The 54,927-nt window shown below is 61.4% G+C and carries 58 protein-coding genes and 1 riboswitch (1 of these 59 cut by a window edge); of the genes, 27 read left to right on the top strand and 31 right to left on the bottom strand.

Features of this window, described 5'->3' with window-relative positions; translation table 11 throughout:
- Together ACR0NY_RS05345 and phaZ are read right to left on the bottom strand one after the other, a co-directional pair.
- Window positions 1–255 carry the beginning of a DUF6151 family protein gene (locus ACR0NY_RS05345; RefSeq protein ID WP_170368729.1) on the bottom strand. It extends 330 nt beyond the left edge of the window, so 255 of the gene's 585 nt are visible here — the first part of the coding sequence; it begins with the start codon at window positions 253–255; its stop codon lies off the left edge, out of view.
- On the bottom strand, window positions 255–1,526 hold the full coding sequence (phaZ, locus tag ACR0NY_RS05340; protein ID WP_170337826.1) for a polyhydroxyalkanoate depolymerase: 1,272 nt from the start codon (window positions 1,524–1,526) through the stop codon (window positions 255–257). Before phaZ ends, ACR0NY_RS05345 begins: the two co-directional genes overlap by 1 nt.
- A gap of 111 nt (window positions 1,527–1,637) precedes the next feature.
- Here phaZ and ACR0NY_RS05335 point away from each other — a divergent pair, with 111 nt between their 5' ends.
- From ACR0NY_RS05335 to phaR, 3 genes are all read left to right on the top strand, one after another.
- The gene (locus ACR0NY_RS05335; protein WP_170368728.1) at window positions 1,638–3,440 is read left to right on the top strand and encodes a PHA/PHB synthase family protein; all 1,803 of its coding nucleotides are present in this window, start codon (window positions 1,638–1,640) and stop codon (window positions 3,438–3,440) included.
- Between the two features lie 129 nt (window positions 3,441–3,569).
- On the top strand, window positions 3,570–4,016 hold the full coding sequence (locus ACR0NY_RS05330) for a phasin, PhaP (protein WP_170338288.1): 447 nt from the start codon (window positions 3,570–3,572) through the stop codon (window positions 4,014–4,016).
- A gap of 136 nt (window positions 4,017–4,152) precedes the next feature.
- Window positions 4,153–4,707, top strand: a complete 555-nt coding sequence (gene phaR, locus ACR0NY_RS05325; protein WP_170363106.1) for a polyhydroxyalkanoate synthesis repressor PhaR — start codon at window positions 4,153–4,155, stop codon at window positions 4,705–4,707.
- Window positions 4,708–4,755: 48 nt separating this feature from the next.
- Here phaR and ACR0NY_RS05320 read toward each other — a convergent pair whose 3' ends face one another.
- The 5 genes from ACR0NY_RS05320 to ACR0NY_RS05300 all read right to left on the bottom strand — a co-directional run bounded on the left by ACR0NY_RS05320 (window position 4,756) and on the right by ACR0NY_RS05300 (window position 10,815).
- On the bottom strand, window positions 4,756–5,970 hold the full coding sequence (locus ACR0NY_RS05320) for a DegT/DnrJ/EryC1/StrS family aminotransferase (RefSeq protein WP_170368727.1): 1,215 nt from the start codon (window positions 5,968–5,970) through the stop codon (window positions 4,756–4,758).
- Window positions 5,971–6,081: 111 nt separating this feature from the next.
- On the bottom strand, window positions 6,082–7,386 hold the full coding sequence (locus ACR0NY_RS05315) for an NAD(P)/FAD-dependent oxidoreductase (protein ID WP_170368726.1): 1,305 nt from the start codon (window positions 7,384–7,386) through the stop codon (window positions 6,082–6,084).
- Window positions 7,387–7,398: 12 nt separating this feature from the next.
- Window positions 7,399–8,757, bottom strand: coding sequence for a glutamine synthetase family protein (locus ACR0NY_RS05310; protein ID WP_170368725.1), 1,359 nt, complete (start codon window positions 8,755–8,757; stop codon window positions 7,399–7,401).
- Window positions 8,757–9,437, bottom strand: coding sequence for a type 1 glutamine amidotransferase (locus ACR0NY_RS05305; protein ID WP_170337836.1), 681 nt, complete (start codon window positions 9,435–9,437; stop codon window positions 8,757–8,759). Before ACR0NY_RS05305 ends, ACR0NY_RS05310 begins: the two co-directional genes overlap by 1 nt.
- Window positions 9,438–9,495: 58 nt before the next feature.
- Window positions 9,496–10,815: a glutamine synthetase family protein gene (locus ACR0NY_RS05300; RefSeq protein ID WP_170368724.1), complete on the bottom strand. Its 1,320-nt coding sequence runs from the start codon at window positions 10,813–10,815 to the stop codon at window positions 9,496–9,498.
- 272 nt (window positions 10,816–11,087) lie between these two features.
- Here ACR0NY_RS05300 and ACR0NY_RS05295 point away from each other — a divergent pair, with 272 nt between their 5' ends.
- Window positions 11,088–11,375, top strand: coding sequence for a sll1863 family stress response protein (locus ACR0NY_RS05295; protein ID WP_170337839.1), 288 nt, complete (start codon window positions 11,088–11,090; stop codon window positions 11,373–11,375).
- Window positions 11,376–11,400: 25 nt separating this feature from the next.
- Here the strand turns inward: ACR0NY_RS05295 and ACR0NY_RS05290 are convergent, their stop codons facing one another.
- The 10 genes from ACR0NY_RS05290 to secG all read right to left on the bottom strand — a co-directional run bounded on the left by ACR0NY_RS05290 (window position 11,401) and on the right by secG (window position 19,098).
- Window positions 11,401–12,207, bottom strand: a complete 807-nt coding sequence (locus ACR0NY_RS05290; protein WP_170368723.1) for an ABC transporter permease — start codon at window positions 12,205–12,207, stop codon at window positions 11,401–11,403.
- On the bottom strand, window positions 12,204–13,091 hold the full coding sequence (locus ACR0NY_RS05285) for an ABC transporter permease (RefSeq protein WP_170368722.1): 888 nt from the start codon (window positions 13,089–13,091) through the stop codon (window positions 12,204–12,206). The genes ACR0NY_RS05290 and ACR0NY_RS05285 overlap by 4 nt, the downstream gene beginning before the upstream one ends.
- An 80-nt stretch (window positions 13,092–13,171) precedes the next feature.
- The gene (locus ACR0NY_RS05280; protein WP_093962541.1) at window positions 13,172–13,921 is read right to left on the bottom strand and encodes a transporter substrate-binding domain-containing protein; all 750 of its coding nucleotides are present in this window, start codon (window positions 13,919–13,921) and stop codon (window positions 13,172–13,174) included.
- Between the two features lie 32 nt (window positions 13,922–13,953).
- A complete protein-coding gene (locus ACR0NY_RS05275; protein WP_093962540.1) occupies window positions 13,954–14,730 on the bottom strand; it encodes an ABC transporter ATP-binding protein in 777 nt (258 codons plus the stop codon).
- A gap of 128 nt (window positions 14,731–14,858) precedes the next feature.
- Window positions 14,859–15,602, bottom strand: coding sequence for a phosphate/phosphite/phosphonate ABC transporter substrate-binding protein (locus ACR0NY_RS05270; protein WP_170368924.1), 744 nt, complete (start codon window positions 15,600–15,602; stop codon window positions 14,859–14,861).
- Window positions 15,603–15,607: 5 nt separating this feature from the next.
- Window positions 15,608–16,045 carry a tellurite resistance TerB family protein gene (locus tag ACR0NY_RS05265; RefSeq protein WP_170368721.1) on the bottom strand — a complete coding sequence of 146 codons (438 nt, stop codon included), beginning with the start codon at window positions 16,043–16,045 and terminating at the stop codon, window positions 15,608–15,610.
- A 20-nt stretch (window positions 16,046–16,065) separates the two neighbouring features.
- On the bottom strand, window positions 16,066–16,515 hold the full coding sequence (locus tag ACR0NY_RS05260; RefSeq protein ID WP_170368923.1) for a tellurite resistance TerB family protein: 450 nt from the start codon (window positions 16,513–16,515) through the stop codon (window positions 16,066–16,068).
- 39 nt (window positions 16,516–16,554) lie between these two features.
- A complete protein-coding gene (locus ACR0NY_RS05255) occupies window positions 16,555–16,848 on the bottom strand; it encodes a DUF1330 domain-containing protein (protein ID WP_170368720.1) in 294 nt (97 codons plus the stop codon).
- Between the two features lie 80 nt (window positions 16,849–16,928).
- On the bottom strand, window positions 16,929–18,572 hold the full coding sequence (locus tag ACR0NY_RS05250; protein WP_093963011.1) for a CTP synthase: 1,644 nt from the start codon (window positions 18,570–18,572) through the stop codon (window positions 16,929–16,931).
- Between the two features lie 160 nt (window positions 18,573–18,732).
- A complete protein-coding gene (secG, locus tag ACR0NY_RS05245; RefSeq protein WP_093962537.1) occupies window positions 18,733–19,098 on the bottom strand; it encodes a preprotein translocase subunit SecG in 366 nt (121 codons plus the stop codon).
- Between the two features lie 150 nt (window positions 19,099–19,248).
- Between secG and nthA the strand changes: the two genes are divergently transcribed.
- The 6 genes from nthA (at window position 19,249) to ACR0NY_RS05215 (ending at window position 23,416) form a co-directional block, all read left to right on the top strand.
- Window positions 19,249–19,863: a nitrile hydratase subunit alpha gene (gene nthA, locus ACR0NY_RS05240; protein WP_170368719.1), complete on the top strand. Its 615-nt coding sequence runs from the start codon at window positions 19,249–19,251 to the stop codon at window positions 19,861–19,863.
- The gene (nthB, locus tag ACR0NY_RS05235) at window positions 19,860–20,537 is read left to right on the top strand and encodes a nitrile hydratase subunit beta (protein ID WP_170368718.1); all 678 of its coding nucleotides are present in this window, start codon (window positions 19,860–19,862) and stop codon (window positions 20,535–20,537) included. The genes nthA and nthB overlap by 4 nt, the downstream gene beginning before the upstream one ends.
- Window positions 20,534–20,860: a nitrile hydratase accessory protein gene (locus tag ACR0NY_RS05230; RefSeq protein WP_170363116.1), complete on the top strand. Its 327-nt coding sequence runs from the start codon at window positions 20,534–20,536 to the stop codon at window positions 20,858–20,860. The genes nthB and ACR0NY_RS05230 overlap by 4 nt, the downstream gene beginning before the upstream one ends.
- A 218-nt stretch (window positions 20,861–21,078) precedes the next feature.
- Entirely contained in the window at window positions 21,079–22,374 is a 1,296-nt protein-coding gene (locus ACR0NY_RS05225) for an adenylosuccinate synthase (RefSeq protein WP_170337852.1), read from the top strand.
- Window positions 22,374–22,616, top strand: a complete 243-nt coding sequence (locus tag ACR0NY_RS05220; RefSeq protein ID WP_093962533.1) for a DUF2842 domain-containing protein — start codon at window positions 22,374–22,376, stop codon at window positions 22,614–22,616. The genes ACR0NY_RS05225 and ACR0NY_RS05220 overlap by 1 nt, the downstream gene beginning before the upstream one ends.
- Before the next feature lie 86 nt (window positions 22,617–22,702).
- A complete protein-coding gene (locus ACR0NY_RS05215; RefSeq protein ID WP_170368717.1) occupies window positions 22,703–23,416 on the top strand; it encodes a porin family protein in 714 nt (237 codons plus the stop codon).
- Between the two features lie 69 nt (window positions 23,417–23,485).
- On the opposite strand, the gene ACR0NY_RS05210 is transcribed toward ACR0NY_RS05215, so the two are convergent.
- Window positions 23,486–25,240 (bottom strand): hypothetical protein, encoded by a 1,755-nt coding sequence (locus ACR0NY_RS05210; RefSeq protein ID WP_170368716.1) that lies wholly within the window; start codon window positions 25,238–25,240, stop codon window positions 23,486–23,488.
- 124 nt (window positions 25,241–25,364) lie between these two features.
- On the opposite strand from ACR0NY_RS05210, the gene ACR0NY_RS05205 reads away from it, so the two are divergent.
- On the top strand, window positions 25,365–26,072 hold the full coding sequence (locus ACR0NY_RS05205) for a thiamine diphosphokinase (RefSeq protein ID WP_170368715.1): 708 nt from the start codon (window positions 25,365–25,367) through the stop codon (window positions 26,070–26,072).
- Here ACR0NY_RS05205 and ACR0NY_RS05200 read toward each other — a convergent pair.
- The 3 genes from ACR0NY_RS05200 to ACR0NY_RS05190 are packed head-to-tail and all read right to left on the bottom strand — an operon-like array spanning window position 26,017 to window position 28,792.
- Window positions 26,017–26,931, bottom strand: coding sequence for a DMT family transporter (locus ACR0NY_RS05200; RefSeq protein WP_170337859.1), 915 nt, complete (start codon window positions 26,929–26,931; stop codon window positions 26,017–26,019). The genes ACR0NY_RS05205 and ACR0NY_RS05200 overlap by 56 nt on opposite strands.
- Window positions 26,932–26,976: 45 nt before the next feature.
- Window positions 26,977–27,393: a GFA family protein gene (locus ACR0NY_RS05195; RefSeq protein ID WP_170337861.1), complete on the bottom strand. Its 417-nt coding sequence runs from the start codon at window positions 27,391–27,393 to the stop codon at window positions 26,977–26,979.
- A gap of 25 nt (window positions 27,394–27,418) precedes the next feature.
- The gene (locus tag ACR0NY_RS05190; RefSeq protein ID WP_170337863.1) at window positions 27,419–28,792 is read right to left on the bottom strand and encodes an L-serine ammonia-lyase; all 1,374 of its coding nucleotides are present in this window, start codon (window positions 28,790–28,792) and stop codon (window positions 27,419–27,421) included.
- A 242-nt stretch (window positions 28,793–29,034) separates the two neighbouring features.
- On the opposite strand from ACR0NY_RS05190, the gene rpiA reads away from it, so the two are divergent.
- From rpiA to ACR0NY_RS05160, 6 genes are all read left to right on the top strand, one after another.
- A complete protein-coding gene (gene rpiA, locus ACR0NY_RS05185) occupies window positions 29,035–29,820 on the top strand; it encodes a ribose-5-phosphate isomerase RpiA (RefSeq protein WP_170337865.1) in 786 nt (261 codons plus the stop codon).
- 119 nt (window positions 29,821–29,939) lie between these two features.
- Window positions 29,940–31,298 carry a glutathione-disulfide reductase gene (gene gor, locus ACR0NY_RS05180; protein WP_170368714.1) on the top strand — a complete coding sequence of 453 codons (1,359 nt, stop codon included), beginning with the start codon at window positions 29,940–29,942 and terminating at the stop codon, window positions 31,296–31,298.
- 72 nt (window positions 31,299–31,370) lie between these two features.
- Complete coding sequence (gene hflK, locus ACR0NY_RS05175; RefSeq protein ID WP_170338334.1) at window positions 31,371–32,519, top strand: FtsH protease activity modulator HflK; 1,149 nt, start codon at window positions 31,371–31,373, stop codon at window positions 32,517–32,519.
- Between the two features lie 3 nt (window positions 32,520–32,522).
- On the top strand, window positions 32,523–33,419 hold the full coding sequence (gene hflC / locus ACR0NY_RS05170; protein ID WP_170338336.1) for a protease modulator HflC: 897 nt from the start codon (window positions 32,523–32,525) through the stop codon (window positions 33,417–33,419).
- Window positions 33,419–33,613 (top strand): DUF2065 domain-containing protein, encoded by a 195-nt coding sequence (locus tag ACR0NY_RS05165; protein ID WP_093962522.1) that lies wholly within the window; start codon window positions 33,419–33,421, stop codon window positions 33,611–33,613. The genes hflC and ACR0NY_RS05165 overlap by 1 nt, the downstream gene beginning before the upstream one ends.
- Window positions 33,614–33,743: 130 nt before the next feature.
- Window positions 33,744–35,237, top strand: coding sequence for a Do family serine endopeptidase (locus ACR0NY_RS05160; RefSeq protein ID WP_390895962.1), 1,494 nt, complete (start codon window positions 33,744–33,746; stop codon window positions 35,235–35,237).
- A 241-nt stretch (window positions 35,238–35,478) separates the two neighbouring features.
- Here the strand turns inward: ACR0NY_RS05160 and ACR0NY_RS05155 are convergent, their stop codons facing one another.
- The 5 genes from ACR0NY_RS05155 to ACR0NY_RS05135 all read right to left on the bottom strand — a co-directional run bounded on the left by ACR0NY_RS05155 (window position 35,479) and on the right by ACR0NY_RS05135 (window position 39,728).
- Complete coding sequence (locus tag ACR0NY_RS05155) at window positions 35,479–36,147, bottom strand: Crp/Fnr family transcriptional regulator (RefSeq protein WP_170337872.1); 669 nt, start codon at window positions 36,145–36,147, stop codon at window positions 35,479–35,481.
- A gap of 131 nt (window positions 36,148–36,278) precedes the next feature.
- Window positions 36,279–36,884 (bottom strand): inner membrane-spanning protein YciB, encoded by a 606-nt coding sequence (locus ACR0NY_RS05150; RefSeq protein WP_170337874.1) that lies wholly within the window; start codon window positions 36,882–36,884, stop codon window positions 36,279–36,281.
- 17 nt (window positions 36,885–36,901) lie between these two features.
- Window positions 36,902–37,804, bottom strand: a complete 903-nt coding sequence (locus tag ACR0NY_RS05145) for an EamA family transporter (protein WP_170337876.1) — start codon at window positions 37,802–37,804, stop codon at window positions 36,902–36,904.
- 79 nt (window positions 37,805–37,883) lie between these two features.
- Window positions 37,884–39,035, bottom strand: a complete 1,152-nt coding sequence (gene ftsY, locus ACR0NY_RS05140) for a signal recognition particle-docking protein FtsY (protein ID WP_170368713.1) — start codon at window positions 39,033–39,035, stop codon at window positions 37,884–37,886.
- Window positions 39,036–39,092: 57 nt separating this feature from the next.
- Window positions 39,093–39,728 (bottom strand): lysoplasmalogenase, encoded by a 636-nt coding sequence (locus ACR0NY_RS05135; protein ID WP_170337880.1) that lies wholly within the window; start codon window positions 39,726–39,728, stop codon window positions 39,093–39,095.
- Between the two features lie 127 nt (window positions 39,729–39,855).
- Between ACR0NY_RS05135 and ACR0NY_RS05130 the strand changes: the two genes are divergently transcribed.
- Complete coding sequence (locus ACR0NY_RS05130) at window positions 39,856–40,248, top strand: hypothetical protein (protein WP_170368712.1); 393 nt, start codon at window positions 39,856–39,858, stop codon at window positions 40,246–40,248.
- 13 nt (window positions 40,249–40,261) lie between these two features.
- On the opposite strand, the gene xseA is transcribed toward ACR0NY_RS05130, so the two are convergent.
- Entirely contained in the window at window positions 40,262–41,755 is a 1,494-nt protein-coding gene (gene xseA / locus ACR0NY_RS05125) for an exodeoxyribonuclease VII large subunit (protein ID WP_170337884.1), read from the bottom strand.
- A 74-nt stretch (window positions 41,756–41,829) separates the two neighbouring features.
- Between xseA and purD the strand changes: the two genes are divergently transcribed.
- A complete protein-coding gene (purD, locus tag ACR0NY_RS05120) occupies window positions 41,830–43,092 on the top strand; it encodes a phosphoribosylamine--glycine ligase (protein WP_170337886.1) in 1,263 nt (420 codons plus the stop codon).
- A 79-nt stretch (window positions 43,093–43,171) separates the two neighbouring features.
- Here the strand turns inward: purD and ACR0NY_RS05115 are convergent, their stop codons facing one another.
- Complete coding sequence (locus ACR0NY_RS05115) at window positions 43,172–43,918, bottom strand: FG-GAP repeat domain-containing protein (RefSeq protein ID WP_437342515.1); 747 nt, start codon at window positions 43,916–43,918, stop codon at window positions 43,172–43,174.
- A gap of 32 nt (window positions 43,919–43,950) precedes the next feature.
- Window positions 43,951–44,274: a 2Fe-2S iron-sulfur cluster-binding protein gene (locus ACR0NY_RS05110; RefSeq protein WP_093962514.1), complete on the bottom strand. Its 324-nt coding sequence runs from the start codon at window positions 44,272–44,274 to the stop codon at window positions 43,951–43,953.
- 262 nt (window positions 44,275–44,536) lie between these two features.
- Here ACR0NY_RS05110 and ACR0NY_RS05105 point away from each other — a divergent pair, with 262 nt between their 5' ends.
- The 3 genes from ACR0NY_RS05105 (at window position 44,537) to ACR0NY_RS05095 (ending at window position 46,240) form a co-directional block, all read left to right on the top strand.
- Window positions 44,537–44,851 carry a hypothetical protein gene (locus ACR0NY_RS05105; RefSeq protein ID WP_093962513.1) on the top strand — a complete coding sequence of 105 codons (315 nt, stop codon included), beginning with the start codon at window positions 44,537–44,539 and terminating at the stop codon, window positions 44,849–44,851.
- Window positions 44,852–44,953: 102 nt separating this feature from the next.
- The gene (locus ACR0NY_RS05100; protein ID WP_093962512.1) at window positions 44,954–45,391 is read left to right on the top strand and encodes an OB-fold nucleic acid binding domain-containing protein; all 438 of its coding nucleotides are present in this window, start codon (window positions 44,954–44,956) and stop codon (window positions 45,389–45,391) included.
- Between the two features lie 36 nt (window positions 45,392–45,427).
- A complete protein-coding gene (locus tag ACR0NY_RS05095; RefSeq protein WP_170368711.1) occupies window positions 45,428–46,240 on the top strand; it encodes a class I SAM-dependent methyltransferase in 813 nt (270 codons plus the stop codon).
- A 49-nt stretch (window positions 46,241–46,289) separates the two neighbouring features.
- Here the strand turns inward: ACR0NY_RS05095 and ACR0NY_RS05090 are convergent, their stop codons facing one another.
- Together ACR0NY_RS05090 and ACR0NY_RS05085 are read right to left on the bottom strand one after the other, a co-directional pair.
- Window positions 46,290–47,357 (bottom strand): Hint domain-containing protein, encoded by a 1,068-nt coding sequence (locus ACR0NY_RS05090; RefSeq protein WP_254432901.1) that lies wholly within the window; start codon window positions 47,355–47,357, stop codon window positions 46,290–46,292.
- A gap of 129 nt (window positions 47,358–47,486) precedes the next feature.
- Window positions 47,487–48,185 (bottom strand): glutathione S-transferase N-terminal domain-containing protein, encoded by a 699-nt coding sequence (locus ACR0NY_RS05085; protein ID WP_170368710.1) that lies wholly within the window; start codon window positions 48,183–48,185, stop codon window positions 47,487–47,489.
- 105 nt (window positions 48,186–48,290) lie between these two features.
- A riboswitch (SAM riboswitch) is annotated at window positions 48,291–48,368 on the top strand.
- A gap of 67 nt (window positions 48,369–48,435) precedes the next feature.
- On the opposite strand from ACR0NY_RS05085, the gene metZ reads away from it, so the two are divergent.
- From metZ to ACR0NY_RS05060, 5 genes are all read left to right on the top strand, one after another.
- On the top strand, window positions 48,436–49,626 hold the full coding sequence (gene metZ, locus ACR0NY_RS05080) for an O-succinylhomoserine sulfhydrylase (RefSeq protein ID WP_170368709.1): 1,191 nt from the start codon (window positions 48,436–48,438) through the stop codon (window positions 49,624–49,626).
- 192 nt (window positions 49,627–49,818) lie between these two features.
- Entirely contained in the window at window positions 49,819–50,922 is a 1,104-nt protein-coding gene (folE2, locus tag ACR0NY_RS05075) for a GTP cyclohydrolase FolE2 (RefSeq protein ID WP_170368708.1), read from the top strand.
- A 277-nt stretch (window positions 50,923–51,199) separates the two neighbouring features.
- Complete coding sequence (locus ACR0NY_RS05070; RefSeq protein ID WP_170368707.1) at window positions 51,200–51,808, top strand: hypothetical protein; 609 nt, start codon at window positions 51,200–51,202, stop codon at window positions 51,806–51,808.
- 52 nt (window positions 51,809–51,860) lie between these two features.
- Window positions 51,861–53,309, top strand: a complete 1,449-nt coding sequence (locus ACR0NY_RS05065; RefSeq protein ID WP_093962508.1) for a TrkH family potassium uptake protein — start codon at window positions 51,861–51,863, stop codon at window positions 53,307–53,309.
- Entirely contained in the window at window positions 53,309–54,889 is a 1,581-nt protein-coding gene (locus ACR0NY_RS05060; protein WP_170368706.1) for a thiamine pyrophosphate-binding protein, read from the top strand. Before ACR0NY_RS05065 ends, ACR0NY_RS05060 begins: the two co-directional genes overlap by 1 nt.
- The last annotated feature ends 38 nt before the right edge of the window (window positions 54,890–54,927 follow it).

Here is a 54,927-nt window from a genome sequence, read left to right as displayed (position 1 = left end):
ACCTTTGGGGCCCAGCCGCATCACGGCCAGGTTCTCGGCGCCTTTCGTGATGCGGATATATTCGGGCGACATCTGAAAAATGTCGACCGGCCCGGGTGCGGGGTCAGGTTGGCCAAAATACAGCTGTCCGGCGCGGCAATCTGGGCAGAAACAGACGACATGGGTGCCGCTGGACACCCCCTTGGTCGTGATCTCGCCGATAACCTCGCCGCAGTTGCAGGCGAACGGAAGGGCGGGGGCCGGGTCTGCGGACATCAAGCAACTTTGTTGCTGTTGGCAGCACGGCGGCGCGGTTTGCGGCTGTTTTCGTTCATGAAGTCTATGACCAGCGGGCGGATATTGTCCCGCCAACTGCGTCCGGCGAAGATACCGTAGTGGCCCGCGCCGGGTTCGACATGGCTGGCCTTTTTGCTGTCGGGCAGGCCGGTGCACAAGTCCAGCGCCGCGATACACTGACCAGGGGCCGAGATGTCGTCATTGGCGCCTTCGACCGTCTTGACCGCCACATCGGTGATTTTGCCGATGTCGACTTTGTGGCCAGCCACGATGAACTCATTCCGGGCGATCTCACGGTTCTTGAACACCCGCTCGACCGTCGAGAGGTAGAACTCTGCCGTCATGTCCATCACGGCCAGATATTCATCGTAGAAACGGTTGTGGGCGTCATGATCCGACGCCTCACCCCGCATGACGCGCTGGATCTGGTCGGAGAACGCCTTGCCGTGGCGCTCGGCATTCATCGACATGAAGGATGCCAATTGAAGAAGCCCGGGATAAACCATGCGTCCCACGCCCTTGTACTTGAAGCCCACCCGCTGGATCATCGTTTCCTCAAGCTGGCCCATGGTCACTCGGCGGCCGAAATCGGTGACTTCGGTCGGGGTTGCATCAGGGTCAACCGGGCCACCGATCAGCGTCAGCGTGCTGGGCTGCGCCTTGGGGTCGGTTTCGGCAAGGTACGCCGTCGCCGCGAGGGTCAGTGGCGCGGGCTGGCAGACAGCGACGACATGCGTGTCCGGCCCCAGCTCCTTCATGAAATCGACAAGGTACAGGGTGTAGTCCTCGACATCGAACTTGCCTTCGGACACGGGGATGTCGCGCGCGTTATGCCAATCGGTCACGTAGACTTCGCAATTGACCAGCAGGCTCTTCACGGTCGAGCGCAGCAGGGTGGCGTAGTGTCCGGACATCGGCGCAACCAACAGCACCTTGCGCGGTTGCTCTTTGCGGCCATTCACGCGAAAGTGGACCAGATCGCCAAACGGGCGTTCAAGCACGGAGGTGACATCCACCAGATGATCTTTGCCGTCTTCGCAGGTAAACGTTCGGATACCCCAATCGGGTTTCACGACCATGCGTTGAAACGTGCGTTCGGTTACTTCGCCCCACGCGGCCATCCAGTTGAATGCCGGGTTGGGGATCATGGAAAACTGGGGGTAGGACGCCATCGCGCTTGCGGTTGCACCAAGCCATTGGTTGGTGTTGCGCATGGTTTCCATCAGGTCGTAGGTCATCATGTAACGCACGGGAATGGCCTCCTAAATGTCAGCCTGAGAGTTCGGACCATTCGTCGCTTTGCCCCCCGGTGCCCACGACGATATTCTGCACAGCAGCGAGGTTAGGGGGGATTTGTTAAAATGACAACAAGTGAAGGCCACATGCCCGACTTAAGCGACGAACACGTTGAACGCCTTAAGGAAAATATGCTGAAAGTCGAAGATCTGTCCAAGCGGCTGATCGAGGTGATGGCGTCGAAAAAAGCTCATACTCCCGCGCTGGACGGCCCGAATCAGGAACTTTTTGCAAGAGCAGCAACAGCTTATTGGGCCGAGGCCCTGCAGAATCCGGCCAAGTTGTTGGAACAGCAGCTGGAATACTGGGGCAAGTCCGTCCTGAATTTTGCTGCGGCGCAGCAGGCCCTGCTGGCCGGCGAAGGCGAAGCGGACGAGGCTCCGAGCAAGGATAAACGCTTCTCGAACCCGCTTTGGGATACGAACCCATATTTCCGTCTCGTCCGCCAGCAATACTTGACCAATGCCGAAGCCATCGCGAACGCGGTGGAGTCGGTCGAGGACTTGGACGCCAAGGACAAGCGGCGGCTGAAATACTTCTCGCAGCAGATTGTCGACATGATGTCGCCAACGAATTTCCTGCCGACCAACCCCGACGCTCTGCAGAAGGCGATCGAAACCGATGGCCAGTCGCTGATCCAAGGGCTGGAGAATCTTGTTGCCGATCTCGAAGCGAATGATGGCGAGTTGATCGTCAAGCTGGCGGATGAAAACGCGTTCAAGGTGGGCGGCAACCTGGCCACAACGCCCGGCGAAGTCGTCTATCGAAATCGAATGATGGAACTGATCCAGTACAGTCCTGCGACCGAGACGGTGTATGAAACCCCCGTCGTTCTGTTCCCGCCTTGGATCAACAAGTTCTACATTCTGGATCTGAAGGCACAGAACAGTCTGATCAAGTGGATCACCGATCAGGGCTATACCTTGTTCGTCGTCAGCTGGGTCAATCCGGATGACAGCTATGCCGAAACGGGAATGGAAGACTACGTTCAGGACGGATTCCTGGCGGCGGTCGAAGAGGCCAAGAAGATCTGCAAGGTCAAACAGGTCAATACGGTCGGGTATTGTATTGCCGGCACGACCTTGAGCCTCACTCTGTCTCTTTTGAAACAGCGCGGTGACAAGTCAATCAAATCCGCCACGTTCTTCACGGCGCTGACCGATTTTTCGGATCAGGGCGAGTTTACCCCGTTCCTGCAGAATGATTTCATCGACGGGATCGAGGAAGAGGTGAACAAGGAAGGTGTGCTGCGGTCATGGATCATGGCGCGCACGATGTCGTTCCTTCGGTCTCGCGACCTGGTCTATGGACCGGCGATCCGCAGCTACATGCTGGGCGAGACGCCACCCGCCTTTGACCTGTTGTACTGGAATGGGGACGGCGCGAACCTGCCCGCGAAAATGGCTGTGCAGTATTTACGTGGCTTGTGTCAGCGCAACGAGTTCGCCTCGGACGGGTTCGAATTGATGGGCCACAAGCTGCATGTCCGCGACGTGGATGTGCCGTTGATGGCGATCACCTGCGAGACGGACCATATCGCCGCTTGGAAAGACTGCTATCGCGGCGTGCAGAAAATGGGGTCGCGCAGCAAAACCTTCATCGTTTCGGAATCGGGACATATTGCAGGCATCGTCAATCCGCCCAGCAAAAAGAAATACGGTCACTATACCAACCCCGATCTCAAGGCAGATGCCGATACCTGGATGAAAGAGGCAAGCTTCCACGAAGGCTCGTGGTGGCCACGCTGGGAGGCTTGGTTGAAGAAGCGGTCTGGCAAGCAGGTTCCGGCACGCGAACCGGGTGATTCGAGCCACCCACCGTTGGCTCCGGCGCCGGGAACCTATGTAGTTGCCAAACCAAAGCCTTGATTTCACATTGAAACTAAAAAATTCTGCGACGCAGCAAAAAAACCTTGAAATGCTGCGGCGCAGCAATCATATTGTCCTCAAGCTGATGAAACCCGGGGTGGGCCCGGACCGGCTGAAAGGATTAGGACAATGGCAAAGACCCAAGACTTTACCGCGATCATGAAAGACATGATGGGCGCGTTCCCGGTGGACACCTCCGCCGTTGAAAATGCATTCAAATCGACCGCTTCGCTGAACGAAAAGCTGTCGGGTGTTGCTCTGGAAGCTGCCGAGAAATCGGCTGAAATCTCGAACAAATGGACCAAGGAAACTTTGGCCAAGCTGAGCGAGATGTCGAAAGCCAAAGCAGAGCCGGCCGACTACGCCAAAGCAGCAACCGATTTCGCCAGCGCTTCGGCTGAAGTTGCTGCCGAGAACCTGGCTGCTTTCGCTGAAATCGCCAAGAAAGTTCAGTCGGAAACTGTCGAGCTGCTGATGGCTGCTGGCAAAGAAGCTGCGGAAGAAACCACCGCGGCCGTCAAGAAAGCCACCAACGAAGTGACCGCTGCTGCCAAGAAAGCAACGGCTGCCAAGTAAGCAAGATCCGCGAAACGCACCCATCCCTCCCAAATTGGTGCAATCGCTAAGGGCAGGTCCATTGACCTGCCCTTTCTTTTTGTTCTGCAGTCGCATAACCTCTGCTGCAACGCATCATCCTTGGGGAGGGTAAACGGTGTCGGACAAAGATAAACCTCTGCTGATCAAGCGGTATGCCAGCCGTCGGCTGTATAACACCGAGACCAGCGACTACGTCACGCTTGAGGACATCGCTGGGTTCATCCGCGACGGACGCGAGGTTCAGATCATCGACCTGAAAACCGGGGATGACCTGACACGACAGTATCTGCTTCAAATCATTGCCGAACATGAAAGCCGGGGCGAAAACGTCCTGCCTGTGAACGTGCTGAATGACTTGGTGCGCAGCTACATGGTGCCGGGCGGGGGCATGATGCCTCAATTCCTGCAATCCAGCTTTGAGATGCTGCGCGAAAGCCAGGCCAAGATGATGGAAAACATGAATGCGATGAACCCCATGAGCAGCATGCCCGGGTTCGAAGCAATGCAGGCGCAGCAGCAGGCGTTCCTGAAGGCCATGACAGGCGGGCTGTCGGGTAATTGGTCCGGGCCGGACAAGGACGAAGAAGGCAAGTCCGAGTCCAAAGAAGACTTGGACGACATCAAGAAACAACTGGCCGAGTTGCAGCAGAAGCTTTCCAAGCTCAGCTGATACCAGACAGGCCCGGACAACCCGGGCCTTTTCTTTCTGGTGTTGGGGTCAGGTACCGAAGGCCACTTCGGGCGCGGTAACCTCGCCGACCGAGGCCAGGATGATGTCGGCGATTACATCCAGTTCCGCGCGGGTCAGGCGCACCGGCAGGCGCACGTCACAGGCCGACATCAGCATTGCGCGCGTTCGAGGCAGCTCGACCTGCTCTGGCAGAAACTGCCAGTTCCAGAAGGCGCGGGCGTTGTCCTCGCTCAGACCAAAGACCTGCACCTTGACGCCACGGCCCTCGGAGGCGGCGGCAAATGCCTTGATCTGGTCTTTGTTTAGATCGACCAGGTTGAACTGGATCGAATCCGGCGCACGTCGTTCCGGTGTCAGCGGGTCGGGTACGTGGATGTGCGGTGAGCTGTTCAGGCGCTGCGCGACATAATCGTGGTTGGCCAGCCCGTCCCGCACCCGCCGCGCCAGTTCGGGCAGTTGGGGGCGGATCACCGCAGCGCTGAGGTTGCTCATACGCAGATTGTAAAGCGGCAGCTTGTTCTGCCATCGCGCAAAAGCTTGCTCCAGATCAGGTGTATTCTGGCCGTGCGGGCCTTTGTGTTTCTTCCAGTTGTGCTCGTAGGCGCCCGACATGATCACGGCGCGGGCGACCAGGTCGGCGTCGTCGGTTACAAGGATGCCCCCTTCACCGGCGTTGATCATCTTGTAGGACTGGAACGAGAAACAGCCCACCTTGCCGATGGTGCCGATGTTGCGGCCGTGCCAGGTGGTGCCCAGCGAATGGGCCGCGTCCTCGATCACCGGGATGTCGTGCGCGTCGCACAGCGCCATGATCGCATCCATGTCCGAGGTATGGCCGCGCATGTGGCTGATGATCACCGCCTGAACGCCGTCGAGCTTGGTCGCGAAATCGTCAATGTCGATGCGGTAATTGTCGCCCACCTCACACAGGACCGGAACGCATTCGGCATGCACCACCGACGAAGGCACCGCCGCAAAAGTAAAGCCCGGGATCAGCACCCGCGCGTCCCGCGGCAGCCCCAGCGCCTTGAGCGACAGGAACAGAGCCGCCGAACAGGACGACACCGCCAGAGCGTATTTGCTGCCCAGCAACTCGGCGAACTCTGCCTCAAGCAAAGCAACCGGCGCGTCCTGCGGCGCGGTATAGCGGAACAGGTCCCCGGATTGCATCAGGGACTCGATCGCGTCTTTGGCGGCGGTAGGGATGGGTTCGGCGTCATGGACGTTGGGTGGCAGCGTCAATTTTGATAATCCCAAATTCTATTTTTGGAAAAGATAAAATGAAAAGCTGAGCAAACCAAGTCTTCATTCGCCTGTTGGGCGAAATTTCACCGAACTGTCACAAGTCTCGGGTCAAAGGCCCAGCCGATCACGCATGGCATACCATGTCATTGCCAACACCAGCAGAGGGTTGCGCAGGGCTGAGCCTCCAGGAAAGGGCAGAGTGGGCACGCGGGCCATCGTGTCGAACCCTTCGGCCTGACCCTGGATGGCCAGCGCCATCAACTGTCCGGCATGGGTTGCAGTGCCGACCCCATGCCCGGAATAGCCCGAGGCCGACAGGATGTTCGGCGCCAGGCGTGTCAGGTAGGGCATTCGCCGCATGGTGATGGCCAGCGTGCCGCCCCAGGCATAGTCGATCCGCACGTCGCGCAGATGCGGAAAGATCTCGGTCATCGGTTTGCGGACCTTGGTGGCGATGTCGGACGGAAAACGATAGCCATAGCTCTCGCCACCGCCGAACAACAGCCGCCCATCGGCGCTGAGGCGGAAATAGTTCACCACGAATTTCGTGTCGGCAACCGCCACGTCCTGCGTCAGAACCTTTGCGGCCTCGGCGCCCAGCGGCTCGGTCGCGGCGATGAAATTGTTGATCGGCATGACCCGCGCCGCGACCTTGCGGTTCAGGTTGCCCAGATAGCCATTGCAGGCCAGAACCAGATGGTCGGCCGTGACCGAACCCTGTTCGGTGCGAACGGTGACGCGCGGGCCTTCTTCGATGCCCAGTACTTCGGTGTTTTCGTGCAGCGTCAGACCGGCGGCCAAGGCGGCCTCGGCCAGACCCAGCGCATAGTTCAACGGGTGCAGATGGGCCGCGCCCCTGTCCAGATAGCCGCCCGCATAGGCCGGCGAGGGACAAAGCGCGCGCGCGGCTTCGGCATCCAGAAGCTCGATCTGGTCATAGCCATAGACGGATTTCAGGTGCTTGGCGTGGGCGTGCAATTCGGCGCGTTCGCCGTCGCTGAAGCCCAGCGTGGCGATGCCCGGTTTCAAGTCGCAATCGATGCCGTGGCGTTCGATCAGCGATTTGACCAGCGTCTTTGCGTCTTCGGCCAGATCCCACAGCTTGGCCGCGTCGTCGCGCCCGACCAGCTTTTCCAGGTCCTCCTGATCCATGCGCTGGGCGCTGCCCAGTTGCCCGCCGTTGCGCCCCGAGGCGCCGAAACCCACGCGATGCGCTTCAAGCAGGACCACCCTGAAACCGGCCTCGGCCAGGTGCAGCGCGGTCGAAAGGCCCGTATACCCTCCACCCACGACACAAACGTCGGCAGTGACATCGCCGCGCAGCGGCTCGGTCGGGGTTCGCGGGTGCGCGGTGGCGGCATACCAGCTGGGCGGGTAGGTGCCGCGTTTGTCATTGCTGTACAGCAGGTTCATGGCGCACATGGCTCAGACGTTCAGCAGCAGGTGTTCACGCTCCCACGGCGAAATCACCTGCAGGAACTCCTCGTACTCGGCGCGTTTTACGATGCTGTAGACCCGTGCGAACTCGGGGCCCAGAACCTGATGCAAGGCTTCGGCCTCGTCGAACAGATCCAGCGCGTTGCCCATGACCTGCGGGATGTCGCCGTCACCTTCGTAAGCGTCGCCATAGAACTGACGGCGCGGGCGGTCCTGATTGACCAGACCAAGATAGCCACAGGCCAGCGACACGGCGATGCCCAGATAGGGGTTGCAATCCATCCCGGCGATGCGGTTTTCCACCCGGCGGCTGTCGGGACCCGACAGCGGCACACGTATCCCCGTGGTGCGATTGTCGCGCGCCCATTCCAGGTTGATCGGGGCGGCATGGTCCTTGACGTAGCGCCGGTACGAGTTGACGTAGGGCGCCATCACCGCCAGCCCGGCGGGCAGGTGCAGCTGCAGACCGGCGATGAAGTTGTAGAACGCGTCCGTCTCGCCGCCCTGAGGCCCCGAGAACAGGTTCTTGCCCGTCTCCATGTCGATGATCGAGTGATGGATGTGCATGGCCGATCCCGGCTCGTCCTCGATCGGTTTGGCCATGAAGGTGGCAAAGCAGTTGTGACGCAACGCGGCCTCGCGGATCAGGCGTTTGAAATAAAACACCTCGTCGGCCAGCTTGACCGGGTCGCCATGGCGCAGGTTGATCTCAAGCTGACCGGCGCCGCCCTCCTGGGTGATGCCGTCGATCTCGAACCCTTGTGCCTCGGCGAAATCATAGATGTCGTCGATCACGGGGCCGAATTCATCCACGGCGGTCATGGAATAGGCCTGCCGCGCGGCAGCCGGACGGCCCGAGCGGCCCATCATCGGCTCGATCCCCTTGGCCGGGTCCACGTTGCGGGCAACCAGAAAGAACTCCATCTCGGGCGCGACAACTGGTTTCCACCCTTTGTCCTTGTACAGCTGGACCACGCGTTTCAGCACGTTGCGCGGGCTGAACGGAATCGGATCGCCGTCGCGGTCATAGGCGTCATGGATCACCTGAAGGGTCCAGTCACCGGTCCACGGTGCCGCCGAGGCCGTGCTGAAATCGGGCTTGAGGATCATGTCGCGTTCGATGAACCCATCCTCACCCGCGGCCTCACCCCAGTCACCAGTGATGGTTTGGTAGAAAATGCTGTCGGGTAGATGGAAATAGGCCTGCTTGGCGAATTTCGATGCCGGAACCGCCTTGCCGCGGGCAATCCCCGGCAGGTCCGAGATGATGCACTCGACCTCGTCCAGCCGGTGCCCGTCGATGTAATCCCGTGCTGCTTGTGGAAGTTGGTCTGTCCAGTCGGCCATCAGGCCCTCTCTTTCTTCAGGAACTCTGCCATGAAACGCCCGATATTGGCGTTGTCATCCGGAGCGTTCCATCGGGTTTTTGCGTCGTCCATCAGGGCGTCGGGCACCACGCCTTTACCGCGTGTCTCCATGAGGCCCTGAATGAAATCGTTGGAGTATTCGGGATGTGCCTGAACCGTCCAGATCGTGTCCCCGTAGGCAACCATAGCGTTCTTGCAGAACGCGTTGCTACCCAATAGCTGGGCGCCGTCGGGCAAGGCCGTCACCTGATCCTGGTGCCATGCGTTCAACGAAACCTTGCGCCCGTCATAGTCATACTCGGTGCGTCCGATCGCCCAACCCTTGTCGAACTTTTCAACCTTGCCGCCCAGCGCCTGAGCGATGATCTGATGGCCAAAGCAGACCCCGATCAACGGTTTCCGTGCCGCTTGGATCTCGCGGATCAATTGCTCGAGCTTGGGGATCCACGGATGATCTTCGTAGGCGCCATGACGCGAGCCGGTAATCACCCATCCATCGCAGTCGCTTGCGCTGTCGGGGAACACATCATCCACCACCGCATAGGTCACGAACTCGAAATCGTTGCCGTCCAGAAGCTGTTGAAACATCAGGTCGTAGTCGCCGAACGATCGTTCCAGCGGTTCGGGCGCGTGGCCGGTCTGCAGTATGCCGATTTTCATGAGTCACCAAATTTGATCAAATTCAATCTACCCGAGTCTCGATCCACGGGCAAGAGGATCATACGGACTCCAGATAGCTCAACCAGTGACTGTCGGGGTCCATGTCGGCAAAGCGTGCGGATTCCTGCCTTTTGGTCATCACCATGTTTCGGATCAGATCCCCGGAGAAGATGCGCGCGATGATCGGGTCCGTCTCGAATGCCGAAATGGCCGAATCCCAGTCCCCTGCCAATTGCGGAAGCCCTTCGATCTCGTAGGCATTTCCCGTGATCGGGGGCGGGGGTTGAAGGCCGTCCTCGATGCCGATCAGAGCCGCGCCCAGAACCGCGGCCAGCATCAGATAGGGGTTGATGTCGCCGCCGGCCACGCGGTGCTCGATCCGGCGGGCGGCGGGCGCACCGCCCGGAATGCGGATCGCGGCGGTCCGGTTCTCATAGGCCCAAGCCGCGCCTGTGGGAGCATGGGCTCCGGGCACGAGCCGCGTGTACGAATTGCCATGCGGAGCAAAGATCAGCGTGCTGCCTGGCATGGCGGCCAGACAGCCGGCGACGGCAGAGCGCAGGATTTCGGTCCCTTCACGCCCGCCATTGTCAAAGACGTTGCGACCCTGGTCATCCAGCACCGAGAAGTGAACATGCATTCCGTTCCCCGCATCATCGGCATAGGGTTTGGCCATGAAGGTCGCGGTAAAGCCGTGCTTGCGGGCCAGCCCACGGGTCAATGCCTTGAAAAGCCACGTATCATCGGCGCAGCGCATGGCATCCTGATGGTTCAGGTTGATCTCGAACTGGCCGATGCCGCTTTCGGAAATTGCCGTCTGGGCGGGAATCCCCATTTCGGCGCACCCGTCATAAAGCTCGGTGAAGAAGGCGTCGAAGGCGTCCATTTCGGCCATCGACAGCACCGCCTCGCCGCGTAGCCGACGGCCGGTGACCGGATTGTGCGGGGGCTTTGGTTGCACATCCGAGGAGTCAAGCAGCGTGAACTCCAACTCGGTCGCGGCAACAACTTTCCATCCGCGCTGGGCATAGCGCGACAGGACTGCGGCCAGCGCGTGGCGGGGGTCGCTGGCAAAGGGGGTGCCGTGATCGTCGTACAGGCACATCGGCACCAGCGCCGTGGGTGTGGTCAGCCAGGGCATCGGCACCGGGCCGCGCTCGGTCGGGCGCAGTACGCCATCGGCGTCGCCGGTTTCGAACACCAGCGGGCTGCCCTCGATATCGGCGCCCCACAGATCGACGTTCAGCGCGGAAAACGGCATGCGCACCGCGCCGCTGTCCAGCTTGTCGGCGTAAGATGGGGGCACGCGTTTGCCGCGCATCTGGCCGTTCAGGTCACAGGCGGCGACGCGAAAAGTGTGCAGGGCGGCAAGGTCCATCTGGGGCTCCGTCGGTATGTTGCGGCAAACCTAGTCGAGCTTTTGGATGTTGTCACGATATTTGATCAAATTATTCCGGTGGCGATCTCGTGCGCGGCAGAAAAACGAAACATCAGGACTTGTACACATTCCAGCACCTGCATTGCAGGGTTTGCACAACTTCGACTGGCCGGCTCGGATCAGTACTCGGATGCGTATTTGGGGGAATCGCGAGGGCTGGGTTACGCTGTGATCCGCAGTCAGGAATTTTTTCACAGGAAAGGAATATTCGGATGTCGGAAAGAGATGTTTACGTCGAAAAAGCCAAGGCCATGCTGGACCAGTGGAACGCCGAAATCGACAAGACCAAGGCCAAGATCGACGAGGCCGCGGCGGACAGTAAAATCCAGTACCAAAAGCAGTTGGAAGAAATGCGGGCGCAGCGGGACAAGGCCGAGGCCGAATTGAAGGAAATGCGCAAGGCCAGTGACGCGGCCTGGGCCGATATGAAAGCCGGGTTCGACAAGGCGTGGGACAACATGTCCGAGGCTTTTGACGCCGCGATGGCGCGCTTTAAGTGAAACGACAGTTAAAGGGCTTGGCGCCTCAGCGCGCCAGGTTCAGGCGGAACCGCATCTTGGCCTTGCGCGCCACCGGCAGGTGCCGGTTCAGCCGCTTGTTGATCAGGCCGAATACGCCCACGATCACCAGTGTCAGCAGGATGAAGTAGAACGCCAGGATCGGGTAGGGGACGAACGGGTTGAACGTCTTGTCGGCGAAATAGCTGGCATAGTACAGCGCGTCCCCGCGTTGTTGCCAGGCCGGGAAGGCCGAGAAGAAGACCAGCGTGGTGGCATGGAACAGGAAAATCGCCTCGTTCGTGTAGGCGGGCCAGGCCAACCGCAGCATGGTGGGCCACACGATCCGGCGGAAGCGGGACCAGCCGGACATGCCGTAGGCATCGGCGGCCTCGATATCTCCCTTGGGGATCGACCGCAGCGCGCCATAGAAGATCTCGCCCGAATAGGCGGCGGTGTTCAGGAACAGCACGATCAGCGCCCCCAGCCAAGCCGAGGTGAAGGCGTCGAACATCGGGTAGGTCTTCTTGAGCGACAGGAACAGGAAGTACGCAAAGAAGAACTGGATGAACAGTGGTGAGCCGCGGAAGATGAAGATGAACCACTCGGACGGTTTGCGCAGCCACTTGCGGCTGGACGCCTTGCCCAGGGCCACGGCCGTGGCTATGAAGAACCCGGTGGCCAGCGCCATCACGCCGAAATAGATGTTCCAGATCATCCCCGAACCGATCAGGGTGAACTGTTCGCACAGGGTGAAATCGCTGCGCGGCAGCAGGCGCTCACCAAACCCGATCGAACGAAGGCCGTAATCCTGGATGGTCTGCAGGCAGCTCATGCGGTGGTCTCCTTGCGCAGCAGCTCTCCGCCCGATGTGGCCTGGCCATGCGACAGGCGGCGCATCAGCCGTTCGAGGCCGATCTCGGAAACGCGGGTCATGCCAAGGTAGAAAACCAGCAGGAACAGGAAGTACCACATGCGCCAGTCGCCATGCGGATAGGCGGTGAATTTCGAGGTCTTGGTGCCGCCCAACTCGCGCGCCCAATAGACGATGTCTTCGACCCCCAGCAGGAACAGCAGGGGCGTGGCCTTGATCAGCACCATCCACAGGTTCGACAGGCCCGGCAGGGCATAGACCCACATCTGCGGCACGAGAATACGCCAGAAGGTCTGGCGGCGGGTCATGCCATAGGCCTCGGCGGTTTCAAGCTGCGCCAGCGGCACGGCGCGCATACCGCCGAACAGCACGTTGGCGGCGAAGGCGCCGAATACGATCGAAAAGGTGATGACGGCCAAGAAAAAGCCGTAGGTTTCGTGCACCCATTCCGGTGCGGTGCCCAGCGGCAGCTTGGCGGCGGGGCAGACGAGGAAGTCGTTGCCCTGGCGGATCGGATCGGTCCAGTCGGGACACAGCACCTGATGCCGCATCCACTCGAACCCCTGGTCCAGGGCGATCACGAAGAACAGGAAAAACGCAATGTCGGGCACACCGCGCACGATGGCGATATAGGCCTTGCCCAGCCAGCCCAGCGGCGGGATATGCGATCGCGCCGCCATCGCCCCCGCAAAGCCGAAGGCCAACGCCACCGGGGCCGTCACCGCCAGCAAGGCCAGAACCTTGATGAACGACAGGTAGAACGACCAGTGCACGCCGTTGGTCAGATAGCATGAAAACCAGCGGAACGTGCCGAGCGTGTCGGGATCAGCGCAGTAGGAAAACATGGGGCGTCTTTCGAACGTCTGGCCCGGCGCGGGCCGGGGTGGGTTCGGCGCGCGTGGCGCCGAACCGCAGGACCGGATGCTTAGTTGGTGACGACCGAGCCGTCAGGTGCGTAGGTGGCGGTGTCTTCACCAAACCACTTTTTCAGCATCTCGTTCAGGGTGCCGTCCTCTTTCATCGAGGTGATGGCGGCATCGAACTTGCCGCGCAGTTCGGCATCGCTTTCGCGCAGGCCCATGCCGACGCCACCGCCCAGCGGGACCGGATCGCCGACAAAGACCAGTTCGCCATTCGATTCCTCGACCAGCGGCACCAGGTAGTCGCGGTCGGCCAGAACGGCATCAGCCTCACCGTTGCGCACGGCGGCGATGGTTTCCTCGGGCGTTGCGAATTCAACCAGAGTTGCGCCCGACTCGGCCACGTGGCCGGCTTGGATGGTGGCGGTCTGTGCGGCGACGACGCCGCCGGTAACGTCAGCATCAGCCGAGGTGGCCACATAGGCCGAAGCGGTCGGCGGGTAGTAGTCCTGAGTGAAGTCGATGACCTCATCACGCTCGGCCGTGATCGACATGCCCGCGATGATGGTGTCGTAGTTGCCCGAGACCAGGTTCGGAATGATCGAATCCCAGTCGTTCTTGACCCATTCGCATTCCAGCTGGGCGCGTTTGCACAGCTCGTCGCCGACCTCACGCTCGAAGCCGTCGATCTCGCCGGCGTCGTTGATGAAGTTGTACGGAGGATAGGCGCCCTCGGTGCCCATGCGGACCGTGTCGGCCATGGCCATACCAGCGCCAAGCGCCAGCGCTGCAGTGGTCAGAATCAGGTTTTTCATTGGTAACTCCCCTGTTTGGTTCTGTCCTGATTTTACGCCGCCTTTGTGGCGGAGAGAAAGCCCCGAAGCCTTTCGGATTCGGCAGCAGTGAAAATATCTTCGGGCGAGCCTTCTTCTTCAATCAGGCCCTGGTGCAGAAACACCACGTGGCTTGAGATGTCGGCCGCCATCTGCATGTCGTGCGTGACGATGATCATGGTGCGGCCTTCGGCGGCCAGATCCTTGATCACCTTGATCACTTCCTGTTCCAGCTCGGGATCGAGCGCCGAGGTCGGCTCGTCGAACAGCAGCGCCTCGGGCTCCATGCACAGGCCCCGCGCGATCGCGGCGCGCTGTTGCTGGCCGCCCGACAACTGTGCCGGATAGGCGTCGCATTTGTCGCCGATGCCAACCTTGTCCAGGTATTTGCGGGCGCTGTCCTCGACCTCGTGCCGGTCACGGCCCAGCACGGTAATCGGGGCCTCCATCACGTTCTGCAAGATGGTCATGTGGGCCCAAAGGTTGAACTGCTGAAACACCATCGACAGGTTGGTACGGATGCGCAGCACCTGCTTTGGATCGGCGGGGCGGCGGTGATCGCGAGTTCCGGTCCAGCGCACCGGCTCGCCCTTGAACAAGATTTCGCCCTCCTGGCTGTCTTCCAGCAGGTTGCAGCAGCGCAGCAGGGTGGATTTGCCCGACCCGGATGATCCGATCAGCGACACCACGTCGCCGCGATGGGCGGTGATGTCCACTCCTTTGAGGACTTCGAGATTGCCAAAGCTTTTGTGCAGGTTCTTGATCTCGATGACGGGAGTGCTGTCAGTCACGGGTCGTCCTGGAGTTGTTGAGTGCGTTGATGCGGTACTAGGGCCGAAAAACAAGAGCAATGCAATGCGCAAATGACAAGTTCAAGTCCTGAAACCTCCGATTCGGCCACGGTCAGTGGTCAAATTGGTCAGCTTTCGGGCAGCAACGCCGCAGGCGATGGCGGGTTGGGAACGGCCAGGTAGAGATCGGCGGCAATGTCGATCAACCCGCGGATGTGCAGCGCTGCGCGATCAGCCTGGGAAAGGTCTGAGATCGCGGCGCGAACCGCGGCGGCGACCGGGGACGGATCGCGCGCGATCGCAGTGATGTAGGGCAACGCCGGGGTGGGGCGCGTGCTTTCCACCGGGCGCAGGCGCTGGCCCAGATCGTTATGCTCTTGCAGCAGCACCCATGTAAGTGCGTCCAACGATGCGAAATCGGCGTGGCCGTCGGCCACCGCATGCGCCGACAGAGCGTGTCCGCCGGTTTCCAGCAGGCGTAACGGCGTAAGGCCCAGTTCGGACAGATGCGTGACCGGCGCGGCCCAGCCCGATTGGGACAGCGCCTCGTTATAGGCAAAAATGCCCAGTGCCAGTTCAGGCAGATCGCGCGCGTCATCGGCGCGGGCCACGAAAACCGAGCAGTAGTGTCCCGGCGGACAGCCCGGCAAGTCATAATCTGGAGTGCCAACCAGGTGCACCTTGCCGTGCAGGCGCGTGCGATAAGGCATACCGCAGGTCTGGGCAAAAACCAGGCTCGGATCCTGCCAGATGTCCCAGAAATCACGATCGCGGGTCAAATGGTTCGGACCTTCGCCCAAATGTGCGCGAATCAAACTCCAAAAGCGATCGTTGGCAGGTTGCAAAGCGGGCAAGTCGTACATGCCCAGCATCGCCGTCACGATTTGGCGACCTTCTGCCGGGCTAGGGCTGAATCCACGTCGCTGACGCCCAGAAGGCTGACGACCAGTCGCAGCAGCGAGTCCTCGTCCTGCGAGCGCTGACCGTCGGCCAGCGCCACCGACCACAGCGCCTGAACCACGCCAAGGCGATGGTCGTACGGCACCGCATCCTTGATAGCCCGGGTAAAGCGGACGGTATCAGGGGCCTCGGCCTCGAGGTCTTCGGCCTGGGCACGCAGCCCTGCGGCCTCGAACGGCGAAAGGCCATAGCGCTCGGCCAGAACCTTGTCGATGCGCGACATCTCGGTATCGGCATAGTCATCATCGGACCGGGCAAGGCGAACCAGCAGGGCGGCCAAGGCCAGCCGGGCGTCGTCATCGGTCAGTGGGTCGGGCTGCGGCTGGGTCAGCCGGGACAGAAAGGCGTTGAACATGGCCTAGATATAGCGGCCACTCAGTCCGCGTCCAAGCGGCTTTGCACCCGTTCGCGCGCGGCCTGGCTGTCATTGTAGCTGAGGCCCATGGCGATACGCGCTTCTTCGACAATCTTGATCTCGCCCTCGTCCGAATTCCCGTCGGCCAGCACAACCTCCCAAAGGGCCTCCATCGCGGCCAGACGTTCGTGCAAATCCGTCGTTTCGCGGATCAGTTTGCCGAAGGTATCCGTGTGGGGGGCTGCGGCGTGCAGCTTCTCGCAGGTGGCGCGGACCTTGGCGGCCTCGATCGCGTTGTGCTGATAGAGCCGTGCCAGGATGCGGTCGATCAGGCTGATTTCCTCGATCTTGTAGTCGCGGTCGGCCTGCGCAACACGTACCAGCAAGGCGCCAAGCGCCAGTTCCGCATCAGGGTCCGGCAGCGTGGTCTGCTGAGGAGGGCGCAAAGCTTGCAGGAAATTCTTTAGCAGTGGCATTGGGGAATCCGTATTTCTGTCACTGTGTCCGTGCTAGGCGTCATACCCTTCGATGATCACCAGATCACCGGATGAAACTGGATCGCGCAAGGCTTTTGCCTTTTGGTACAGGTCGCTTTCATAGCAGGCCAGGGCGGCCTCGTAGCTGGGAAATTCGACAACGACGGTTCGCGCCCGCGCTGCGCCTTCCCGCACCTGACGATCTCCACCGCGGACCAGAAAACGGGCACCGTATTCGGCAAACGCCTCGCCATTGGCAGCGATGTAGGTCTTGTAGGTCTCCATGTCGTCTACATCGACATGGGCCACCCAATATCCTTTGCTCACGCGGTCTGCTCCTTTTGTCCGTTCCGGCTCAAACTGAACCGGAACGCTTTGCAAAGCAAGGCCAAGCCGAACAGTCCGCTTCAGACCAGACGCGACGTGTCCTTGGCCGCGCGCACGAAGTCGCGGAACAACGGGTGCGGATCGAAAGGTTTGGATTTCAGTTCCGGGTGGTACTGCACACCGATGAACCACGGGTGGTCTGACCATTCGACGATCTCGGGCAGGCGTCCATCGGGTGACATCCCCGAGAAGTTCAAACCGGCTTTCTCAAGTTGTTCGCGATACTTGGTGTCCACCTCATAGCGGTGGCGGTGCCGTTCTTCGATCTGGGTGCTGCCATAGACCTCGGCCACTTTCGAGCCTTCGGTCAGAACCGCGTTGTAGGCACCCAGACGCATGGTGCCGCCCTTGTCATCACCAACCTTGCGTTCGATCTTGGCGTTGCCCTGAACCCACTCCTTGAGGTGATAGACCACCGGTTCAAAGCGTTTTTTGCCGGCCTCGTGGTCGAATTCCTCTGATCCCGCTCCGGAAATGCCGGCCACGTTGCGCGCGGCTTCGATCACTGCCATCTGCATGCCCAGACAGATGCCCAGATACGGCACCTTGTGTTCGCGGGCATATTGCGCAGCCTTGATCTTGCCTTCGGTGCCGCGCTCGCCAAAACCGCCGGGAACGAGGATGGCGTGGAACCCTTCCAGATGCGGGCCGGGGTCTTCGGTGTCGAAAATCTCGGCATCGACCCACTCAACTTTGACCCTGACGCGGTTGGCCATTCCACCATGGGTCAGCGCCTCGGCGATGGACTTATAGGCGTCTTCCAACTGGGTGTACTTTCCGACGATTGCGACCTTCACTTCGCCTTCGGCGTTGTGGATTCGGTCGCTGACGTCTTCCCACTTCGACAGGTCGGGCTTGGGCGCCGGGCTGATCTGGAATGCGTCGAGCACAGCCTGATCCAGACCTTCGCGGTGATAGGCCAGCGGCGCGTCGTAAATGGTCGACAGATCCTGCGCGGCGATTACCGCGTCGGGGCGCACGTTGCAGAACAGAGCCAGCTTTTCGCGCTCTTTCTGCGGGATCGGTCCTTCGGAACGGCAGACCAGGATGTCGGGTGCCAGGCCGATCGAGCGCAGTTCCTTGACCGAGTGCTGGGTGGGCTTGGTCTTCAGCTCGCCAGAGGCCTTGATGTAAGGCAACAGGGTCAGGTGCATGAAAATGCACTGTCCGCGCGGCTTGTCCTGGCTGAACTGGCGAATGGCTTCAAAGAAGGGCAGGCCTTCGATGTCGCCCACGGTGCCGCCGATCTCGCACAGCATGAAATCGACCTCATCCTCGCCGATGGCGATGAAGTCCTTGATCTCGTTGGTTACGTGCGGGATCACCTGAATGGTCTTGCCCAGATAGTCGCCGCGGCGTTCCTTTTCCAGAACGTTTGAATAGATCCGCCCCGAACTGACCGAGTCGGTCTTTCGTGCGGCAACACCCGTGAAGCGTTCGTAGTGACCCAGGTCCAGGTCGGTCTCGGCCCCGTCGTCGGTGACGAAAACTTCACCATGTTCGAACGGCGACATCGTGCCGGGATCGACATTCAGGTAGGGATCCAGCTTGCGCAGCCGAACCGAGTATCCCCGAGCCTGCAGAAGCGAACCCAGAGCAGCGGACGCCAGCCCTTTGCCCAAGGATGAAACAACACCACCAGTGATGAAAATAAATCGTGCCATGTTTCTTCGGCTGCCCCCGTGAGACGTCAACATCAACTGCCCGGCGGTTCGAAAAAACCGCAGCATCACGGGACTTCACGTATAAAGGATTCGCGCAAAAAGCGCAAGAGAACCGCAAGATGCTGTTGTGGTTCTCTTTCAGATTTCTAGGTTTTGTGGATCAGTCGGCCTGTGGGATCAGCGGCGCGTTGTCGCCCTGCGCCGGCGGCAGCAGGTCCTCGGCCGAGGGAACAGCAGGTGTGCTCTCTTCGGTCGCGTCCTGAGCCGGAACGCCAAGTCGGTCGATGACCGAGCTTCCAGCCGATTTTTCCGCGGCAAGAATCGTCAGGGTGATCGAGGTGACGATGAAGCAGGCTGCAAGGATCCAGGTCACCTTTGCCAGTGCCGTCGTTGCCGAACGTCCTGCAATGGCGCCACCACCGCCGCCACCCATGCCCAGGCCACCGCCTTCGGACCGCTGCAGCAGAACAACGGCGATCAGGCCCAAAGCCAAAAGAAGGTGGATGATGAGAACGACGTTTTCCATGGTGTTCCTGTGCGGCGTGGCGTGTATCGCCGGGTACTTAAGCAAGTTTGAGGCCGGGGGCAAGCCACGAGTTGCCATCACCGCAGGGGATTGTGCCGAACAGGTCAAATGGGGCTGGACACCCGGCGGTGCCTGGCTCAGGCTGCGGCCATGCCACATGACGACCACGACCACCCGCACGCGTTGCTGCCCCCGGACCCCGCTTTGCGCGTCAAAGCGCTTGAGACGATCCTGACCCGCAAGGGTTTGATCGATCCGGCCGCTCTGAACGAGATCATCGACACCTATCAGAACCGGATCGGTCCGCAGAACGGTGCGAAGGTTGTCGCCAAAGCTTGGTCTGACCCGGAGTTCAAACGCGCCCTGCTGGACGATGCCACGCCTGTGCTCTCTGAGATGGGGTTTTATGGCCGGCAGGGCGAACATATGGTCGTGGTCGAGAATACTCCCCAGACGCACAACATGGTCGTTTGCACCTTGTGCAGCTGTTACCCATGGCCGCTGTTGGGCATCCCCCCGGGCTGGTACAAATCTGACGCATACCGCGCCCGTGCCGTGCGCGAGCCGCGCCGCGTCCTGGCTGAGTTCGGAGTTGAACTGCCCAAAGGAACCGCAGTTCGTGTCTGGGATTCGACCGCCGAAATACGGTATCTGGTTTTGCCCATGCGCCCGGAAGGCACTGACGATCTGAGCGAAGGGGACCTCGCCGCGCTGGTCACGCGCGACAGTATGATCGGTACGGGTTTGCCGAAGGTGCCAGCATGACCCGTGTCCACGACATGGGCGGGCGGTTCGGCGACGGGCCGGTGCGTCCCGAGCCTGAAGACGCGCCGGTTTTTGCCGAAGACTGGCACGCGCGGGCCCTTGCCGTGACACTGGCTGCGGGCGCGTTGGGCCAATGGAACATCGACACGTCGCGCCATGCGCGGGAAAGGCTGTCCCCCAAGGACTATGCCCGGTTCAGCTATTACGAGAAATGGATTTCCGCCCTGGCCGACCTTTTGGTCGAGGCCGGAGTTCTGCGGATCGAGGATCTGCGCGGGCAGGGCGTTGACGAGCCACATCCGCTTGCTCCGCGAAAGCTTCCGGCAGATGCGGTGGCCAGAGTTCTGGCCAAAGGCGGACCGGCCGATCGCCCGTCGAATACCCCTGTCGCTTTTGAGGTCGGCCAGACCGTTCGCACGCTGCGCCCTTCTGCCAATCGTCTTGTTGATGGGGGACACACGCGGCTGCCCGCTTACGGCGCGGGCGCGACCGGACGAATTTTGCGGTTTCACGGCACACATGTCTTGCCGGACGCCAGCGCGCATGGCCTGGGTGAAGCGCCCGAGCCGCTTTATGCCGTTGCTTTTCCCGCGTCGGAACTGTGGGTCGATCCCGAACACCCGGATGACGAGGTGATTCTGGATCTCTGGCAAAGCTATCTGGAACCCGCATGAGCATCTGTCCCGATCACAATGCCCCAAGTCCAGTTTTTGAGAACCCCTGGCACGCTCAGGTGTTTGCGGTGACGGTGGCGTTGAACGAAGCCGGTCGGATTTCCTGGACCGATTGGGCCGCCCGGTTCTCCGAGACTTTGCGGCGCCACGGGCTGAACCGCGAGCTGGACGGGGGCGATGACTATTTCATGGCCTGGCTCGAAACGCTCGAGTCGGTTTTGGCAGAGCAGGAAACGGCATTGCCCGAAGAAGTCCACGAAATGCGCGCAGCTTGGGAGGAGGCGTATCTGAAGACGCCTCACGGAATGCCGGTACGCCTGTAGCGCAAGTTGGCTTTCAAGGTGCTGCCCGTTCCGGGGGGTATCCCGGCATCTTTTAAGCCAAATGAACAGCGGCGCGGACTCCGTCCGGTGGCCATGATCCCCGACAACAGCATTGCGCGTCGGCGCGATTGGTGGCTGCGGCGAATTACCGGTTTCCCTGTTGCCTGCGCCCCGCTATATGAGCCGGGTTTGGTAACTCAGCGCAAAAAGGACCGGATATGGCCAATGTGGTTGTTGTCGGCGCCCAATGGGGTGACGAAGGAAAAGGCAAGATCGTCGACTGGCTCAGCGAGCGGGCAGACGTGATCGCGCGTTTTCAGGGCGGGCACAACGCCGGGCATACGCTGGTCATCGATGGCGAGGTCTACAAACTGCATGCACTGCCGTCTGGTGTGGTGCGTGGTGGCAAGCTGAGCGTGATCGGCAACGGCGTTGTCCTGGATCCCTGGCATCTGCTGAAAGAGATCGAAACGATCCGTGCGCAAGGCGTCGAGATTACGCCTGAAACGCTGATGATCGCCGAAAACACACCCTTGATCCTACCGATCCACGGCGAGCTGGACCGCGCGCGCGAGGAAGCAGCGAGCAAGGGCACCAAGATTGGCACGACCGGGCGCGGGATCGGCCCGGCCTATGAAGACAAGGTCGGTCGCCGCTCGGTGCGTGTGGCCGATCTGGCGGATGAGGCGACTCTGGAGGCTCGGGTCGATAGGGCGTTGCAGCACCACGACCCGCTGCGCAAGGGTTTGGGTATCGATGCCGTGGATCGTGACGCATTGATCGCCCAATTGAAGGAAATCGCTCCGCAGATCCTGCCTTTTGCGGCTCCCGTTTGGAAAGTGCTGAACGAAAAGCGCAAAGCGGGCAAGCGCATCTTGTTCGAAGGCGCTCAGGGTGCCTTGCTGGATATCGATTTCGGCACGTATCCGTTTGTGACCTCTTCGAATGTGATTGCAGGGCAGGCGGCGACGGGCGTGGGGATCGGTCCGGGGTCGATCGACTTCGTTCTGGGTATCGTGAAGGCCTACACCACCCGTGTTGGCGAAGGCCCGTTCCCGACCGAACTGCACGACGCCGACGGACAGCGACTAGGAGAGCGCGGACATGAATTCGGCACCACGACAGGCCGCAAGCGCCGCTGCGGCTGGTTCGACGCCTGCCTCGTGCGGCAAACCTGCGCCACAAGCGGCGTCAACGGAATTTCCCTGACCAAGCTCGATGTTCTGGACGGGTTCGAGACGCTGAAAATCTGTGTCGCTTACGAACTGGACGGCAAGCGTTTGGACTATTTGCCCACGGCTGCGGATCAGCAGGCGCGGTGCACACCGATCTATGAAGAAATGCCGGGCTGGAGCGAGTCCACCGAGGGCGCGCGCAGCTGGGCAGACTTGCCGGCAAACGCCATCAAATATGTCCGCCGGGTGGAAGAACTGATCGAATGCCCGGTGGCGCTGCTGTCTACCAGCCCGGAGCGGGACGACACCATCCTGGTGACCGACCCGTTTGCCGACTGATGGCAGGCGCGGACAAACCCGGCCTCAGCTACAAGGCCCGCAGACGGTGGTCGCTGGTTCTGTTGCTGGTGGGGCTGCCGCTGTACATTGTAGCAGTGGTCACCATCGTGAACTGGCTGGACCGACCATCGATCCTGGTCGAACTGCTGGTCTATGTGGTTTTGGGTGTTCTGTGGGCGCTGCCATTCAAATTTGTGTTTCGTGGCGTTGGCAAAGAAGACCCGGATCAAGATCAGCAATAGGCCAGACCGTTGTAAGAAACCTGCCGACGTGACAGGCTTGTCCGAAAAACAGTTTCGGTAAGCACAAGTCGGCAGGTGGATCCTTGATGAAGAATGCTGTTTTGGTCACATTGACCAGTCTCGCAACCCTGAGTTCGGGCGCCGTCTGGGCTGATGATTGGGAGTTCGTCATTGCCCCTTATCTCTGGGGGCCGGATTTCAGAACCTCTCTGGATATTGGGCCGAACCCTCCGGTTGATGGCAGCAAATCCATCTTCGACATTCTAAACAGTGCATTTCTGATCGCGGGCGAGGCCCGGAATGGGCGTTGGACGATCGGAGCCGAGTTCAACTATCTGAATCTGGGCGACACCGTTTCCATCGGACCATTCAGCAACGCCGCGAGCTGGGAGCTGGACGGGATAATGACCTCGCTCGCGGGCAGCTACGCGGTGGCAGAGGACAGCCAGTCCCGAATTGAGGTGCTGGGCGGGCTGCGCCATTGGGATCTTGATCTGTCGACAACCGTGGCCGGTTTCACGGCAAGCACTGACCAAAGCTGGACAGATCCAATCATCGGGGCGCGATACTCTCGTGCGCTGAATGAGCGGTGGAAACTTGCGGCCATGGGCAACATCGGTGGTTTTGGATATGGGTCGAAATTCCAGTGGGAAGCCCTCGTTCAAGCCAATTGGAGTTGGACCGAGACCATCGATGTTGCAGCCGGCTACCGTCATCTGAGCGTTGATTTTGAGGACGGCCGCAACGTTGTCGATCTTATACTGACCGGCCCGTACGTGGCGTTGGCGTTCAAGTTCTGAGCTTTCACGCAAAATGCAAAAAAGGCCGGAGAGGATCTCCGGCCTGTCTTGGGCAGTTGGGGGGTCTTGTCAGCCCGCGGCGCGCTTGTCGTCGGGGCGGAAGCCGATCTGGTTCGAGGCGGCAAAGCGCCCTCCGCCGGCTTTTTCGATCTTTCCATCGCGCAGAAGCTGGCCGAACGAACGCAAGCTTTCTTCGCGGTTGAACTCATCCTGCTTGAGTGACCGCACCTTGTTCATCAGCTGCGGACGCGAGAACTGCTCCTGACCTTCGATGAAAGACAGGTAGGCCGCCGCCGCCTCCAGCAGGTCGGGCAGGGATTGTGCGCCCTGCTCCTGAGCGAAATGGGCAAAGCCGCCTTCTTCGGATGCGTCGTCGTCTTGTGCTGCGGTCACGCGGCGTGGGATGACCGGACCGGCGTCCGCGTCCTGCGTATCGATGCGCTGCTCGGCAACCAGCTTGAGCGGCGCGGCCGTATCCGACTCGGGGCGCATGCTGGTGACATGGATTTCGGGACGACGGGGGCTGACGACCGAGGCCAGGTCTCCACGATATTTCTGGTTTTCGTCCTCATCCGCATCGCGGGCCTTGCCGCCTTCAGCTTCGGTGGCTGCTACAGCTGTGCGCAGGTGGGAATAAGTTTCCCGCTTGTCCGAAGTGGCCGGGTCGTCCATTTGGGCGTCGGCCTTCTCCATCAGGCGCAACACGTCCGAGTCCATGTCCTGAGGCTTGTTTGCGTCGCGTTTCGAGCGCGCATCCATTTCCGCCTCGATTTCCGAGATCTCACCCAGGATGCTCTCTTCGTCTTCGGCGGTCAGGACGCCGTCTTCCGCGAGTTCAGAGACTTCCTCATCGGCATCTTCGGGCTGGTCACCCAGAATGTTGAGGATGTCGTCAGCCTCGGGCTCCGAGTCGGTGTCCTCTTCAAGATCCGCGAAGAGAATGTCGGACGAGGCTTCTTCATCACTGGCGGCCTGGTCGTGTTCGGACGTTTCTTCCGCTGCGGCTTCCTCAGCCTCTTCCAGATCAGCTTCAACTTCCTGAGCATCCTCGGCAGCTTCATCAGCCTCCGCTTCAACTTCAGCCTCCGCTTCGACTTCCGGTGCTGCCTGGAATTCTTCTCCCGCTTCGAATTCGACTGCGGCCTGAGGTTCTTCCTCGGCCAGGTCGACAAACGGGTCCGTGGGCTGTTGTGTGGCTTCTACCGGAGCATCTTCCTGTATCACCTCTTCAGTTGCATCCAAATCGTCGGGGCTGAGCGCTCCGGCTTCGAATGCGGCCGAGATGGCGTCAATCTGGGGCTCGGGCGAGGCTAGAAAACCGCTGTCTTCGTCTTCGCTGTACGCGGGGGGCGTCTGGTCATTATGCGAGACGACCGCGCGAATGCGCTGCAGCTTGGCGGCGATGCTGTCGGCGCCTTGGGGGGCTGCGGATTCGACTGGCTCGGCATCGGCAAAGAATGCGGCAGCACCAGCCGCCGGTGCCGTGTCGACCACGCTCAGGTCAGGGCTGGCGGGCGCCGGTGTTCTGGCTGCGGGTGCGGGTTGTTGCGGGGCCGCATCATGGGCTTCGTCCGTGGCGCGCAGCAGCAGTCCGGTGTCGTTCTGCTTGGCTTCCACACGGCGCGAAGCGTCACGCTGAGCGATGCGGGTCAACATTTCTGCGTCTGGTTGAGGAGGCTCGGAGCCGAAATACCTGTCATCCGCGGCAAGATCGCGGAAGTATTCGGCAATCGCCTTCATCGTCTCAAAGGAATCGTCAAAGCCTTCCAAAGTGCATGAGAAGGTTCCGTAGGAAACGGTCAATACCTTGTTGTTCTGTACCATCAGACGCACGTCCTCTACAAACTACACAGAGCCAACCCGCGCGACGCTGGGCGCGTCTGTCAGCTCGAACCTGTTCTAAAGAACCTATCATTTTGTGGTCTCAATGTGTCCAAAAGCGGGAAAAATGGTCAATCTTGGAAAAAACGGCGAAATTGTTCATTCCAAAAGACCAATTGCCCTGTTCGGAGGAGGGGAAACCGGCCCCGATGACCTGAATCTGGCGCTGAATCGCGTCAATGGCGCTGTAGCCGCGGATGGCGGGGCCGCCGCATTGATCGATTCGGGGCGCGTTCCGGATGCGGTGATCGGCGACTTCGATTCGTTGGCACACGCCTATCTTGCACGGATACCAGAGGACCGTTTGTTTCCGATCCGGGAACAGGACAGCACTGATTTCGACAAGGCCCTACGCAATATCCGCGCGCCGCTGGTCTTGGGTGTCGGGTTTCTCGGAGGTCGGCTGGACCACCAACTGGCGGTGCTCAATACGCTGGTTTGCCACAAAGACAGGCCGTGCGTCCTTCTGGGAGCACGCGAAGTGGTCTTTCACGCCCCGCCTAGGATATCACTGTCGCTCACGCCGGGCGACACAGTGTCATTGTTTCCATTTCAGCGGGTAACCGGACGCAGTTCGGGGTTGGAGTGGCCGATCGACGGTCTGGTGCTTGAGCCGGACGGGCGAGTCGGAACATCGAACCGTGCGCTGGCTCAGGTTACCCTCGAGGTCGACGGACCCGGGTTGCTGGTCATGGTGCCGCGCGACGCTCTTGATGCTGTCATGCGGGCGTTTGCGTCGGCGCAGACCGGGCGCTGGCCCGCTCGCGCAGGATGACATAAAGCCCGGCCGCGATCGTGATGGCGATCCCCAAGGCCGCCGGGCCGTTTGGCAGGTCGTGAAAGATGAGCCAGCCGATCAACGTCGCCACCGGAATCTCCAGATATTGCATCGGCGCCAGCGTTGCCGAAGGCGCGAACCGCAGCGCCCATGTCATCAGCAGATGCGCCACGGTGCCCAGAACACCGATCGCCAACAGCAACCAATGGGCGTCGTCTTGCGGCAGGGTCAGTGCCAGATCCGGAAGACCTGTCAGAGCCCCGATCGCAAGCACTGGAGCCAGGACCGCGGTGGCCAGCAGCCCGGACACGGCCTGCAGGGCAATTGGATCGGTTTCTTTGGCAATCTGCCGGGTCACCAGCATGAACAGGGCAAAGACGACAGCCACGATAAGCGGCAAAAGGGCCGGAGCACCAACCTCGGCAAAGCTGGGCTGGATGACCAGCAACGTGCCTGCAAAGCCGACAATGCAGGCGATCAGACGACGATGCCCGACTTCTTCACCCAGCACATACTTGCCCAGCAGCAGCATGATGAATGGCATGACAAAGGCGATGGCGACGGCATCGGCCAGCGGCAGATACTGCAGCGCACTGAACATCGCGGCGATTCCGACAATGTGCAGCAGAGTGCGCAGCACGGTCAGCCGCAGGACGCGCCCGCGCATTCGCCAGGTCCGACCCGTCAGCGCCACCAGCGGGATCAGGATGGCCGCCTGCACCGCAAAACGCACCAGCACCAGAACGCCAAGCGGAGTGGTTTCTCCCAACAGCTTGGCCAAGGCATCGCCCAGCGGTGCAAGCACGCAGAAACCAAGCATCAAAACGATGCCGAAGACGGGACGATCCTGTGTCATGGGCGCGACGCTAGACGTTTCCCGAAGAATGGGAAAGGCCCGTCGTCAGCCCTCGGGCAAAGGCTGAACCTTTGTGTAGTCCGGACCGAAGCAAGTGGGCAGCCCGTCGCCCAGTTCGAGCCACGTCAGTTTCTCTTCATAGGCGACATGCAGCGTTGGCCGCAGGGCTTCGGGGTTCTCCAGTGTCGCTACATAAAGGTGCAAAACGTCGGACATCGTAGTGGATCGGAACGAGATCGGCGTTCCGCAATGCGGGCAAAAGCTGCGCTCGACACCGGGGGACGAGTTGAACCGCTTCGGTTCCTCTCCGGTCCAACGCCACTGACCGTCGCGCACCCCAAAATATGTGGTCATCGGCGCGGCACACTGGCGGCGGCAGCTGTCACAATGGCAGGAAACACAAGACAGGACCGGAGGGTCGACCTCGAACCCGATTCTGCCGCACAGGCAATGTCCGCGCATTGAGCTGCCCTCCCGGTTTGATCCCTCAGCAGTTTGGCACGTTGACGGCCAGACCGCCCAGCGAGGTTTCCTTATACTTCTCGTGCATGTCATGACCGGTCTGGCGCATGGTCTCGATCACCGCGTCCAGTGGCACGAAATGCTGCCCGTCCCCGCGCAGGGCCAGCGACGCCGCCGAAACCGCCTTGATCGCGCCCAGCCCGTTGCGCTCGATGCAAGGAACCTGCACCAGCCCGGCGACCGGGTCGCAGGTCATGCCCAAATGATGTTCCAGCGCGATCTCGGCGGCGTTTTCCACTTGTTCCGGTGTGCCGCCCATCACTGCGCAAAGACCCGCCGCGGCCATTGCGGCGGCGCTGCCGACCTCGGCCTGACAGCCGGCTTCGGCGCCTGAGATCGAGGCGTTGTACTTCACCAACCCACCAATCGCGGCGGCGGTCAGCAGGAAATCCTCGATATGGCTTTCCGATGCGCCGGGAACGTGGTCGAGGTAATAGCGCAGCACCGCCGGCAGTACGCCCGCAGCGCCGTTGGTGGGGGCGGTGACGACCTGACCGCCGGCGGCGTTTTCCTCGTTCACCGCCATCGCATAGACGCTCATCCAGTCGTTGATCGTGTGCGGCGCGTTCAGGTTCATGCCGCGCTCGGCCATCAGTGCATCGTGGATCGCCTTGGCCCGGCGCCGCACCTTGAGGCCGCCGGGCAGGATGCCTTCGGTGGTCAGCCCGCGCTCGATACAGGCGTTCATCACCTCCCACAGGCGGGCGGTGCCTTTTGCGAAACTGTCCGCGCAGCCCCGCGCGATCTCGTTGGCGCGTTTCATCTCGGCGATGGTCTTGCCGCTGCTGCGCGCCATTTCCAGCATTTCGGCGGCGGTCTTGAACGGGAAGGGCACGGGCGGGCCGTCATTGGTGTCCTTGCCTTCGGCCAGCTCCTCTTCGGTCAGGACAAAGCCGCCGCCGACCGAGTAATAGACCTGCCGCAAGATCACGTCACCCTGTGCGTCGGTGGCCATCAGGATCATGCCGTTGGCATGGCCGGGCAGGGTGTTGTCGTAGTCGAAGACCAGATCGGCCTTTGGGTCGAACCGCAGGGTCGGCAAACCCTCGGGTGTGACAGTGCCGGTTTCGGCAATTGCAGCCAGTGCCGCTTCGGCACGGTCGTGGTCATAGCTGTCGGGGACAAACCCAGCCAGCCCAAGGATCGTGGCGCGGTCCGTGGCGTGGCCGACGCCGGTGAAGGCCAAAGATCCATGCAGCGAAGCGCGCAAGCCGGCAAATTCGAACGGCGAAGCGCGCATCAGATCGAGGAACCGCGCGGCCGCCACCATCGGCCCCATCGTGTGGGACGAGGATGGGCCAACGCCCACTTTGAACATATCGAAGACGGATAGAAACATGTCTGGTCGCAGAGCCTTGTGGCGAGTTGGCGGCCGGGCCGATTTGAACCGCCCGAACCGCTGGGAATCTGTATGCGCTTTATTTACACAACCGAGCCGAGCACTGAAGATTTGATTGCGACGTTTCCGATGGGAAACGCGTATTCATGTATCGATTATTGCGCCTGTCCCGCGGATTTTGGGCCTCGCAGTCGGGCAGGGCTTTCCGTATAAGTTCCCCAAAGAACTGAGGGGAAGCCGCAATGACAGCAGAGTTGTCACCCATCGACCGGGCCAAGAGTGTCGCCGCCTATCGCGCGGCCGAGATGGTCGAAGACGGGATGCGCGTGGGTCTGGGTACCGGATCGACCGCGGCATGGTTGGTGCGTCGTCTGGGAGAGCGGGTGCGGGACGAAGGTCTGCGGATCAAAGGCGTCCCGACGTCGACGGCTACGGCACAGTTGGCGCGCGAGGTCGGGATCGAGGTTGTTTCGCTGGATCAGGCGGGTTGGCTGGACGTGACGATCGATGGCGCCGACGAGTTCGACGGTGAATTGAACCTGATCAAGGGCGGCGGCGCGGCGTTGCTGCAGGAAAAGATCGTGGCCACGGCCAGCGACCAGATGATCGTGATCGCCGATGCGGGCAAAGAGGTCGAGGCGCTGGGCGCGTTCCCGCTGCCGGTAGAGGTCATTCCCTTTGGCTGGCAGACCACGCGCACGCTGATCGAGGAGTTGCTGGACACGATGGACGTGCTGGGCACTTCGGCGACCTTGAGGATGAACAACGAGGCGCCGACCGTGACGGATGAGGGCAATCACATACTCGACCTGCACCTGCAACGCATCGGCAACCCGAGGCAACTGGCTCTGGTGCTGAACCAGATACCGGGTGTGGTCGAAAATGGGCTGTTCATCGACATCTGCGACAAGGTCGTGATCGGCCACGGCGACGGCCGGGTCGAGCTGCGCGATTTCAACAGCGGTACGATCGAGCTGGATCGGTTGGGCGACGAGCACGATAACCTCTTTTCGGACCTGGCCGACTGAGCCGACCGCGCACCCTGCTTCACAGCGGTGTGCGATTTCCGGGCCAAGGGGTTGGCACGATCATTCACGCCCCCAAATACTCAGGGCAATTTCAGGCAGGCTGACAAAAGGAACGCGGCATGAGCTTTGACTATGATCTTTTCGTCATTGGAGGCGGTTCAGGCGGTGTCCGCGCGGCGCGCGTGGCGGCGGGCGAAACCGGGGCCAAGGTCGCGCTGGCCGAAGAGGACCGCTATGGCGGAACCTGCGTGATCCGTGGCTGCGTTCCCAAAAAGCTGATGGTGTTTGCCAGCGAATACGCGGGAATGGTCGAGGACGCTCGTGCCTATGGTTGGGACATTCAGCCGGGCGCTTTCGACTGGCCGCAGTTCCGCGGCAAACTGCATGCCGAGCTGGACCGGCTGGAAGGGATCTATCGCAACATCCTCAAGAACAACGGCGTCGAAACCTTTGACCAGCGCGCGAAACTGGTCGACCCGCATACGGTTGAACTGGCCGACGGCACCCGCAAGACGGCCAAGCACATCCTGATCGCCACCGGCGGGCGCCCTGTGGTGCCGGAATTCCCCGGTTCAGATCTGGCGATCACCTCGAATGAGGTTTTCCACCTTGAGAAGCTGCCCGAGACCATGCTGATCGTCGGCGGCGGCTATATCGCCTGCGAATTCGCCGGAATCATGAACGGCATGGGCGTCAAGACCACGCAGTTTTATCGCGGCGCGCAAATCCTGCGGGGTTTCGACGACGAGGCGCGCGGGCTGATCTGTGAAGAGATGTGCCAAAACGGGGTCGACGTGCATCTGGGCACCAATGTGCTCGAGATGAAAAAGCAGGGCGACAAGATCTGGGTCAAGGCGACCAACGGGTCTGAACAGTTGTTCGACGTGGTGATGTATGCCACGGGCCGGGCGCCAAACGCCGATGATCTGGGCCTTGAGGCGCTGGGCGTCGAACGTGGCCGCAAGGGGCAGATTGTCGTGGACGAATACAGCCAGACGGCTGTGCCCTCGATCTATGCCATCGGGGACGTGACCGACCGGGTGAACCTGACGCCGGTCGCCATCCGCGAGGGGATGGCCTTTGTCGAGACCGTGTTCAAGGGCAACCCCACCCCGGTGGATCATGAACTGATCCCGACCGCGATCTTCACCCAGCCCGAGATGGGCACCGTGGGCCTGAGCGAGGAGGCCGCTGCCGAGCAGGAGCCGATCGAGGTCTACGCGACTTCGTTCAAGCCGATGCAGAAGGCATTTGCAGGGGGCACCCAGCGGGTTTTGATGAAACTGATCGTCAGCCAGGCCACCCGCAAGGTGCTGGGTTGTCACATTGTCGCCCCCGGCGCGGGCGAGATGATCCAGTTGGCGGGCATCGCCGTGAAAATGGGCGCCACCAAAGAAGATTTCGATCGTACGGTTGCTGTTCATCCGGTGATGGCCGAAGAACTGGTAACCATGCGGCAACCCGTGCGTACCGCTTGATTTGCAAGCGCGCGCACACAGGTTACAAGGGATCCCGTAAGCACACGGGCCAAAACAAGGGAAATGAAACACATGGCGGGCAACAGCGGAGGCCCCTGGGGGGGCGGAGGCTCATCCGGTGGCGGAGGAAACCGGGGAAACAATGGGGACGGGCGACGCCCGCCCGAAGGCGACGGGCCGCAGATCCCCGAGATCGACGAGTTGATGAAAAAAGGCCAGGAGCAGCTGCGCGTGCTGATGGGCGGGCGCGGCGGCGGGGGCCGAGGCGGCAACGGATCCGGCCAGGGCGGCGGTGGCGGCCCGGCGATCACCAAAGGCACCATCCTGTTGGGCGGGGTTGCCGCCTTGGTTCTGTGGGGCTTTGCCAGCGCCTATACGGTCAAGCCCGAAGAGCAGTCGGTTGAACTGCTATTCGGTCGCTTTACCGGAATCGGCACCGAAGGTCTGAACTTTGCCCCGTGGCCTGTTGTCACGGCCGAAGTCATCCCGGTGAAGGTCGAACAGACCGAAACCATCGGATCTGGCGGTCGCGGTTCGGACGCCGGTCTGATGCTGACGGGCGACGAAAATATCGTCGATATCGATTTCCAGGTGGTCTGGAATATCTCGAATCCTGCGGACTACCTGTTCAACCTGCGCGACCCGAAACAAACTATCCAGGCCGTGTCTGAGTCGGCCATGCGCGAGATCATCGCGCAGTCGGACCTCGCGCCGATCCTGAACCGCGACCGTGCTATCATCGCCGAACGGCTTGAGGAACTGATCCAGTCGACTCTGGACAGCTACAACTCGGGTATCAACATCGTCCGTGTGAACTTTGACGGCGCCGACCCACCGGAACCGGTAAAGGATGCCTTCCGCGAGGTTCAGTCGGCTGGACAGGAACGCGACCGGCTTGAGAAGCAGGCCGATGCCTATGCGAACCGGGTTTTGGCCGGCGCGCGTGGTGAAGCCGCGCAGGTGCTGGAAGAGGCCGAAGGCTATCGGGCACAGGTCGTGAACGAAGCTCAGGGTGAGGCCAGCCGGTTTGGCGCGGTTCTCGAAGAATACTCGAAAGCTCCGGATGTGACCCGCAAACGTCTGTACCTTGAACGGATGGAGCAGGTTCTGGGCGACGTGGACAAGATCATCTTGGATGACAGCGCAACAGGCCAGGGGCAGGGCGTCGTGCCTTATCTGCCGCTGAACGAACTGCGCCGCAACTCGGGTGAGGGGAACTAAGACATGCGTAAATCAACCTTTCTCCTACCTGCCATTTTCGTGGTTATTGTGATCGCCCTCTCAGCGATCTTCATCGTGGACGAGCGTGAAAAAGCGCTGGTTCTGCAATTCGGTCGCGTGATCGACGTCAAGGAAGACCCGGGCCTGGCCTTCAAGATTCCGGTCATTCAGGAGGTCGTGCGCTACGATGACCGTATTCTAAGCCGCGAGGTCGGGCCGCTGGAAGTCACGCCGCTGGATGACCGCCGCCTGGTGGTCGACGCCTTCGCGCGCTATCGGATCACCGATGTGCGGCAGTTCCGTGAGGCCGTGGGTGCCGGTGGCATCGACACAGCGGAGCAGCGTCTGGATTCGATCCTGCGCGCCAAAACCCGCGAGGTTCTGGGTTCGGTAAGCTCGAATGACATTCTCAGCTCGGACCGGGCGGCGCTGATGCTGCGCATTCGCAACGGCGCGATCGCCGAGGCCCGCGATCTGGGCCTTGAGGTGATCGACGTTCGCCTGAAACGTACCGACCTGCCGCAGGCCAACCTCGAAGCGACCTTTGCCCGGATGCGCGCCGAGCGGGAACGCGAGGCGGCCGACGAAGTGGCGCGCGGTGAAGAAGCTGCACAGCGGATCCGTGCCCAGGCTGACCGGACCGTGGTCGAACTGGTCTCCGAGGCCCGCCGTGAGGCGGAGATCGTTCGCGGTGAGGCTGATGCCGAACGGAACGCGATCTTTGCCGAAGCCTATGGCAAGGACCCGGAGTTCTTCGAGTTCTACCGCTCGCTTTCGGCCTATGAGAACGCTCTGAAAGGCGGCAACAGCTCGCTGGTGCTCAGCCCGGATTCCGAGTTCTTCAACTACCTCGGATCTCCGCAAGGCCGTTCGGCGCCCGCCGCGCCGGCCTCCCAATAATGGGTATGATCCTGCTGGCCTTCGGGCTGGTGTTGATTGTCGAGGGGCTGGCCTATGCGCTGGCCCCTTCGCTTGTCGAGCGGATGCTTGAGGCGTTGCGCAGCATCCCCGAACCGGCCCGCAGATTGGTCGGACTTCTGTGTGTGGTCAGTGGCTTCGTCCTGTTGTGGACGGCCAATCGGCTGGGGTTTTGATCGGTTGAAGTAAACTGGCAGTGAATTCCTCAACTTCCCGAGTTGCGGGCGGTCACAAACTGACTACATTGTTTCCCAGCAAGCTGCTCAGGCAGCCACCAACAGAACAATGTCGACAAGGAGAGACCAAGTGCAGGCAGTAGCACGCAGTGTATCCGTCCGCCGGGACGATGTGGTGACGATGGCGCGGCTTTTGTGGCTGGCTTTTGCCGCGGTTTCCCTTTTGTTGCTCCAGACGTTGGCTGCACAGGCCCGTCAGGAAAGCCTGGCGCCGCTGGTCAACCGGATCAGCCCGGCCGTGGTCAACATCACCACGACGACCCTGATCGAGGGGCAGTCGGGCGCGCAGGGGATCGTTCCCGAGGGTTCCCCGTTCGAGGACTTTTTCCGCGAGTTCCAGGACCGCAATGGCGACCAGGACAATCGCCCGCGCCGCAGCAATGCCTTGGGATCGGGGTTCGTGATTTCCGAGGATGGCTACATCGTCACCAACAATCACGTCATCGCAGAGGCGGATGAAATTCTGATCGAATTCTTCCCCGGCGATGGTCAGCCCGTAAAGGAGCTGCCGGCCAAGGTTATCGGAACGGATGAGAAAACGGACATTGCGTTGCTCAAGGTCGAGGCGTCGGGTCCGCTGAAATACGTCACTTTCGGCGACAGCGACACAGCGCTTGTAGGGGACTGGGTGGTTGCCATGGGCAACCCGCTGGGCCAAGGGTTCTCGGTATCTGCCGGGATCGTGTCGGCGCGCAATCGCGAGCTCAGCGGTTCCTATGACGACTATATCCAGACGGACGCGGCCATCAACCGGGGCAACTCGGGCGGTCCTCTGTTCAACATGGACGGTCAGGTCATCGGTGTGAACACCGCGATCTTGTCGCCGAATGGCGGGTCGATCGGTATCGGGTTCTCGATGGCGTCGAACGTGGTGTCCAAGGTTGTCGATCAGTTGCGGGAATTCGGCGAAACCCGTCGCGGCTGGCTGGGTGTCCGCATTCAGGACGTGACCGAGGATATGGCCGAGGCGATGGGCCTCGACAAGCCGGGCGGTGCTCTGATCAGCGATGTGCCGGACGGCCCTGCCAAAGAGGCGGGTCTGCTCGCAGGGGATGTGATTCTCAGCTTTGATGGTGTTGAGGTGAAGGACACGCGCGGATTGGTGCGACAGGTCGGTGAGACGCCGGTCGGCAAGTCCGTGCGCGTGGTCGTTCAGCGGGACGGCAGCACTCAGACCGTGCTTGTCACTCTGGGGCGTCGCGAGGATGCCGAGCGTGCGGAAACCGGCGATGATGATGGTGCGGAAGAGGCGCCGCTGGACGAGAATGCAGACATCCTTGGCCTGACGATTTCGCCGCTGACCGACACATTGCGCGAGGATCTGGGTCTGGACGCGGACGCGGATGGTCTGGTTGTGACGGATGTGGATGAGGCCTCCGAAGCCTACGCCAAGGGCCTGCGGGCAGGCGACCTGATCACCGAGGCTGGTCAGCAGAAAGTGTCGTCGATCTCCGATCTCGAGGATCGTATGGACGAGGCGCGGGAGGCGGGGCGCAAGTCGCTGCTGCTGCTGGTGCGTCGTGGTGGCGATCCGCGCTTCGTCGCGCTGAGCCTCGAAGAGTAGGACAGCCAGTTTGGTCAACATGATCGGCCGGGGCAGATGCTCCGGCCGGTTTTCGTTCTGGCTGCAGAAATCAAAAGAGCCACACGCCGGGGAGGCGCGTGGCTCTGGTGCAGGGAGATGCCAGTGGACAGATATCGGGGATGATACTCTGGCACCCTACGGTAACAATTCATTACCTAATGGAAGCGAATCCCGTTGTATGTGAAGCGGATCACATCCGGGCCATTTTCCGGGCAGCAGGTCAGATCAGATCGGATTCGGCGAGTTGGCGCAGGGCGTCAAAGTCGTGGATCTGCAGCCCACCGCGCGAAGCCTCGACCACGTTCGAGCGTTTCCACGTCGAGATCGTCTTGGATACCGCCTCGCGCGTCGCGCCGACGAATTCCGCAAGTTCACTCTGCGACAGGGCGATGCGTTCGGACGGCGCGTCCTGCTGGTTGGCCAGAAGCAGAAGCTTTCGCGCAAGTCGCACAGGCATCGGCAGGAATACCTGCTCGTTCAACTGCGCCCCCATCCAGCGCATGCGCAGTCCGGCCAGCCGGATCATGTCCTCGGCCAGTTCGGGGTGCTTGCGGATTTGTTCCATCAGATCCTTGCGGCGCACGCGCAGTACACGCGACGGCTCGGCTGCGGTGATGGTGGCGGTGCGCGGGCCGCTGTCGAAGAGGGCGATTTCGCCGAACACTTCGCCCGGGCGCATCAGGCTGAGCGCCAACTTGCGCCCGCTCATGGCCAGGAAGGACACCTCCAAAGCGCCTTCCAGCAAAGCGTAGAGGGCGTCCCCCTCGTCGCCTTGTTCGAACAAGACCTCGCCGCGGTCCAGCGAGACAGAAGTGGCTAGCGCAGAGAGCATATCACGAAGCCGGTCTGAAGCTTCGGACAGGAACCCGCTGTTCGGAAAGGCGGTCATGGAAGACACGGTTCTCCGGATGAGTGGTGTGGGTGGTTTCCCAGCTTTCCACAGCTTTGGAGCTAAGCCAAGGATTTTATCCGGTTTTCCGAAGGTTTCCCCCAGGTTCGCCGGCCCGTGTCAGGGACGCGTTACTGCTTGTCCGGATCGTCCATATAGCTTTGCAGGATGCTGAATTGCAGCATCAGGAACCCCATCAAAGCGATCGGAAAGCCAAAGGTTTCGATCTTGACCCAAAGATCGGTGGACAGAGTCCGCCAGACCAGTTCGTTGGCCACCGCCAGCACGGCGAAACAGGCGCACAGGCGGCGGGTCAGGATCATCCAGCCCTCGTGGCGCATGGGCAGCATCTCGTCCAGCACATAGGCGAGGTATGACTTGCCCTGGAGCAGACCGATGCCCAGCATCATCGAGAAGAACCCGTAGACCAGCGTGGTTTTCATCTTGAAGAACCGCTCGTCGTTGAACCAGGCGGTCAGGCCACCGAAGAAGATGACCATGATGGCGGTGAAGATCTGCATCCGGCTGAGCTTGCCGGTCAGATACCACAGGATGCCCATCGCCCCCAGCATCAGCGGAACGAAGATGATGGTGGCCACGATGAAGCCGGAATATTCGGTGCCGCCGATCAGAAAGCTGTCGTCGCGCAGGCGCAGGTAGATGAAGAAGAAGGCCAGCGGTGGTCCCAGTTCCAGCACCTGTTTCAGAAACGGATTGATCTCTTTCTTGTCTGCCATGCCTGTCGTCCTGCTGTTCACCCGCCCATTTCAACTATTACCGCGCCCAATGCAATCAATGCCATCAGGATTATGCGCCGAGGCCCCACGGTCTCTTCCAGGGCCAGCCAGCCGATCAGCGCGGCAAAGACGGTAGAGGTTTCGCGCAGCACCGCGGCTTCGCCGACCTTGTCCAACCGGGTGGCCAGCATGATCGCTCCGAAAGACATGGGGGCGATCAGCCCGCCTGCAAGCCCCCGCAGCATCAACGGCCCGATTGCCGGGCGGTGAACCATCGCCCGCCAACGCAGGAAGGCGTAGATCGGCATGGTCGCCCCGTCGATCATGAAGAACCAGGCCAGAAAGGTGAACGGATCGGCCGTAGCGCGGATGCCGTAGGCGTCATATGTGGTGTAGAGCGCCACGAAGAGGCCGGTTGCAACCGCAAGGGCCAATGCGATGCCCAGAGTTTCGCGGTTGGTTTCCAGGAAGCGGAAATTGTAGGCGGCCAACCCGAAGATGCCCGTCAGCAGCACGGCGACGCCCAGCCATTGGGTCGGTGAGAAGGTTTCATTGAACAGAAGATAGGCGCCGATGACGGTGAACAACGGGCCGGTGCCACGCACCACCGGGTAGACCACGGTGTAAGACCCTTTGGTATAGGCCATCGCCTGCAGCGTTTTGTAGGCGACATGGATCAGCCAGACCACGGCGAATATCGGCCACATGAAGGGTTCGGGCCAGGGCACGACGAAGAACGCAAAGGGCGCGGCCATCAGGCAGTAGCAGGCGTCGATCGCCCCGCGCGACAGCCACGGGTCGTGCCGCCCCTTCTGCAGCGCACCGAACACCGCGTGCAAGAAGGCCGCCATCAGGGCGAGGCCAAGGGCCAGCCTGTGTCCGGCCTCGGTGCCTTCGAGGGAGATCAGCCAGTCGCTCACGCTGCGGGTCTTTCGCTGGTGGAGAGGCTGGGGGTTTTCCACCCCCAGACCCCCGAGGATATTTGGGGCCAGATGAAGGTCAGTTGCTGTCGAGGCCGGTCAGGGCGGCGGCGAATTCCTCGGGGTCGAAGGGGGCCAGATCGTCGATCTGTTCGCCGACGCCGATGGCGTGGATCGGCAGGCCGAACTTGTCGGCCAGCGCCACAAGCACGCCGCCCTTGGCCGTGCCGTCGAGCTTGGTCATCACCAGGCCCGAGACATCGGCCAGCTTGCGGAAGGTTTCCACCTGGCTGAGCGCGTTCTGGCCGGTGGTGGCGTCGAGCACCAGCAGGGTGTTGTGCGGGGCGGTTTCGTCGATCTTGCGGATGACGCGGACGATCTTGGCCAGTTCCTCCATCAGATCGGCGCGGTTCTGCAGGCGGCCGGCGGTGTCGATCATCAGCAGGTCGGCGCCTTCAGCTTGCGCCTTGGTCAGGGCGTCGAAAGCCAGCGAGGCGGGGTCGGAGCCTTCGGGCGCGGTCAGGACTGGAACTCCGGCGCGGTCGCCCCAGACCTGCAGCTGTTCCACGGCGGCTGCGCGGAAGGTGTCGCCCGCTGCGATGACCACCTTTTTGCCTGCTGCCTTGAACTGGCTGGCAAGCTTGCCGATGGTCGTCGTCTTGCCAGAGCCGTTGACGCCCACCACCAGCACCACTTGCGGGCGCTTGGGGTAGAGGGGCATCGGTTTGGCGACCGGCTCCATTACGCGGGCGATTTCCTGCGCCAGCAGTTGCTTGATTTCCTGGGTCGAGAGTTTGCGGCCATAGCGCCCCTCGGCCATGTTGGCGGTGACGCGCAGGGCGGTGTCGACACCCATGTCAGAGGCGATCAGCAGTTCCTCGAGCTGTTCGAGCATGTCGTCGTCGAGCGTGCGGCGCACCACCGGCCCGGCATCGCCGCGACCGAAGAGACGCCCGATCAGGCCCTTGGACTGCGCCTGTTCCGGCAGTTCCGGCGGAGGCGGTGCGGGGGGTGGGTCCACCGGCTCGGGCGACGGTGTCTCGACCGGTTGCGGTGTGGGTGCGGGTTCGGGGATTTCCGGGACGGGTTGCGGCTCGGGCTCGGGCTGGGGGATCACCGGGTCGGGGGCGGCGGTTTCTTCGCCGCCGTCCTCGACGATTGCCTCAAGCCCCTGTTCGAGGCGGGACGAGGATTTGAACAGCCGGTCCTTGAGCTTGGTAAAAAACGCCATCTTGGTCTCCGCAGGTGTTCCCTTCACCTAATGCGGAATGGCGGCAGTTGCAAAGGGTCAGGTGAAGGCCAGGAAAAAGCCGAACTGGGCGCCCCAGTAGAGCGGCCAGACCAGATAGGGGGTCAGCCGCAGGGCCGGGTGGCCGGACGGCAGCAGGAACCTTTCGGTTGCCAGGATCAGGTCCGAGGCGATGAAGGCCATCGCGGCCGGCAGCGCCCATCGCAGCGCTCCGGCCTCGGGCAGGGCCAGAACGGTGATGCCCATGCCCAGAATGATCGGGATATAGGCCAGGACCGGTCCGCGCAGATCACCGGCCCGCTGGGCCAGCAGCGTGGCCATCACGATGCCCAGAATGACCAGCGTCCAGGCGTATCCGGGTTTGTCCAGGATCAGGTCGGTGTCGCTTGACGGATGGGTCAGGAACAGGGCGATGTATACCAGATGCCCGGCGGCGAATGCCCCGATGCCGGCCATGAAGGTGCCGTCGGTCTCACGCGACAGAAGGGCGTCGCCCAAGGCGCAGAGAGACAGCGCCAGGATCAGAAGCAGAGGGCCGGACTGCACCGCGGCCTCGACCGCCAACAGGGCGACGCTTGCGGTTTTCAGCGCCGTGCGTAGCAGGCTGGCCGGACGGGCCGTCAGGGCCAGGTAGGCCAGGGCACCGGCCAGCGCTGCGAGTACGAGTATCGTCATGTCCTGCCTTCCGATGGCACCGATGCAATGCAGTGTCGCCGCGAACTGAGTTTGCGCTCAACCCATAACGTTGGGGCAGGGCGTTCCAAGATTGGCGCGCGGCCGTGGCATCTGCCAGAATGAAACGATGTGGATACGTTCGTTGATTCTCGGATCTTTGCTGGCCCAGCCGGTCGTCGCGCAGTCTCTGTCAGGGGCGGAATTCGATGCCTACACGCGCGGTAAAACCCTGTTCTACGACTTTGGTGGAACGACTTATGGCGTCGAACGGTATTTGCCCAACCGGCGCGTGGTCTGGTCGTTTCTGGATGGCGACTGCAAGGAGGGCATCTGGTACGAACAGAACGGCCAGATTTGCTTTGTTTACGAAGACCGCACCGACCCGCAATGCTGGGTCTTTACCCGCTCGTCCCAGGGGTTAATCGCGCAGTTCGAGGGCAACCCCGAAGCCACCGAACTGTACGAAGCAGCCGACGTCGACGAAGATATGATCTGTTACGGACCCGAGGTCGGCGTCTGAACGTGGGTCTTCGTCAGAACAACGATCCTTGATCCGGGGCCGGTGGCTTGGACGGTTTGTTGGCGGTCGGGGTTGTCCCGGACAGCGGTTCGGTCTTCAATTCTCCATCGGCAAACTCGATGGTCAGTGCAGCGTGCTTGCTGGCTTGCGCCTTTGTGGTGACCACGCCGCTTTCGGAATGCACCACGGCGTAGCCGCGTTGAAGCGTGGCTTTGTAGCTGAGCGTCTCGCGCAACCGGTCAGTCGCATCTAGTTGCTGGCGGAGCCGGTCCACCCGCAGAGTCTGCGCGGCCGTCATGCGCTGGGCCAGTTGGTTGACTCGGTCGCGCTGCTGCTGGATGTCGCGTTGGATCGGGCGGATCGACAGGCGCGAGGACAGGTTGCGCAGCGTGTCGCGCCGCGCGGCCACGAGGTTGCGCAACGTTGACGGGCGCAGGTGCCCGGACAGTTCCACCACCTGCAGGCGGCGGTTCTGCACACCGCGTTGCAACGCTGGGGCTAGACGATCGGCAATCAGGTCCAGTCGCTGGCGCGGACCATCCAGTAGGGTCTCGGGGCGCGGCAGGGCGCGCGACAGATCGCGCAGGCGTTGGGCGCGGCGCTGTACGGCGTCGGTGGCTGCGCGGGACAGACGCGCGCCCTGTTCGCCGGTCCAGGCCAGCAGTTCCATCCGCACGGGAACCGCCAGTTCGGCGGCGGCGGTGGGGGTGGGCGCACGGCGGTCCGAGACATAGTCGATCAATGTGGTGTCGGTTTCGTGCCCCACGGCCGAGATCAACGGAATCTCGGACTCGGCGGTGGCGCGGGCGACGATTTCCTCGTTGAAACCCCACAGATCCTCGATCGAGCCGCCACCGCGGGCGACGATGATCAGATCGGGGCGGGGCAGCGCGCCGCCGGGTGTCAGGCGGTTGAAGCCCTGAATGGCGTTGGCGACCTCGGACGCGCAATTGGCGCCCTGCACGGCCACGGGCCAGATCAGCACCTTGCGCGGGAAACGGTCGCGCAGGCGGTGCAGGATGTCGCGGATCACCGCGCCCGAAGGCGAGGTGACGACGCCGATGATCTGCGGCAGGAAGGGCAGGGGCTTCTTGCGCTCGGGCGCGAAGAGCCCTTCGGATTCGAGCTGTTTCTTGCGTTTTTCCAGCAGCGCCATCAGCGCGCCTTGCCCGGCTACGGCCACCTCGTCGACGTTCAGGTTGTATTTCGACTGCGCGCCAAAAGCTGTGAGGCGGCCCGTGACGACGACTTCGAGCCCCTCTTCCGGCACCACCGACAGGCCCGCGATCTGGCCCTTCCAGGTGGTGCAGGCCAGTACGTTCCGGTCGTCCTTGATGTCATAGTACAAATGCCCCGAGCGCGCCTTGAACACACGCCCGACCTCGCCCCGTACGCGGATTCGGCCAAATGTGCCTTCCAGCGTGCGTTTCACCTCGCCCGAGATCTCGGACACGGTGTATTCGGGGGTATTCTGGCCGGGAATCGGATCGTCAAGCAGGTCGGACATTTCAGCGCCTTGTTTCGATTGCCCGCGCAGCTTAGAACGCCGCGCAGGCAAGGCCAAGCAGATCGGAGACTTTCATGAACATCCTCATTCTCGGCAGCGGCGGGCGCGAACATAGCCTGGCCTGGGCGGTGATGCAGAACCCCAAATGCGACCGCCTGATCGTGGCGCCGGGCAATGCCGGGATCGCGCAGATCGCCGATTGCGCGGCGCTGGATATAGAGAATGGCGGCGCGGTGGTCAGTTTCGCCGAGGAAAACGCGATTGATTTCGTGATCGTCGGCCCCGAGGCGCCCTTGGCCGCTGGGGTGGCCGACCGGCTGCGCGAGGCGGGCATCCTGGTGTTTGGCCCTTCGGCCGAGGCGGCGCGGCTGGAGGCCTCAAAAAGTTTCACCAAGGAAATCTGCGATGCGGCCGGTGCGCCCACCGCTGCCTACGCCCGGTTCACCGAGGCCGAGCCGGCCAAGGCCTATATCCGCCAGCAGGGTGCGCCGATCGTGGTCAAGGCCGACGGTCTGGCCGCGGGCAAGGGCGTGATCGTGGCGATGGACGAGGCGACCGCGCTGGAGGCCGTGGACGACATGTTCGGCGGCGCCTTCGGCGGGGCCGGGGCCGAGGTGGTGATCGAGGAGTTCATGGACGGCGAAGAAGCCTCGCTATTCGTGCTGTGTGACGGCGAGAACATCCTGTCGGTCGGCACCGCGCAGGACCACAAGCGTGTGGGCGAGGGCGATACCGGCCTGAACACCGGCGGCATGGGGGCCTATTCTCCGGCACCGGTTCTGAGCCCCGAGGTCGAAGAACGTGCGATGGAACAGATCGTGCGCCCGACGATGGCCGAGATGGCCCGGCGCGGCACGCCGTTTCAGGGGGTGCTGTATGCCGGGCTGATGATCAAGGACGGGCAGCCGAGGCTGGTGGAATACAACGTGCGCTTTGGCGACCCGGAATGCCAGGTACTGATGATGCGTCTGGGGGCGCAGGCGCTGGACTTGATGCACGCGGCGGCCGAGGGACGGCTGGGCGAGGTGCGGGTCAACTGGGCCGACGATCACGCCTTGACCGTGGTGATGGCCGCGCAGGGCTACCCTGGGGCATATGAAAAAGGCAGCGTGATCAACGGGCTGGATGACTTGCCCGAGGACAGTAGCCATATGGTTTTTCACGCAGGCACCAAAGCGCAGGACGGGCAGGTCATGGCCTCAGGGGGCCGGGTTCTGAACGTGACGGCGCGCGGAGCAACACTGCAAGAGGCGCGTGACAACGCTTATGCGATGGTCGAGGCCATCGATTGGCCGGGCGGCTTCTATCGTCGCGATATCGGGTGGCGGGCGCTTTGACGGTTTGAGGCTCCGCAGGTAAGAGGGGCCTCGGCCGACGGCCTCACCTCGGGATTTCTTGACCAGATGAATCCCCGGATCAGCAGTTCAGCGCGCTCACAAGGGCTTGTCGGTTTTTCAACGGGCCAATATCCTGGGTTTTCCAGCCGCCATCGTAGCGGACAGCAATGATCCGGCGCCAATCGCTGCTGGCGACGATCAACTCAGGCTGGCCGTTGCAGGTACGAAGGCCGCCTGAAATGAAATCCTCTCCGATCCGGTGATTAGTCAGGCCGGGGAGCGCGGCGATTTCCGTCAGTCGGCCGTCTGAGAAGCGCCAGATGCGCAGGGTCTTGGCCAGGTGGGGGCGGTCGACATAGGCAATTTCGATATTTCCGTCGCCATCCAGGTCTGCTGCTCCGACAGGGGCCAGCCAGCGGAAACGGGTGCCGATATGCGGTGTCGCCGCCATGCGGCCCTGCGGGCCGTAGATGGCAAGCCGAGCGCCCTGTCGTGCGTCACTCTCCACCGCGATGACTTCTGGAAGCCCGTCGCCCGTGACGTCGATTACGCGGGGCGCGAGGTCTTCGAAGACCAGATGATCGGGCAGCGTAAAGCTGCGGTGTTTGCCATCTGAAAACGTGAGTTCAATCGAACCCCATTCGATCTGGTCACCCAGAACGCCGTGGGGATAGCGGGTGGTCGGATCCGTGTAGCGGGCGGTCGTTATGGTTTCGGCAGCCAAGGCAGGACCCGCCAGCCACAGGCATGCAGCCATAAGCGCGCCGCGCACGCGGCATGGCCAAAAGCGCACCGCCGGACGCGGCGCTTTGAAGCCGCAGCGCATGCCGCCGGACGAGCGGGGCATGCGCCGTCGCATCAGATCTGCTTTTCCGGCATCTGGACGACCAGCCCGTCCAGTTCGTCCGTCACCTTGATCTGGCAGGTCAGGCGCGAACGGGCCGGGTCGGGCTCGTAGGCGAAGTCCAGCATGTCTTCTTCCATGTCGTCCTTGGCAGGCAGTTTCTCGACCCAATCGGGATGGATGTAGACGTGACAGGTCGAGCAGGCGCAGGCGCCGCCGCAATCGGCCTCAATGCCGGGAATGTTGTTGTCACGGGCGCCTTCCATGACGGTCAGGCCGTTGGCGACCTCGACTGTGTGTTCGGTGCCGCCATGCTCGACATAGGTGATCTTTGCCATTGCTCGCGTCTTCCTTCTGCGGTGTTCAGGTTCCTCATTAGTCAAGGGATTTAGGTCTTTCCAGTGCCATTTGCGACCAATCTGGGCGTGATCGGGCAAACGGTCCGTCATTGTCGCCCAAATTCCACGCGTTCGCGCCGCAACCGAATGGTTTGCCCGGGGTTTTCTATCAAAGGTTGATGCGCGGATAGCGGTTTCGATTGTTGCGTGCACGGATTTGTGTTCAGGTCGTGTGACCGTGATTTGATAAGGGAGTGAGCAGATGCCGTTGACGGTTCAGGACGCAAAGATTGTGGTTGGGATGAACGAGCGGGGCGATGCCGAGCATGACATTGCCGCGTGGTTTGGCGAAAGCCAGGCGAAAATCGTGGAGGTGATCGACGGGATCAGCCATGGTGCATTGGCAGCAGCGAATGACGATGAGCTTCATCCGGTCGGAGCGCCGGGCCCCAAGGCTCTGCGGTTGCGCAGTGACGTTTTGCGGGCGCTGGATGCGTTGGACGGGGATGACCTGGCCAAGGCCAAGGCGGTTCTGCGGGAAGGTTTGGCCACGTTCAACGCGCATGACGCCAAGTGACATTGGTCTGCGCTGCGGCCGCGCGTAGCGCATGACCTTTCTGGCTGTGGTTTCGGTCCCCTGCATCTGGACATTCAAGGTATTTGTTCTATTTTTGTTCTCATGCGTATCGCATCAACACCACAGCCCAGTTCGGGCCGCCCTTGGCCCAGACCACCGGCCTGCCTTCCAGCCGACCGACTGGACGACCCGCCCGAGGGTGCGCGGGTTGCTGTGGCGGGATTGGTGATCCTGCGGCAGCGACCTGGTACGGCCAAAGGGGTGATCTTCATCACGCTCGAAGACGAGACCGGCATCGTGAACGTGATTGTCTGGCGCAAGATCTATGAGCGGTTCCGCCGGGCGGTGATCTCGGGGCGGTTGCTGCGGGTGACCGGGCGGATGCAGCGGGCCCATGCGGTGACCCATGTGATCGCGGAAGAGATTGAGGACATCTCGGGCATGCTGGACCTGCTGGTGCGGGGTGACGGGGCGGATGCCTGCCGGCCTCAGCCGACTGCAGAGCACAATGAGTTCGCCAAAACGCGCAATTTCGGCTAGTCTTTTGCATCATGCGGTTGCCGGGGGGGAGCGCAGATGTCGACGAATTCGGCTGGTTTCGTAGGCAATATTCCAAGTCATTACGACGCGGGGTTGGGTCCGAATATCTTCACTGACTACGCGGACAGACTTGCCGCCCGTTGCGCCGAAGAGCCGGTGGCCAAGGCCATCGAACTGGCCGCGGGCACGGGGATCCTGAGCCGCAAGCTGTGCGATGTGCTGCCGAGTGAGACCCAAGTTTTGATCTCGGACCTGAACGCGCCCATGCTGGAGGTTGCAAAGGCCAAGTTCACGGCGGCGGATAGCGTAAAGTTCGCGGTCGTCAACGCGATGGATCTGCCGTTCGAAGACGGCGCGTTCGACATGATTACCTGCCAGTTCGGGGTCATGTTCTTTCCCGACAAACCCGCTTCGTTCCATGAGGCGGCGCGGGTGCTCAGACCGGGTGGGCGCTATGTTTTCAACGTGTGGAGCTCGATGTCCGAGAATCCGTTCTCGCAGGTCGCGCACGATGTGGGCGCATATTTCTTTCCGCAGGATCCGCCGGGATTCTACAAGGTACCGTTTCACTATGGTGACCCCGAGTCTGTCCGGACCGATCTGAGGGCCGCAGGCTGGACGGATATCCAACACGAAACGATCCGGCTGACGAAGACCATCGTCAACCCGGAAGCCTTTGCCCACGCTTTGGTTTTCGGCAACCCGTTGGTTGATGAAATACGAGAGCGCGGCGGCGTGGATCCCACGGACGTGGCGGCGCGGATGTTCTCTGAATTGAAGCGCGCCTTTGCTCCGCAGGGCATGACGATGCCACTGTCAGCGACCACGTTCGTCTGCCGAAAGACCTGACGGTAGGTCGCGCGCACTCCGACCAGGGTCAGAAAATACCCAATGACGATCAGGCCAACAGTGCCTGACCGTTCTTGAGGTGACGCGAAATCAGACCGCGCTGCTTGTGACCTTTTGGAATCAGGGCGGCCGGCCTTGGTTCAAAGCCGGGGTCCTCAAACTCCGGGAACAGGGCCAATATCTCGGCGCGAGCCGCCTCGGGGATGGATTTCAGCGCTTCGGGGCCGGCGAACAGGCTTTCGCTTGGGGTGTCGTTGGCAAAGACGACCTGATGCGTGTCGAAAAGAAGGTGGAAATAGCAAACGGATTCCTTGTCACAGACCCGGTCAATACCGTCCAGCGGCAGCAGCGACTTGGCCGAAACTAGCACCTCGTTGGTGTTGAACATGCGTTGCGCGATCTTTGACCGCACCAAAATGCGGTGCTGGGGTGAAACGGTCAGGTCCTGTGTTGGCAGCCCTGCGCCGAGCGCGCCGGCGGCGATCCGGATCGGAACCAGTTTCGGATTGGCGGAGAGGTCGACGCTGTCCAGTTCACGGCGCCCGATCCAGCGGATCGGCTGATAGCTGCCAGCGTAGGTCAAAACCAGATCTCCGACCGACAAGTTTTCGATCCTTGTTGTCCCGTCCTTGGTGGTGATCAATGTGCCGGCGGTAAAGCATGGGACATTCGAAATCGGCGATGCCTGACCATCACTGCTGCCGGCAACCTCATAGGTCGTACCGGGAGTCGGCAGGACGGGACCGCTGATGCCGACATTTACACCGTCGATGCGAATGACCCAGAACGTGTCGCCGGAGGTTGTCGTAAAACCGAATTCGAGCTCGACCTGATCGCCGGGCTGAAAGGTCTGTCCGTTGATCGTCACCGCCTGGCTCAAAACCTGGTCGTTGTTGGCCGTACTGGGCGATGAGCCGTCCCCGGGCGTGTCTATGTAACCGTCCGAAAACAGCTGGCTGGCCGTGCCGTCGTCATCCTTGACGTTGATCACGGTCAGTGCGGCACCAGCATTCAAGGAAAAGGTCGTTCCGACGGGATAGCCGACAGTGTTGTTCGTCGATGCGCCTCTCCATTGGTCGAACCCATAGATCGGCACCGTGAAATTAAATGTCGCCAAACCTTAACTCCTTGTTACCGCTTGTAGTTACAGAACGGCCAACGCGCAATTCAACTCTCGTCAGGGCTTTGATGCACAAAGAGGTGCGATACGCTCCGAGTTGCCTGAGATTTCAGCATTTGGTGAACGCTACCGTTTGAACAGAACGTTCTGCGCGTCTTTGCTGCGATGATCTCCGCGCAGCTCGGCATGCAGGGCACGTCCCGCCTGAACTCCGGGGCGGGCTCCCACGGTTTCCAGCCACCGGGCAAAGTGGGGTTTGTCCTCCAGCGTCTGCTGCTGACCCTCCCACAGGCTGGCCCAGCCCCAAATCGACATATCGGCGATCGAAAAAAAGTCGCCGGCAACATATTCGTTGTCGGCAAGGCGCCGGTCCAGAACGCCGTACAGGCGCGCAACCTCGGTGCGGTAGCGGTCCTTGGCATAGGGCAGGTCCTGCGGCGGGTCCAACTGGGGGGCATATTTCAGAAAGTGGTGTGCCTGACCGGCCATCGGTCCGACGCCACCCATCTGCCACATCAGCCATTCCTCGACCGCGATCCGGTCACGCTCGGTCGATCCGTAGAACCGGCCGGTCTTGCGGGCCAGATACATCAGGATCGCGCCGCTTTCGAAAACCGAGATCGGTGCGCCATCCGGGCCGTCTGGGTCGACGATCGCCGGCATCCGGTTGTTGGGCGAAATTTCCAGAAACTCGGGCGCGAACTGATCACCTTTGCCGATGTTTATGAGGTGTGTCTGGTAGGGCAGCCCCATCTCCTCAAGGGCAATGGATACTTTCCAGCCATTTGGCGTGGGCCAGAAATACAGGTCGATCGGGTGTGTCATGGGGCCTCCGTTTTGCGACACGATCATGAGCCATTCGCCGCAAAGGGCAAGTGCGCGGTGGATGTCGCGGCTTGACGCCCGCGCGCCCGAGGCGTATGCGCAATCCAGAAACCACGTGGCGATTTGTTACCGGATTGCGGGCCACGCTAAACAACACCGCTAAAAGGTCAGGATGAAAGACCCCTTTCGCTTGACCGCGTCTGGGGTTTTTTTGATTTGCCCTCGGGTTTCGGGGCCGAAAGGTAAAGACATGAGCGAAAGCTGGAACAAACGCACCCAAGCCGTCCACGGCGGTATCCGTCGCAGCCAGTACAACGAAGTCAGCGAAGCGATTTTCCTGACGCAGGGGTTCGTCTACGACTCCGCCGAGCAGGCCGAAGCTCGGTTCATCGAGACTGGCCCGGACGAGTTCATCTATGCCCGTTATGGCAACCCGACGGTTGCGATGTTCGAGCAGCGCATCGCTGCGCTTGAGGGGGCCGAAGATGGTTTTGCGACGGCGTCCGGTATGGCGGCCGTGAACGGGGCGCTGACCTCGATGCTGAAGGCGGGCGATCACGTGGTTTCGGCCAAGGCCTTGTTCGGGTCGTGCCTGTACATTCTGGAGAATATACTGACCCGCTATGGTGTCGAGGTGACCTTTGTCGACGGCACCGACCTGGATCAATGGAAGGCCGCGATCCGACCCGGCACCAAGGCCGTGTTCTTCGAATCCATGTCGAACCCCACGCTCGAAGTCATTGACATTCGCGCGGTGGCTGAACTGGCCCATGCGGTGGGGGCCACCGTGATCGTCGACAACGTGTTCTCGACCCCGGTGTTTTCGCAAGCGATCGCGCAGGGCGCGGATGTGGTGGTTTACTCGGCCACCAAGCATATCGACGGGCAGGGCCGCGCGCTGGGCGGCGTGATCCTTGGAACCAAGGAATTCATCCGCGGCACGGTAGAGCCTTACCTGAAACACACCGGCGGCGCGCTCAGCCCGTTCAACGCTTGGGTCATGCTCAAGGGGCTGGAAACGTTGGCGCTGCGGGTCAATGCCCAGGCCGAGACGGCGCAGAAGCTGGCCGAGGCGCTGGAGGGGCACCCGGCGCTGGAGCGGATCATGTATCCGGGCCTGAAATCTCATGCCCAGAACGCTCTGGTGCAGAGCCAGTTGGGGGGCAAGGGCGGTACGGTCTTGTCGCTGGACATCAAGGGGGGCAAAGACGCGGCCTTCCGGTTCTTGAACGCGCTGACGATCCCGGTGATCTCGAACAATCTGGGCGATGCCAAGTCCATCGCAACCCATCCCGCAACGACCACGCACCAGCGGTTGAGCGATGCGCAGAAAGACGAATTGGGCATCACGCCCGGTTTGATCCGCTTTTCTGTCGGGCTCGAGGATGCCGACGATCTGCTGGAAGATATCCGGCAGGCATTGTCGGCTGCTGCGGTGTGACGGCGTACATGCGCCATTGAACACATCGGCAACCGCGCAATGTCGCCCGGGGAAAAGGGCGCAATCCGGTCGGAAATGGCGGTTTTGCGATGGTTTTTTCGATCCGGGCTGCTATCTCACCCGTATTGGGTTACACTGTGGTTTCCGCCGCAGTCAGAGATGGCCTGACGACACACCGAGGATACGCAGCCAATGAACATTCATTCGCGCGACATTGACGAAAAACCTGATTGGGACGAGGCCGCTGAGGCTCTCAAGGTCCTGCGGAAATGGGCAAAGGGCGCCAGCGTGGCCGAGATCAGCCAGCTTGATCCGGCGGTTGCACGCCTGGTGCCCGGGTTGATGCCGGACAACTATCCTTCGATGTCACGTGAATACCCCGAAGACTTCAAAGTCGACGAAGCCTACAAATCTGCGTTGCCCGATCTCCAGAACGGCCCGTCCAGCCTGATCCGCGGTGCGAAACAGCAGATCCAGCATGTGGGTATCTCGAATTTCCGCCTGCCGATCCGGTTTCACAGCAAGAACGGTCCGGACCTGACGCTTGAAACCTCGGTTACGGGCACCGTTAGCCTCGAGGCCGAGAAAAAGGGCATCAACATGTCCCGGATCATGCGGTCCTTTTACAAACATGCCGAGCGTACGTTCAGTTTCGAGGTGATGGAATCTGCCCTAAGCGATTATCTGACCGACCTCGACAGTTTCGACGCAAGGCTTCAGATGCGATTCTCCTATCCCGATCGGGTCAAAAGCCTGCGTTCGGGTCTTGAGGGATATCAGTATTACGACATCGCGCTTGAACTGGTCGAACAGGGCGGCGTGCGCCAGAAGATCATGCATCTCGACTATGTCTATTCTTCGACCTGCCCATGCTCGCTGGAACTCAGCGAACACGCCCGGTCGGTGCGCGGGCAGCTTGCGACGCCGCATTCGCAGCGTTCCGTGGCGCGCATTTCGGTCGTGGTCGATTGTGACGCCGATTGTTTGTGGTTCGAGGATCTGATCGCCCTGTGCCGCCGCGCCGTTCCCACTGAAACCCAGGTGATGGTCAAGCGCGAGGACGAGCAGGCCTTTGCTGAGTTGAACGCCGCCAACCCCATCTTTGTAGAAGATGCCGCGCGTCTGTTCTGTGCCGAGCTGCTGGCCGATCATCACGTGGGTGACTTCCGCGTCATCGCCAGCCATCAGGAAAGTCTGCACAGCCACGATGCGGTCTCGATTCTGACCGAGGGTCCGACATTTGCGTCCACCAGTCTGGACCCGCGCTTGTTCACGACGCTGTTCCACGTCGGCTGACACGAAAAGCGCCGCGAAAACCGGCGTATATAGGGCGGTAGGCGCCTTTTTGCCGCAATGCAGCAAAAAATGCTGCATGAGCGCGATTATTTGCATACATTGAAGGTGACTGCAGCTGTGGCGCGCCATGTCAGTCGTGGCGCACCACCCCGAAAGGAACCCGGGACGTGTTACGCCTTGGACTGCAATACACCATCGTCCGTCCGCGCGATCGGAACGGCAAGGGCTTTTCTACCTCGGAAATCGGGCTGCTTCATTGCTATAGGAGAGACTTGGAATGAATCCCATTGCCCAACAGCTTGAGCTGCAGGCCGCTGCCTTGCGGCTGGCCGGCTATGCCGTGACCAGCCAGATGAAAATGATGCAGGCATTTGCTCAAACAGTGTTCCCGATGCCGGTTGCTTCGGTCACCGAACCTACGAAGCTGGCGGTGAAGCCGGCCAAGAAACCGGTGGCGCGAACCACGGCCAAACCCGCCGCGAAGAAGGCGAAACCTGTGGTCAGGGCCAAGGCCAAGACGGTCGCAAAGCCGGCTCCGAAGCCGAAGGCACCTGCAAAAGCCGCACCGAAACCGGTCGCGAAGGCCACAGCCAAGCCCAAAACGCCGCCTGCACCGGCCAAAAAACCGTCGCAACCCGCCGCAACGGCCACCCCTGCACAGCGCGTTACTCCGGTCGGATCGGAAAAACCCGCACCGGCCGTAACGCCCAAGGTCAAGCCCAGCGCGGCAAAACCTGCGGCTTCAACCGAAGAAGCCAAGGCCAAGAAGCCCGTAGCGACTGCAACTACCAAACCCGCCGAGGCACCGAAACCGACCACGCGCCGCACGCGTGCGCCGTCCAAGCCACCGGCCATGCCACCCGTGGCTGAAAAAATGGACGACTGATCACAGATCATCTGCTTGACACTTTCGGGCCCGCGCGCCAACGCTGCCCGTCATGATGGATCTTCGCCCGGTCGGATATGTGATTGGCTTGCTGGTCGCCATACTTGGGGCGACCATGCTATTGCCGATGCTTGCGGACATCATCGAGGGTCGGGGCGAGTGGAACGTTTTCTTTGAAAGCGGTGTCATCACCATCCTGACCGGCGTGGTTCTGGCCATGAGCTGCTCGAACGGTGTGGGCGAGGGGCTGACCATCCGTCAGACCTTTTTGCTGACCACTGGCGTCTGGGTCGCGCTGCCGCTTTTCGGGGCAATCCCCTTCGTGTTCGGTGAGACCGAACTACGATTTGTCGATGCCTATTTCGAAGCCATGTCCGGGCTGACCACCACCGGTTCGACCGTTATTTCCGGGTTGGATGATCTGCCGCGTGGCCTGCTTTTGTGGCGCGGTTTGCTGCAATGGCTGGGCGGGATCGGCATCATCGTCGTGGCCATGGTCTTCCTGCCCGAACTCAAGGTCGGCGGTATGCAGATCTTCCGCTCGGAAGGGTTTGAAACCATGGGGAAAATCCTTCCGCGCGCGCAAGAGATCGCGGGCCAGATTTCGCTGATCTATGTTTTCCTGACCGTAGCTTGCGCCTTGGTGTATGCCGGTTTGGGCATGAACTTTTTCGACGCGGTCGTTCATGCGTTCACAACCGTGTCCACTGGCGGGTTCTCGAACTATGATGCTTCGTTCGGAACGTTTTCGGGGCCCGCGGAATACGCCGCGTCCGTATTCATGATCCTGGCTGCTCTGCCGTTCGTGCGCTATGTGCAGTTCGTCAACGGCCGGACAGGCTCGATCCTGGAAGACAGCCAGATCAGGGCCTTTCTGGCCACGATTGCCGTTCTGGTGGTGATCATGGCGGTCTTTCTGACATCGGTCTTTCCGCATCACTGGGAACAGGCGGTGCGCGAGTCGCTGTTCAACATCACCTCGATCATTTCCGGCACCGGCTATGCCAGTGTCGATTACATGACCTGGGGCAGTTTTCCGATCATGATGTTCTTCATGATCGGCCTGATCGGTGGTTGCGCCGGTTCGACGGCCTGCTCCATCAAGATCTTCCGGTATCAGTTGCTGATTGCTTCCATCAAGGCTCAGATCAGCCGGATTCGGTCTCCGCACGGAGTGTTCGTGCCCAAATATGATGGCCGCGCCATCAGCCGCGATGTCCTGACATCGGTCATGAGCTTTTTCATGTTCTTCGCGCTGTCGCTGGGGGCGTTGTCCTGGGCGCTGGCGCTGACTGGTCTGGATTTCATCACGGCAGTATCCGGTGCAGCGACGGCGCTTGCCAATGTTGGCCCCGGCTTGGGTGACCAGATCGGCCCCGCAGGGAATTTCGCCGGGCTGAACGACACGGCCAAGTGGTTGCTGACCTTCGGAATGCTGACCGGCCGGCTGGAGCTGATGGCCGTGTATGTCCTGTTCACCATTCGGTTCTGGAGAGGCTGATGAAAAGACCATTGGGCGCCCAAATCTCGCACATGCTCAAGGATCGGGGGGTCGAAGTCATTTTCGGCATTCCCGGTGTGCACAATCAGGAAATGTACCGTGGAATCGAAGAAGCGGGCATTACTCATGTGCTGGCGCGGCATGAGCAAGGCGCGGGCTTCATGGCTGACGGTTATGCAAGGGCGACGGGCAAGCCCGGCGTCGCCTACGTGATCACCGGTCCTGGCCTGTGCAACGTCATGACGCCGATGGGGCAGAGCTATACCGACTCGGTTCCGATGCTGGTTCTGTCGTCCTGTCTGGGCGAAACTCAGGCGCAGCGTGGCCAGTTGCACCAGATGAAAGATCAGCGCGCGGCCGCTGAATGCGTGACCGACTGGTCCTGTCAGGCAAACGACGCGCAATCAGCCTATGGCCTGATCGAACGCGCTTTTGAGGAGTTCGCGTTGAAACGCCCGCGCCCCAAGCATATCCAGGTCCCGATTGCGCAGTTGGTGGCCGAGGCCGACCCCGCTCCTTTTCCAAACCAGGACGCGGTGCGGGTCAAGGCTCTGGCGCCGGACATCTCGCCGGTTCTGTCGCTGCTGAACATCGCACGGCGGCCGCTGTTCATACTGGGTGGTGGGTCGAGGTCGAACCTGTGGCGCCAGATTCTGTCTCAGCTCGGTGCGGCCTGTTTCACCACTTATGCAGGGCGTGGGTTGGTCGGCACCGGCTATACCCTGGATTTCGGCGCGACCTTGCCGCGACCCGGCAGTGCCGAGGTGATTGGGTCGGCCGATCTGGTCATCGCGGTCGGTGCCGAATTGGGTGAGGTCGACCTTTGGCGCGATCAGTTGGGCCACAACGCGACCTTGGTGCGGGTTGACCTCGACCCCGAGGTGCTGGCCGACCGGCACCGGGCGGCGGTCAAGCTGCAGGCCGACGGCGAAAGTTTTGCCCATGCATTGTGGTCCGCGACCCAAGACTGCAAACCGGCCACCGGCTGGTCGCCGGAAGAGGTGGCCGAAGCCCGAGCACGCTGGCGCGCCGAGGTCGACGCGGAAAGACCGGGTATCGTGCCGGTTGCCGACGCCTTGCGTGCAGCGATGTCCGCGGACACCATGATCTATTCCGACATGACCCAGTTCGCCTATGTTGCAAAAGAGGTCTGGGACATGGCGCGCCCATACCACTGGCACCACCCGACCGGGTTCGGCACTCTGGGCTATGCGCTGCCGGCCGGGATCGGCGGCGCGGTTGCGCGGCGCGGAAAGCCAACTGCCGTGATCGCCGGTGACTACGGGTTCCACTATACGATGCAGGAACTGGGTGCGGCGGTCGAGCTGGGGTTGTCGCTGCCCATCATCCTTTGGGACAACGGCAAGCTGAAAGAGATCGAGGACAGCATGGTCGGCAGCCAGATTGCTCCGAATGCGGTTGTCGCGCGCAACCCGGATTTCTGCAAGCTGGCCGAGGCTTTCGGAGCGCGGTCGGCCGCTCCGAACTCGCTGCCGGAAATGCAAGCTGCCGTTCGCGCGGCGTTTGACGCGCCCCTGCCGACCCTTGTGCACGTCACGCCCGATATCTTGAAGGGATAAAAAAGGCGCCGCAACATCCTGCGACGCCTTCAAATTCT

It is taken from the genome of Ruegeria sp. BJ5, assembly GCF_056537865.1.
The sequence above is the reverse complement of the archived record's forward strand: the minus strand, read 5'-3'. Positions and strand labels throughout refer to the sequence as shown.

What these genes read in the sequence shown, in the direction of transcription:
- ACR0NY_RS05215 (WP_170368717.1), top strand. Translation starts at nt 22,703, where the DNA reads ATGAAGAATGCTGTTTTGGTCACATTGACCAGTCTCGCAACCCTGAGT.
- ACR0NY_RS05210 (WP_170368716.1), bottom strand. Translation starts at nt 25,240, where the DNA reads ATGGTACAGAACAACAAGGTATTGACCGTTTCCTACGGAACCTTCTCA.
- xseA (WP_170337884.1), bottom strand. Translation starts at nt 41,755, where the DNA reads ATGTCCGACCTGCTTGACGATCCGATTCCCGGCCAGAATACCCCCGAA.
- rpiA (WP_170337865.1), top strand. Translation starts at nt 29,035, where the DNA reads ATGACAGCAGAGTTGTCACCCATCGACCGGGCCAAGAGTGTCGCCGCC.
- ACR0NY_RS05100 (WP_093962512.1), top strand. Translation starts at nt 44,954, where the DNA reads ATGCGTATCGCATCAACACCACAGCCCAGTTCGGGCCGCCCTTGGCCC.
- ACR0NY_RS05105 (WP_093962513.1), top strand. Translation starts at nt 44,537, where the DNA reads ATGCCGTTGACGGTTCAGGACGCAAAGATTGTGGTTGGGATGAACGAG.
- hflK (WP_170338334.1), top strand. Translation starts at nt 31,371, where the DNA reads ATGGCGGGCAACAGCGGAGGCCCCTGGGGGGGCGGAGGCTCATCCGGT.
- ACR0NY_RS05250 (WP_093963011.1), bottom strand. Translation starts at nt 18,572, where the DNA reads ATGGCACGATTTATTTTCATCACTGGTGGTGTTGTTTCATCCTTGGGC.
- ACR0NY_RS05225 (WP_170337852.1), top strand. Translation starts at nt 21,079, where the DNA reads ATGGCCAATGTGGTTGTTGTCGGCGCCCAATGGGGTGACGAAGGAAAA.
- ACR0NY_RS05330 (WP_170338288.1), top strand. Translation starts at nt 3,570, where the DNA reads ATGGCAAAGACCCAAGACTTTACCGCGATCATGAAAGACATGATGGGC.
- ACR0NY_RS05150 (WP_170337874.1), bottom strand. Translation starts at nt 36,884, where the DNA reads ATGGCAGACAAGAAAGAGATCAATCCGTTTCTGAAACAGGTGCTGGAA.
- nthA (WP_170368719.1), top strand. Translation starts at nt 19,249, where the DNA reads ATGCCACATGACGACCACGACCACCCGCACGCGTTGCTGCCCCCGGAC.
- gor (WP_170368714.1), top strand. Translation starts at nt 29,940, where the DNA reads ATGAGCTTTGACTATGATCTTTTCGTCATTGGAGGCGGTTCAGGCGGT.
- ACR0NY_RS05165 (WP_093962522.1), top strand. Translation starts at nt 33,419, where the DNA reads ATGGGTATGATCCTGCTGGCCTTCGGGCTGGTGTTGATTGTCGAGGGG.
- ACR0NY_RS05095 (WP_170368711.1), top strand. Translation starts at nt 45,428, where the DNA reads ATGTCGACGAATTCGGCTGGTTTCGTAGGCAATATTCCAAGTCATTAC.
- ACR0NY_RS05280 (WP_093962541.1), bottom strand. Translation starts at nt 13,921, where the DNA reads ATGAAAAACCTGATTCTGACCACTGCAGCGCTGGCGCTTGGCGCTGGT.
- ACR0NY_RS05195 (WP_170337861.1), bottom strand. Translation starts at nt 27,393, where the DNA reads ATGCGCGGACATTGCCTGTGCGGCAGAATCGGGTTCGAGGTCGACCCT.
- ftsY (WP_170368713.1), bottom strand. Translation starts at nt 39,035, where the DNA reads ATGGCGTTTTTTACCAAGCTCAAGGACCGGCTGTTCAAATCCTCGTCC.
- ACR0NY_RS05115 (WP_437342515.1), bottom strand. Translation starts at nt 43,918, where the DNA reads ATGCGCTGCGGCTTCAAAGCGCCGCGTCCGGCGGTGCGCTTTTGGCCA.
- ACR0NY_RS05085 (WP_170368710.1), bottom strand. Translation starts at nt 48,185, where the DNA reads ATGACACACCCGATCGACCTGTATTTCTGGCCCACGCCAAATGGCTGG.
- ACR0NY_RS05065 (WP_093962508.1), top strand. Translation starts at nt 51,861, where the DNA reads ATGATGGATCTTCGCCCGGTCGGATATGTGATTGGCTTGCTGGTCGCC.
- ACR0NY_RS05315 (WP_170368726.1), bottom strand. Translation starts at nt 7,386, where the DNA reads ATGAACCTGCTGTACAGCAATGACAAACGCGGCACCTACCCGCCCAGC.
- ACR0NY_RS05335 (WP_170368728.1), top strand. Translation starts at nt 1,638, where the DNA reads ATGACAACAAGTGAAGGCCACATGCCCGACTTAAGCGACGAACACGTT.
- ACR0NY_RS05205 (WP_170368715.1), top strand. Translation starts at nt 25,365, where the DNA reads ATGGTCAATCTTGGAAAAAACGGCGAAATTGTTCATTCCAAAAGACCA.
- ACR0NY_RS05295 (WP_170337839.1), top strand. Translation starts at nt 11,088, where the DNA reads ATGTCGGAAAGAGATGTTTACGTCGAAAAAGCCAAGGCCATGCTGGAC.
- ACR0NY_RS05070 (WP_170368707.1), top strand. Translation starts at nt 51,200, where the DNA reads ATGAATCCCATTGCCCAACAGCTTGAGCTGCAGGCCGCTGCCTTGCGG.
- ACR0NY_RS05130 (WP_170368712.1), top strand. Translation starts at nt 39,856, where the DNA reads ATGTGGATACGTTCGTTGATTCTCGGATCTTTGCTGGCCCAGCCGGTC.
- hflC (WP_170338336.1), top strand. Translation starts at nt 32,523, where the DNA reads ATGCGTAAATCAACCTTTCTCCTACCTGCCATTTTCGTGGTTATTGTG.
- ACR0NY_RS05190 (WP_170337863.1), bottom strand. Translation starts at nt 28,792, where the DNA reads ATGTTTCTATCCGTCTTCGATATGTTCAAAGTGGGCGTTGGCCCATCC.
- ACR0NY_RS05310 (WP_170368725.1), bottom strand. Translation starts at nt 8,757, where the DNA reads ATGGCCGACTGGACAGACCAACTTCCACAAGCAGCACGGGATTACATC.
- ACR0NY_RS05270 (WP_170368924.1), bottom strand. Translation starts at nt 15,602, where the DNA reads ATGCTGGGCATGTACGACTTGCCCGCTTTGCAACCTGCCAACGATCGC.
- ACR0NY_RS05155 (WP_170337872.1), bottom strand. Translation starts at nt 36,147, where the DNA reads ATGACCGCCTTTCCGAACAGCGGGTTCCTGTCCGAAGCTTCAGACCGG.
- ACR0NY_RS05110 (WP_093962514.1), bottom strand. Translation starts at nt 44,274, where the DNA reads ATGGCAAAGATCACCTATGTCGAGCATGGCGGCACCGAACACACAGTC.
- ACR0NY_RS05285 (WP_170368722.1), bottom strand. Translation starts at nt 13,091, where the DNA reads ATGTTTTCCTACTGCGCTGATCCCGACACGCTCGGCACGTTCCGCTGG.
- ACR0NY_RS05265 (WP_170368721.1), bottom strand. Translation starts at nt 16,045, where the DNA reads ATGTTCAACGCCTTTCTGTCCCGGCTGACCCAGCCGCAGCCCGACCCA.
- ACR0NY_RS05300 (WP_170368724.1), bottom strand. Translation starts at nt 10,815, where the DNA reads ATGGACCTTGCCGCCCTGCACACTTTTCGCGTCGCCGCCTGTGACCTG.
- metZ (WP_170368709.1), top strand. Translation starts at nt 48,436, where the DNA reads ATGAGCGAAAGCTGGAACAAACGCACCCAAGCCGTCCACGGCGGTATC.
- nthB (WP_170368718.1), top strand. Translation starts at nt 19,860, where the DNA reads ATGACCCGTGTCCACGACATGGGCGGGCGGTTCGGCGACGGGCCGGTG.
- ACR0NY_RS05200 (WP_170337859.1), bottom strand. Translation starts at nt 26,931, where the DNA reads ATGACACAGGATCGTCCCGTCTTCGGCATCGTTTTGATGCTTGGTTTC.
- ACR0NY_RS05220 (WP_093962533.1), top strand. Translation starts at nt 22,374, where the DNA reads ATGGCAGGCGCGGACAAACCCGGCCTCAGCTACAAGGCCCGCAGACGG.
- ACR0NY_RS05290 (WP_170368723.1), bottom strand. Translation starts at nt 12,207, where the DNA reads ATGAGCTGCCTGCAGACCATCCAGGATTACGGCCTTCGTTCGATCGGG.
- ACR0NY_RS05135 (WP_170337880.1), bottom strand. Translation starts at nt 39,728, where the DNA reads ATGACGATACTCGTACTCGCAGCGCTGGCCGGTGCCCTGGCCTACCTG.
- ACR0NY_RS05305 (WP_170337836.1), bottom strand. Translation starts at nt 9,437, where the DNA reads ATGAAAATCGGCATACTGCAGACCGGCCACGCGCCCGAACCGCTGGAA.
- purD (WP_170337886.1), top strand. Translation starts at nt 41,830, where the DNA reads ATGAACATCCTCATTCTCGGCAGCGGCGGGCGCGAACATAGCCTGGCC.
- folE2 (WP_170368708.1), top strand. Translation starts at nt 49,819, where the DNA reads ATGAACATTCATTCGCGCGACATTGACGAAAAACCTGATTGGGACGAG.
- secG (WP_093962537.1), bottom strand. Translation starts at nt 19,098, where the DNA reads ATGGAAAACGTCGTTCTCATCATCCACCTTCTTTTGGCTTTGGGCCTG.
- ACR0NY_RS05230 (WP_170363116.1), top strand. Translation starts at nt 20,534, where the DNA reads ATGAGCATCTGTCCCGATCACAATGCCCCAAGTCCAGTTTTTGAGAAC.
- ACR0NY_RS05060 (WP_170368706.1), top strand. Translation starts at nt 53,309, where the DNA reads ATGAAAAGACCATTGGGCGCCCAAATCTCGCACATGCTCAAGGATCGG.